The following is a 55,729-nucleotide window of genomic DNA, read 5'->3' on the forward strand; positions in this document are numbered from 1 at the left end:
AGACGGGCTGGAACGCCGCCCGTGTCGGGCGCATGCTGGCGGAGCTGATGCGCCGCCTCGATTACGGCCGCTACGGCGTCCAGGGCGGAGACCTCGGCGCGTACATCGCCCCGGAGATCGCCAAGGCCGCACCGGAGAACGTCGTCGGCGTCTACATCATCGCCGGGCTCGGCTTCCCCACCGAGAAGGACCTGCCGGAGATGACCGAGGACGAGCGCGCCGCCTTCGCCTGGATGCAGCAGCAGGACTGGATGACCGGCGTGGACCACCACGCCCTGCTCCGCGCGGCGCCTCAGACGTTCGCCTACGGCTGGCACGACTCGCCCGTCGCCGCGCTGGCCTGGATGATGCAGAAGTTCAACGAGTTCAGCTTCGGCGGGAAGACACCCGCGGAGGCGCTCGACCGCGATCTGCTCCTCACCAACGTGAGCCTGTACTGGTTCACCGCAACGTTCGGCTCGTCGTCCTGGTTCATGTACGACAGCACCGAAACCGGATGGCCGGAGGGGCAGATGGTCGTCCCGACCGGGGTCTACAGCGGCGAAGCCCCCAGCATCCGGAGGCTCGCGGAACGACACAACAAGATCATTCACTGGCCGGAGGGCAACCCCGGCGGACACCACTTCGTGGCGATGGAGCAGCCTGATCACTTCGCCGCCGACATGCGCCTGTTCTTCGCCAAGGTCCGCTGAACCTCCCGGAAGGAACCCCTCGAATGTCTGATGTCCCGCGTTTCTCGTGGTCCGACGTGTGCGCACGGAGGCTGGCCCGGCACGGGCTGGCCGCCCCGGCGGAGGGCGTACGGCCCGTTGACGTCGTCGCCGCGATGGCCGGCACGCACGCGCAGGTCATGTCAGCGGCCGAGCTGGCCATCGGGTTGCGCACCGCTGGAACGACTCGTCTCGACGTTCGCAAGGCGTTGTGGAGCGAGCGCAGCGTCATCAAGACGTTCGGGCCGCGCGGCACCGTTCATCTGCTGCCCGCTGAGGAGCTGCCGCTGTGGACGGCGGCTCTCTCGGCGGTCCCCGTGCCGGCAAGTACCTTCTCCGCTGATATCCGAATGACCTCCGAGCAGGCCGAGGAGGTCATCGCAGCGATCGCGAAGGTGCTGGACGGGGCCGAACTCACCATCGACGAGCTCAGCGCGGCGGTGATCGAGGCCACCGGCCCCTGGGCAGGCGACCTCGTCATGCCCGCCTTCCAGGGCATGTGGCCGCGTTGGCGGCAGGCCATGCACCTGGCCGGGATCCGTGGAGTGCTGTGTTTCGGTCCCAACAGGGGACGCAAGGTCACCTACACCAGTCCGCAAAGGTGGCTTCCCGGCTTCCGTCCGGCCGAGACGCAGGCGGCCTTGGCGCACGTGGTGAAGCGCTACTTGTATGCGTACGGGCCGTCCACGCCGCAACGTTTCGCGCACTGGCTGAACGCCCCGACGCGCTGGGCCGTCGACCTCTTCGAGTCCTTGCGCGACGAACTCCAGCAGGTGAAGGTCGAAGGCGCCTCCGCGTGGGTGTCGCGCGGCGACCTGGAAGTACCGTCCGTCCCCCTGGAAGGCATCCGTCTTCTCCCCTACTTCGACGGTTACGCCTACCGCGTGGGCAACCAGCCGCCCGAGTTCCTCTACCCCGGCCGTGCCGCAGAACGCGCGCTCAAGGGCAACTTCCAGCTCCTCCTGGTCGACGGCGTCGTGGCGGGCCTGTGGCATCAGCGCCGCTCGGGCCGCCGCCTTCACCTCACCGTGGAATCCCTGATCGACCTCTCCCCCGCCCGGCTCGACGAGCTCGGCCGCCAGGCGGAACGCGTCGCCGCCGTCCTGGAGGCCGTACCGGACCTGACCCTGGGCCCGGTCACGGTGGGCGGCCACGCCTGACCGCCCTCCGGGGCCCCCGCCGGAGGTCCCTATGGTGGAAGGCATGGAGATCAGATTCATCCGGTTGCCCGGGAACCGGTGCGAGATCAGCGTCTCCGGCCGGGAGGGGCCGGATCTGCGGCTGCCCGCGGTGCGGGTGGGGCACATCCTGCCGCACGATCTCATGCACGCCGCCGTCGAGCGGGCCCTCGGGCTGGACGACGGCCTGTGGGGGGCAATCGCGCGGGGGGCGATGATCGACGGGACCACGTTCGCCGACGTCCGCCAGAACGGGGACACCGGGATGAAGAAGGCGCTGAGCCGGGGCGGCGACGGGATCATGGACGCCGAGATCAAGGTCAACACGGCTTACCGCGCCTGGCGGGGACTGCCCCTCCCCGCCGGACGCGCGCCCGCGCCACTGGACGCCGCCGAGCTGGAGCGGGCCGGCAAGGCCATCGCCGAGGCCGCCGAGCGGTGGGAGGGGACGCCCGAGGGCGGCGCGCTCGTCTGGCACTGGTGACCGCTTCGATACGGCCTGTGAACACCGTTGGGGCACTCGGTCTCGGCACCGGCCCCCGAACGAAGTCCGGCGCCGGGCACGCCTCAGTTCGTCAGATAGCGCATGAGCATGGTGACCAGGGCGTTCTCGAGGCGCTCGAGGTCATCGGGAGGGTCATGGGTGACGATGCGGTGGACCGCGCCTTCGACGGTCGTCACGACCAGGCGAGCCGCCATGGGCACGTCCGCGACGGTCACCTCGGGATCGGCCGCGAGCAGCGCCTGCAGCGCTTCGAGGAACTCCTCCTCGGCCTCATGGACCATCCGCAGGAACTCCGGGGTCCTCGGGGCCTCCTCGAAGATCACCCGGTGCAGCGGCGCGTCGTCGCGGTGGAGGTCGATGGCGATCCGCACGCACATGCGCAGCCTGCCCTCCAGGGAGTTCGGCGGCGCGCCCTCCTCGAACCGCCGCCGGAGCCGCGCGATCCCCTCCTCGGCGTGGGCCCCGGCCAGCTCCGCCAGGATCGCGTCCTTGTTCGGGAAGTACTGGTAGAGCGAACCGATGGAGTGCCCGGCCTCCTCCGCGATCCGGTTGGTGGTGCCCGCCGCGTACCCGTGCCGGGAGAAAACGCGAGCAGCCGCGTCGAGCAGCCGCTGCCGCGTCTCCATCGCACGCAGCTGACCTGGGCTTTTACGGGGCCTGAGCCGCTTTTCCACCACCGCGATCACCTGCGTGAAAGCGAGTGGTCAACGGCTCGCGGCCCGCCCACACTCGAGGCATGAAGACCTTCCACCGCACGACCGTTCTCCCCGCCGACGCCGACCGGGTCTGGGAGGCGATGCAGTACCCCGCCACCTTCCTGTACGTCTGCCGGGGCCTGCTGGGCGTCCCCTCCCTCGCCGGGCGCAGCGCCCCGCTCCGCGAGGGCGATCAGGAGACCGGCCTGCTCACGCTGTTCCATCTGATCCCGTTCTCCCGCCACACCATCCACATCGCCGAGGTGGACGCGGCCACCCGCACCATCCGCACCAGCGAACACGGCGGGCCGATCCGGGTCTGGCGCCACACCCTGCACGCCGAGCCTCTCACCGACGGCCGCTGCCGGTACAGCGACACCGTCGAGTTCGACGCGGGCCGCCTCACCCCGCTCGTCGCCGCCGCCGTGAAGGTGCTCTACCGCCACCGGCACCGCCGCTGGCACGGGCTCGTCCGCAGACATCTGCGCCCTGCCGATGACCTGCGGAGGAAAGTTCGATGATCCGTGTTTACCCCGAGCTGAAGATGGGGTACTTAACGTCACGAGACGATGACACGGCGTTAGGAGAGGGAGGATCCGGCCCAGAGAATCCAAAAAACCTGCGCAGCCCGCCCTCGGCAGGACCGAGCGCGTCCCGCCCGTACCGGTCGCGTCCCCGACGACCGGTACGGGAAGACGGGAGCACACCTCGGGCACTCGGTCCGCCGAGGACGGGCGACCCCAAGGACAGGGCCCGGCGGACCCGTATCCCCCGAGACGCCGCGCCCTCCGCCGGCCCGGCCGTGCCGACGCACCCGGGCCGGCTCCCCTTTCCGCCCCCGCCCCGCACCTGGCGCCCGCCCGAGCCCCGCCAACGCTTCCCGCGGCTGCTCCACCGGCGTTCTCCCTCGGGGTCCCGCCGACTCCTTCCGCCGGCGCTCCCGCCGGGGCGGCGCGCGGGTTCGCGGGCGCCGGTCCCCGTGGATGTCACCGGTCTTCCGTAGCCTGTCGCCCGGCAGCTCATCACCGAAGACCGAAGGGCGACCCATGAACGCCGACTCCGTGACCGTCCGCCTGCGCGAGATCTGCCTGGCCTTTCCCGAGGCCGAGGAGAAGCCCTTCGGGGGCCACACCGCGCCCTCCTACCGGGTGCGGGACAAACTCTTCGCCATGACCGGCGAGGACGGGACGAGCCTCACCTTCAAGGCGGCCCCCGGCGTCCAGGAGGCGCTGGTCTCCGCCGACCCCGGGCGCTTCTTCGTGCCGCCCTACGTCGGCTCCAAGGGCTGGGTCGGCGCCCGGCTCGACGTCGACCAGGACTGGGCGGAGCTCGCCGAGCTCCTGGAGGACAGCTACCGGCTCATCGCCCCCAAACGCCTCTCCGCCCGCCTCGACGCGGCCTCCCCCGACACCGCCTGACCGCCGCGTCCCGGCCCTTCCGCACCCGGCCCCCCGGACCCCTGCCTCTTCCAGGCACTGCGCCTTTCCAGGTGCCGCGCCTCTTCCAGACGCGCCGTGCCTCCTCCGGGCGCCGCGCCTCTTCCAGGCGCCGTGCCCCTCCAGGCGCGGTGCTTTCCCCGGGCTCGGTGCCTCCTCCGGGCACCGCGCCTCTTTCGGGCGTTGTGCCTTTTCGGGGGCGGGGGCGGGCGGGAGAAAGCGAGAGCCGGACCCCCGGGAGGGGTCCGGCTCTTCTCGAGGGCCGGGGGTCAGGCCTTGGCGGCCGACTGGCCGGCGAAGACCTCGCGGGCCTCGGCGACGATCCTGCGCTCGATGAAGAAGGCGAGGAAGGGGACCAGGCCGGCGGAGACCATGACCAGGAACTTCTTCATCGGCCACCGGGCCTTGGTGTAGAGGTCGAAGGAGATCACCAGGTAGATCATGTACAGCAGGCCGTGGACCGGCGAGATGATCGCGGACGGGGTCTCGTTGCCCGTGATGAGACGGATGGGCAGGCCGACGAAGCACACCAGGATCAGCATGACGCCGACGACGGTGGCCAAGATGCGGTACCGGGTGATGGCCGCTTCCACGTGAGTCTCTCGCCTTTCTACTGCCGCTGGGAGTTGAGCCGGGCCAGGTAGCGGTTGTAGGCCGCCAGGCTCGGGTCCTCCGCCTCGGCTTCCTTGATCAGTTCGGCTTCGGTCTTGGGGACGACGGGTTCGGCGGGCTCGGCCGGCTCCTCGCCCTTCAGTTCGTCGCGGATCATCTTGATCCACATCACGATCACGAAGATCGCGAACAGCGGCCATTCGAAGGTGTAGCCCCAGCTGCGGGCGTTGCCGCTGGAGGCCCGCTCGAACTGCCACCAGCCGAACCACAGGAAACTGAAGAACAGGATCACGGCGAGGAGGTGGATGCCCAGCCAGCCAGGGGTCAGAAACCGTCTCACGGCTTGAGCGTACCGCCGCTCCCGGGATACCCGTCCCCGCCCCCGGACAGTACGCGGATCATTCCCTCGACCGCCGCCTTCCAGGGGTAGCCCTCGGCGCGGCGGCGCGCGGCGGCCCGCCGGTCGGCGACCGGCCGGGAGAGCATCCGCTCGACGCCGTCGGCGAAGCCCCGCCCGGAGGCGGGGACGGCCACGCCCGCGCCGGGGGCGAGCAGCTCCCGGGCTGCGCCGCTGTCGGCAGTGACGACGGGGGTCCCGCAGGCCAGTGCCTCCAGGACGGCGAGCCCGAACGACTCCACCGGGCAGGTGGCCAGCGCCACGTCCGCGGTCCCCAGCAGCCGCGCCAGTTCGGCGCGGGATCCCAGATGGCCGTGGAAGGTCACCGGCAGCCCCCGGGCGGCCCGTGCCAGCGGCCGCCGCAGGTTCCCCTCCCCGATCACGTCGAGCCGGACGTCCACGCCGCGCCGCAGCAGTTCCCGTACGGCCGCCAGCGCCAGGTCGGGGCGCTTCTCCCGGGACAGCCGCGACAGGTGGACCAGCCGCACCGGACGGCCGGGACGGGAGAAGCAGGGTCTGAACGTCCGGAGGTCCACGCCGAGCGGGACGAGGTGGACGTTCTCCGCCCCCACCCGCAGGAACTCCGCGGCGGAGAACTCCGAGGTGGCCACGACGGCGTCGAAGGCGCCGGCGAGCCGCCGGTTCCAGCGGTCGCCGCCCCGCTCCAGCAGGCCCGGGAACGGCACCCGCGACGAGAGGATCGCGTCCAGCCGCTCGTGGGAGAACAGGACCGAGCGCACCCCGTGCCGCCGCCCCCAGCGCGCCGCGACGGTCAGGGTGGCCTTGTCGGAGACCTCCACCACTTGCGGCTTGAGGCGTTCCAGCACCCGCAGCACCGGCCGCGGGTCGAGCACGAACCGGTATCCGGGCGCCACCGAGGGGCCGGGCACGGTGATCACCGTGCCGTGCTCGCCCTCCCGCACGCTCGGGCGCGGCCCGGGGAAGACCAGGACCCGTTCGTGCCCGGCCCGCACGTATCCCCGGCCCAGGGCGTCCACGGCGGTCCGCAGGCCGCCCGAGACGGGGCTGTAGAGGTTCGCCAGCTGGACGATCCTCATGTCCCGCCCACCAGGGCGGCGTAGGTGAGGGGCCGGGCTCCGGCGTCGAGCGCGATCCGCAGCGCGGCGAGCGTGGTCTCGCGCAGCCCGGGACGTTGCAGGTCGGCCGGGTGGAGGGCGACGCGGAAGGACGTGCGGGTGCGGGAGAAGGCGCGGGAGGCCGTGGTCATGAGGCGGGCTCCGGTGCGTTCGCCCCGGCCGCCGGGGCGGTGGGAGAGGGCGGGCATGCGCAGCGCGCGCCCGGTGGTGAGGTCGTGGACGGCGAGCTGGCTGGTCCAGTAGGTCAGGCCGAGGGAGCGCAGGGCGGCGCGGGTGCCGGGCGAGGCGAGCCAGCCCGGCGGGGTGAAGCCGGTGACGGGCAGGCGGGCGTCCCGCATGATCCGCAGGCCCGCGGTCAGCCGTTCCAGCGCCTCGGCCTCGGTGAGCGCGCAGAACTCGCCGGCTCCCCTGGCCATGACGCGGCCGACCGCCCGCCGCCAGGGAGGGCCCCCCGGGACGGCCGCGTGGTGCAGGCCGTGCAGGGACGGCTCGTGTCCGGGCAGCGAGCGCAGCCAGGACGCGAACGCGGGGTCGTCGGCCAGGGAGGGGCCGCCCCCGAACGCTCCCGGGATCACCAGGAGCGAGGCGGGGACGGCCAGGGCGTCGAGGTCGGCCAGCCAGGCGGCGGTCTCCCCGGCGGTGGCGGGCGCCACGTCGTGGAGGGAGACCACCAGCCTGAAGTCCCCGTCATGCCGCGCGGCGGAGCGGAGCGCCATGCAGGACCTCCGAGTAGTGGGTGAGCAACTGGTCGCAGACGGCCTCCCAGGTGCGGGAGCGGACCGAGCGCAGGGCCGCCTCCCCCATCCGGGCGCGGGCCGGTTCGTCCGTCACGAGGGCGGTGACGGCCGCGCGCAGCGCGGCGCCGTCCGAGGGCGGGAACAGCAGGCCGTTCACGCCGGCCTGGACGAGGTCCAGCGGCCCTCCCGCGGCGGGCGCGACGGCGGGCAGCCCGGAGGCCTGCGCCTCCTGGAGGGCTTGGCAGAACGTCTCGTTCGATCCGGTGTGCACGAAGAGGTCGAGGGAGGCCAGGAGGGCGGACAGGGCCGGACCCGTCTGGAAGCCGGTGAAGACGGCGTGGGGCAGCAGGGAGCGCAGCCGCGGCCCGGAGGGGCCGTCCCCGATCACGACCAGGCGTGTGCCGGGGATCTCCCCGATCCCGGCCAGCAGCTCCACCTGCTTCTCGGGTGCCAGGCGCCCCAGGTAGCCGATCAGGAGCTCCCCGTCCGGGGCGAGCCGGGCGCGCAGGGTCTCGCAGCGGTGCCGGGGGTGGAAGGCCTCCTGGTCGACGCCCCTGCCCCACAGGGCCAGGCGCGGGAAGCCCTGCTCCGCCAGTTCCCGCAGGGTGGGCATGGAGGGTGCCAGGGTGCGGTCGGCCTTGGCGTGGACGTGCCGGAGCCACGACCACAGCGGCCCGTCGGTGCCGCGGAAGCCGTACCGGCGGAAGAAGCCCGCCACGTCGGTCTGGAAGACGGCGACGCACGGCAGGTCCAGGCGGCGAGCGGCGGTGGCCCCGGCGGCGCCGAGCACGACGGGCGAGGCGAGGTGGACGAGGTCGGGCCGGAAGTCCCGCAGCGCGTGCTCGACCCTGCGCCCGGGGATTCCGACGGTGAACGACTTGTAGACGGGAAGGGAGACGCCGGGCACCAGCACCACGGGGGCGCCGGCGTGGCGGGAGGGGCCTGGGCGGGGGGCGATGACGACGGCCTCATGCCCGCGGGCCGCGAGATGATCGAGGATCCGGCAGACCGAGTTGGTCACGCCGTTCACGCGGGGCAGGAAAGATTCCGCCACGATTGCGACCTTCACGGGCGTGAGGCTGGCAACCGGGAACGACCGCGGAACCGCCGTACGGGACCGGCACGGAAAACAGGAGGCGAACACTCGCGCCCCGGAGTTCCCGCTGACTATGCTGACGCGCACCTAACCGGCATTTCTGTACATCCAGAGGGCGCACATGACGACCGTCGGTTCCGGGCAGGCCTGGGCGGCCAGGCAGAGCGCCTACCGGGCGGCGGTGCAGCGCCGGGTCCTGACCGTGCTCACCGCGGGCCAGGTGCTGGGCGGCATGGGGGTGGGCCTGGGCGTGGCCGCCGGCACCCTGGTGGCCAGGGAGATGTCGGGCAGCGACACGATCGGCGGCCTGGCGCAGACCAGCGCGGTGCTCGGCGCGGCGCTGATCGCCGTCCCGGCCGCGCGCCTCTCGGCGGGGACGGGACGCCGCGCGGCCCTCACCTTCGGCTACGGCATGGGGGCGCTGGGCGCGCTGGTGGCCGCCCTCGCGGCCGCCCTCGGGTCCTGGCCGCTGTTCCTGGCCGGCCTGCTGCTCTTCGGCGGGGCGTCCGCCGCCGGGTACGCCGCCCGCTACAGCGCCACCGACCTCTCCCGCCCCGGCCACGCGGCCCGCGACCTCAGCATCGTGGTGTGGGCGTCCACCGGAGGCGCGGTCCTGGGCCCGCTGCTGGCCGGGAAGACCGACGCGCTCGGCGGCCACGCCGGCATCTACCTCCTGGCCACCGCGGTCTTCGCCCTCGCCACGCTGGGGATCTTCGTCGGGCTGCGCCCGGACCCGCTGCAGGTGGCCCGCCTGGGCAGCGACCGCGGGGAGATCCCGCCGGACCGCTCCCTGCGGACCGGGCTGCGGGTGCTGGGCCGCTCCCCCAGCGCCCGGGTGGCGGTCATGGCCATCACGGTCAGCCACACCGCGATGGTGGCGCTGATGTCGATGACGCCGGTCCACCTCGACCACGGCGGCGCCGGGCTCGGCGCCGTCGGGGTGGTGATCAGCCTGCACATCGCCGGCATGTACGCGTTCTCGCCCCTGGTCGGCTGGTGCGCCGACCAGTTCGGGCACGTGCCCGTCCTGCTGGGCGGCCAGATCCTGCTGGCGCTGGCCGCGGTCGTGGCGGGCCCGGCCGCCCCCGGCTCGGTGGCGCAGGCCGCGGCCGGGCTGGTGCTGCTCGGGCTGGGCTGGTCGTGCGGGATCGTGGCGGGCTCGGCGCTGCTCACCGAGTCCGTGCCGGTGGACCTGCGGCCGTCCGTCCAGGGCCTGTCGGACCTGCTGATGAACGGCGGCGCGGCGCTCGGCGCCCTGCTCGCGGGCGCGGTCGTGGCGGCCCTGTCCTACGCGGCGCTGTCGGCGCTGCTGCTCCTGCTGGCACTGCCCATGGGCACGCTGCTGCTGTTCGCCCGGCGGCTCGCCGAACCCTGAGCGAGTCCACACCCAACCTTTGCGGCGGCCCGGGCTTGCCCCCGCGGGGCACGGGCAGCGTGAGAGAGACTAAGGAGGCTCTCTCATGGATCTGCCGATCATCACCACCTGCGAGGCCGAGGCCTGCGCCTACAACCGGGACCGGACCTGCCACGCCGGTGCCATCACCGTGGGCGACACCGTGCGCCCGCACTGCGACACGTTCGTCGAGGTCGGGGCCAAGGGCGGCATCGCCACCGAGACCGGCCGCGTCGGGGCGTGCAAGGTGGCCGGCTGCCGCCACAACCACGACCTGGAGTGCCAGGCCGAGGGCATCACCGTCGGCTACGTGAAGAACGAAGTGGACTGCCTGACCTACGCGCCCCGCTGATAGTCCACGCCCGTCAGCTCGGTCGAGACGTCCCACAGGCGGCGGGCGAGCTCCACGTCGTCGCCCTTGGGGTTGAGCCGCCCGACGGCGGGCGGGCCCTGCATGACGAAGCGGGGGCCGTAGACCTGCCCGCCCTTCGCCCGCGGATCGGTGGCGGCGCGCAGCGTGGACAGCGCGGCGAACGGGCTCGACAGGGCCACGGTGTGGCTGCCGAGCCAGTACGCCGCGGCCTCGACGGGGTTGCCGCCCAGCCGGACGGAGGAGTCCATCAGGTTGGTCGCCGCGTATCCGGGGTGGGCGACCAGACTGTCCAGCCCTTCGTACCGGCGGTCGAGCTCCTTGGCGAACAGCAGGTTGGCGAGCTTGGAGCGGCCGTACGCGCCCCAGCGCGAGTAGCGCTTCTCCCACTGCAGGTCGTCGAAGTCGATCCTGCCCATGAACGAGGCGAAGCTGGAGACGGTGACGACCCGCGCGCCCGGCCGCTCCAGCAGCGCGGGCAGCAGCAGCCCCGTCAGCGCGAAGTGGCCCAGGTGGTTGACGCCGAACTGCATCTCGAAGCCGTCGGCCGTGGTCGCCCGCGGGACGGCCATCACGCCGGCGTTGTTGACCAGGAGGTCCAGCGGCTCCTTCACCTGCCGTGCGGCGAAGGAGCGCACCGAGACCAGGTCGGCCAGGTCGAGTTCGGCGGTCGAGACCCGGTCGGCGTCGCCCACGGCGGCGGCGATCCGCCCTGCCGCCTCCCGCCCGCGTCCGGTGTCCCGGCAGGCCAGCACGACCTGCGCCCCGCGCCGGGCCAGCTCCAGCGCCGTGTACAGGCCCAGACCGCTGTTGGCGCCGGTGACGACGGCCCGCCTGCCGGTCAGATCGGGAATCTCGGCGGCCGTCCAGCCCATGTCTCGTCACCCCTCGTCGGCGATATGAGACGTGAATCTAGACCGATCATGCGACGACGGGCAAGAGCGCGCGGAGCGCGGTTCAGGACTCCGGCAGCGCCGCCTCGACCGCCGACACGAGCGCGGGGTCGTCCGGCTCGGTCTGCGGGGCGAACCGGGTGACGGTGCCGTCGGGAGCGATGAGGAACTTCTCGAAGTTCCACCGGATGTCGCCGGTGTGCCCGGTGCCGTCCGGGACGTCCACCAGCTGCCGGTAGAGCGGATGGCGGCCCGGCCCGTTCACCTCGATCTTCTCGGTGAGCGGGAAGGTCACGCCGTAGGTCGTCGAGCAGAAGCGCTGGATCTCCTCGGCGTCGCCCGGCTCCTGGCCGAGGAACTGGTTGCAGGGAACGCCGAGAACGGTGAACCCGCGCCCGGCGTACTTCTTCTGCAGCTCCTCCAGCCCGGTGTACTGCGGGGTCAGCCCGCACTGCGAGGCGACGTTCACCACGAGCACGGCCTTGCCGCGGTACCGGGCCAGATCGGCCGGTCCACCCTGCAGGGACTCGATCTCCACATCGAAAACAGACATGCTTCGATCCTAGTGAGCCCCTTCGCCGGGCGGCCTCGTCGCCGCCCCGTGAAGCGTGTGCCGTCAGCCGCCTATGGAGCTGACGAAGAGGCCGAGCTGGTTGCCGGCGTCCCCGATGGCGGAGAACGCATTGTTCACCACGTCGGCCGCGGCCCTCGGCTGGCTGATCAGATAGAAGATCACGAAGGCGATGGCCACGTAGCGGACCTTTTGATTCATCAGGCGCCGTCCCTCAAAGTACGCAGTGACACACTGACCCGATTCAGTTGTGCCCACCGTCGACAGTCCGCAAAGAGACTTTCATGTGGCCCCATCGCCACTCCGGTCGCCACCATCGTAAGACTTCACGGCGCATATGGAGAGCCCCGGGCCTGAAAGAACCGGGGCTCGCACGTTCTCTCCGTCTCAGGGGATGGCGCTCGTCATGAACGTCGAAAGGGAGTCGGCCGCACCGCCGAGTCCGTTGAGCGCCCCCTGGACCACACTGGCCGCCCCGTCCGGCTGTTTCACGATGTACCAGGCGACGAACGCGACACTGCCCCACTTGAGCCACTTCTTGAACATGACTGACCACACCTTCGGGATGCACTCTCGGTTACTGAGAGTGATTCCCCCCGCCACCGGGGCGGAGGGCCGCGAAAGGTAAAGAAAGTCACTCGATGCCGTCGGGCAGGGGTTCGTCATTTCGGAGGGCCGTAAACAACTTTTCGGACTTGGCTTTGTCCCAGACCACATAGGACCCCGCCGCGGCGGAGGAGCCAAAACGCCCGAAAGGCACACTCAGTGTCTTTCCGTCGCCACCCGAAAGGTCGCGCATCGCGAGCATCATCCGCCCCAGGTCGAACAGCGAGTCCCCCTCGTCCACGGTGAAGTTCCCGGTGGAGTTCCAGGCCAGGGGGACGCTGCGGAACGGGTTGAACAGCGTCGCGGGCGAGGTCGCCTTGTCGATGAGCGCCGAGAAGAACTGGCGCTGGTTCTTGATGCGCTCCAGATCGCCGTTGGCGTACTTGCGGGTGCGCACGTAGCCCAGCGCCTGCGCCCCGCTCAGCTCCTGGCAGCCCGCCTTGAGGTCCAGCCCGGCCTTGGGGTCCCTGATGGGCTTCTTCACGCAGATGTCCACGCCGCCGACCGCGTCCACCACGCCGACGAACCCGCCGAAGCCGATCTCGGCGAAGTGGTCGACGCGGATCCCGGTGGCCTGCTCGACCGTCCGCGCCAGCAGGTCCGAGCCGCCGAGGGCGTAGGCGGCGTTGATCTTGTTCTCGCCGTACCCGGGGATCGCGACGTAGGAGTCGCGCGGGATGCTCAGCAGCGTGGTGCCGCCGTCCCCGTAGTGCAGCAGCATGATGGAGTCGGTGCGCTTGCCCTGGGCGCTGCCCGTGCGCAGCTTCCTGCGGTCGGCCCCGGTCAGCCCCTCGCGGCTGTCGGAGCCGACGATGAGCCAGTTGGTGCCGGGCGTGTCCTCGGGGCGGCCCTCGTAGTCCGCGAGCGCCGCCTCGCTCCGCAGCCGCCCGTCGAGGCTGAGGTAGGCGGCGACGGAGCCGACGAGCAGGACGACCAGGACCATCGCGAGCAGCCTGCCGGGACGGCGGCGCCGCCTCGGAGGCTCCTCGTCGTACGCGGGTGACTCCGCGGTACGCGCGTGCGCCATCTTCACACTCTCCATCCTGCTGCCAGGCCGGCTGGCGGACCTGCACGACAAGCTGAGGACAAACTACGAGATAGCGACGGCCCGCGCATCGACCTGACGCATCAGCCGGATAACCCTCTGTCGTACGACACGACACGGAAATCGTCGTGCCCAAGGGTGACACTGGCGGGAGCGGACTCATCAGCAGAGGTCAGGAGGGTGATGCTGCGCTCCCCGTGGTCACGACTCACACGTCTCTTCCGGCGCAGAGGCAGGACACGCCGGACACTCCCGGAGGACGACCTCCCCAAGCTCGTCGAACGCCCCTGGGTGGCGCACTCGGTCGAGCTCGCCGAGACCAGGATGGGCACGGTGGCGCGGAGGCTGCCCTCGCTCGTCTCCCAGTCGATGCGGCTGGCCTGGCGGGCCGGCCGCCGCGACACCCTCACCGCCGTCGTCCTCAACCTGCTGGCCGGCGTGTTCACCGCGTTCGGGCTGCTGGCCACCACCGAGGTCCTGCACGCGCTGTTCGCCACGGGCCCCACGCCCGACCGGGTGCGCGAGGCGCTGCCCTCGCTCGTGCTCGTGGGCCTGGCCTTCGCCCTGCAGGGCGCGCTGCAGAGCGCCGCGGGCTGGGCGCAGTCCCGGCTCGACCCGCAGATCGAGCGCACCGTGCAGAACCGGCTGCTGGAGCTCACCACCGGCGTCGAGCTGGCCGCGCTCGATGACTCCGACTTCCTGGACGAGCTGCAGCGCGCCGAGGGCCGCGGCATGATGGCGGCCCCGATGATGGTCGCCCACACCATCGACGTCCTCACCGGCCTGGTCGGCCTCGCCGCGGCGGCGGGCGTGCTGGGCGTGCTGCACCCGGCGCTGCTGCCGCTGCTGCTGCTCACCGCGGTCCCGCTGTGCTGGGCGTCGGTGCGCGCGGCGCGCATGGGCTACCACACCCAACTGACGCTGGCCGCGAGCCGCCGCAGGCGCTGGATCCTGTCGGACCTCATGACCAACCGCCACCAGGCCGCCGAGGTGCGCTCCTTCACCGTCCGCGGCCTGCTGCTGCGCCAGTACGACGAGCTCGCCTCGCGGGAGCGCGACGTCGAACTCGACCTCGCCCTGCGGCAGACCTTCACCAGGACGGCGGGCGACGCGCTGCAGGGCCTGGCCACGGTGGCCGTCTACACCGCGCTGGGCTGGCTGCTGTGGCGGGGCTCGGTGCCGCTGGCCGTGGCGGGCGCGGCGGTCCTGGCCATCCGGACGGGCAAGACCTCGCTGGCCAACCTGGTCTACGCCGTCAACCGCTGCTACGAGAACGGCCTGTACTTCGCCGACTACCTCCACTTCTGCGACGAGGCGGAGCGGCGCCTCCCCCGGCGTCCGGGGGAGCTGGTCGCGCCGCCCGCGCGGTTCGATCTCATCCGCGCCGAGGACGTCACCTTCACCTATCCCGGCGCGGACTCCCCCTGCCTGCACGGGGTGAGCGTGGAGCTGCGGCACGGCGAGGTGGTCGCGCTGGTCGGCGAGAACGGCTCGGGCAAGACCACCCTCGCCAAGATCCTCGCCGGGCTGTACGACCCCGACGACGGCGAGGTGCACTGGGACGGGACGCCGTCGAGGCGGATGGACCCGGAGTTGCTGCGCGAGCGGATCGCGGTCATCGCCCAGGACCACACGCACTGGCCGATGACCGCGCGGCACAACGTCATCATGGGCCGCCCCGACGTGCCCGAGGCGGTGGAGGCGGCGATCGCCGCCTCCGGGGCCGACGAGGTGATCGCCACGCTCGCCCACGGCTACGACACCCTGCTGGACCGGCGGTTCGACGGGGGCGCGGAGCTGTCCGGCGGGCAGTGGCAGCGGCTGGCCGCCGCCCGCGGCTTCTACCGGGACGAGCCGCTGCTGATCTGCGACGAGCCGTCGGCGGCGCTGGACGCCCGCGCCGAGCACGCCCTCTTCGAGCGGATCAGGGCGCACGCCGACGGGCGCACGGTGCTGCTCATCACCCACCGGCTGGCCAGCGTCCGGCACGCCGACCGCGTCTACGTGCTGGATCAGGGCAAGGTCGTCGAGCAGGGCGACCACGCCTCCCTCATGGCCGCGGGAGGCCTCTACGCCGAGCTGTACGGGCTGCAGGCGGCGGCCTACCGGTGAGCCGAGCGGGCGGTCCGGCCAGAGGGGGGAAGGGCGCTCAATGATCATGACATTTCGGTCGGACCGCCCCGTACAAAGGCGTCCCGAGCCTGCCTTCCCCCCGCATAAGGTGTTGCGGTGAGTTCCCCCCGGCTTCCCGAACACCTCGAGATCCTGCTGACCGACGAGCCCGTCTTCGACGTCTACGGCCACGGGCCCTGGCGCGTCCCGGACGGGCTGATCGCGGAACTGACGCGGCGGGCGGCGGAGTTCGCCGCGGACGAGCGGGCCACCGAGCTGAAACAGCCCCTCACCAGCTTCTACGCCGAGAACACCTCGGTCCTGGGCGCGGAGCTGTTCTCCCTGATCACCTTCCTCATGGGCGCCTCGGCGGTGCGGGCCGGCAGCCGCGGCGACATGGACTACGAGCTGCTGCTGGCCTTCCTGGCCAACCCCGAGCCGCCCGTGCGCGACACCACCTCCTGGTTCAGCCAGTCGGGCCGCTGGCGCCCGCCCTCGTTGTGGCTGTCCGACCCGGCCGCCAACGACCCGGCCAAGCGGGAGCTGATGTTCCGGCTGGCCCGCGAGTCCCTCGACGTCTTCGAGGGCCTGGAGCCGCTGGACGCCCGGCGCCGCGCCCTGATCGCCCTGCACGAGCGGCGCGAGGAGGGCGACCTCACCGTCCCCATGGGCGAGCTCGGCGAGCTGTGGACCGGCCGCGCCACCGACGCGGAGCTGGCCGTCCTGCCGGAGCTGGCCGGCGCCGTGGGCTACCTGCAGTGGGCCTGCGAGGGCTTCACCGCCGCCCACGAGCGGCTCACCGGCGCGATCTTCACCGAGCCGGTGGAGACCGCGCTGGCCAAGATCCTGCTGCAGGCCGGGCAGACCGTCCCGCCCGCCGAGCTGGCGGTGGTGCTCGGCACCGCCTCCTACTACACCCTCCAGGAGCAGATGACCACGGTCGGCGAGACCTGGTCGACCGAGGCGTGGCAGGTGGAGCTGCGCGGCTGGCTGGCGCGGCTGCTGGTGGCGGGCGAGGCCGACGCCTGCCGGGCCTGGCTGGACATGGCCGTGCGGATCACCGGCTGCGTCCAGGGGCTGCCCGACAACGCCGCCCACCCGGCGATGCACACCCCGGTCCGCTGGTTCCAGGCCGACCTGCGCCGGCTGTTCGGGCGCCGCCGCCTGGTACCCAACCCGCTGGCCGAGCGGCTGAAGCTCCAGACTCCCCCCCGGCCCGCGCCGGAGGAGGCCGAGGAGCCGTCAGGGCTCGCCGGGCAGGTGCTGCTGGGCCAGCCCGAGCTGGTGAGCGCCCTGGACCGGGCGGTCAAGGACTCCGGGCCGGTGCGGCTGCTGGTCGCCGGGCCCGAGGGCACCGGCAAGGGCACCGCCGTGGAGGTGCTGGAGCAGGCGCTGACCGACGCCGGCCGGATCCGCGACGTCCTGTGGGTCTCCGACCAGGTCTTCGCCTCGCTGCACCTGTCCGACGCGGTGCTGTGGCTGCAGGCCCGGGTCAAGGAGTGCCTGGACGGCCAGCAGCTGCTGGTGGTCGACGGGCTCGACAAGATCCTCTCCTACGAGCGCTGCGGGCCCGCCGTGGTGGAGGAGCTGCGCCGGCTGGCGGCCCGCAGCCCCAGGCTGAACGTGGTGGCGCTGGCCCGGCCGGGCGGGGACGAGCGGCTGTTCGCCGCCAACCCCGGCCTCGTGCAGGGGCTGCGGGTCGCCCGCACCAGCGAGTTCGGCGAGCAGGAGTACGCCGAGCTGTTCGCGCGGGCCGTGCAGGCGCGGAAGCTGAACGTCGCCCGGACGGTGGCGGCCAAGGCCGGGGCGCTGCTGGCCCGGACCGCGCCGGTGCTCAACCTGCGCAACGCCCGGCTGGTGGAGTTCCTCGCCGACCAGTGCACGGCCGCCGCCAGGGCCAGGACGCCCCGGGCGGTCAAGGTGCTGGCCAAGGACCTGCCGGCGCGGCTGGTGCCGGGCGACCCGGCCCGCTCGGCCGACCCGCTGGCCGAGCTGGCCGCGTGCGCGGGCATCGAGCCGGTCAAGCGGGAGATCTCCGCGCTGGTCGCCGAGGCCAAGGCGGCCCGGCTGCGGCGGGAGGCCGGCATGCCGGTACCGTCGCGCCCCCGCCACCTGGTGTTCACCGGCAACCGCGGCACCGGCAAGACCACGGTCGCCCGCATCCTCGGGCGCATCTACGCCGAACTGGGGGTGCTGTCGACCGGGCACCTGCTGGAGGTCGACCGGTCCGACCTGGTCGGCGAGTACACCAGCGAGAGCGGCCCGAAGGTGCGCCGGGTGGTCGAGCGGGCGCTGGGCGGCGTGCTGGTGATCGCCGACGCGCACACCCTCGGCGACTCCGACTCCCCGCGCGACCGCGAGGCCCTCGACGTCCTGATGGCCGCGCTGCAGGCGCACGAGGACGAGCTCGTGGTGGTGCTGTCGGGCCCCGACGCCGCCGTCAACGGCATGCTCAAGGGCGACCCCGACCTCGCCCGCGCCTTCTCCAAGGTGGTGCGCTTCCCCGACCTCACCGAGGACCAGCTGGTCGAGGTGTTCCGCGGCAAGGCCGCCGAGAGCGGGTTCGTGCTGGGCGAGGGCGTGCTGGAGCGGGTGCGGGCGCTGCTGCGCGGCGGCCCGCGCGACACCAACGCGCGGCTGATGACGGGGCTGCTCGACCGGGCCATCGCCCTGCAGTCGCGCCGGGTCCTGGAGGACGGCGTCGTCGACGACACCGAGGCGCTCGACCTCATCCTGCCGGTGGACCTGCCCTCCAGCCTGCTGGCCACCGGCCGGGTGGAGCTGCCGGGCGACCCGCTGGCCGAGGTGGACGCGCTGATCGGCCTGGACCACGTCAAGCACGAGGTGCACCTGCTGGTCGCCGAGGCGCGGGCCGAGCGGCTGCGCCGCGAGGCCGGCATCCCGATCGGCTCCCCCACCCGGCACATGGTCTTCACCGGCAACCCCGGCACCGCCAAGACCACCATCGCCCGGCTGATCGCCGCGGTCTACGCCCAGCTCGGGCTGCTGTCGTCGGGCCACCTCGTGGAGGTCTCCCGGGCCGACCTGGTCGGCGAGTACATCGGCCACACCGCGCCGCGGGTGCGGGCGGCGGTCGAGCGGGCGCTGGGCGGCGTGCTGTTCATCGACGAGGCCTACTCCCTCACCCCCGACGACTCGGCGCGCGACTACGGCCACGAGGCGATCGCCGAGCTGCTTAAGCTGATGGAGGAGCACCGCTCGGACCTGGTGGTGATCGTCGCCGGGTACGAGGGCGAGATGTTGCGGTTCCTGGACTTCAACCCGGGCCTCGCCTCGCGCTTCCCGACGGTGCTCGGCTTCCCCGACTACGCCGACGACGACCTGGTGGAGATCTTCGGCTTCATGGCCGGCCAGGCCGGCTTCACCCTCGGCGAGGGCGTCACCGACGACGTCCGCGCCCTCCTCCAGGCGGCCCCCCGCGGCTCGTCCTTCGGCAACGCCCGCCTGGTGCGCAACATCCTGGACCGGGCCCGCTCCCTGCAGGCCCGCCGGATCACCGCCGAGGGCGCCGTCGCCGACGACGCCGCCGTCCGGCTCCTGCTGCGCGAGGACCTGCCGGAGACCCCGCCCAAGCCCGCCGAGATCCCCATGGGCCAGTACCTGTGACCCGCCGGTCCCGCGGCGCCCGCCGTCCCCGGGGCGCCGCGGGACCCGCGGATCAGCGGTTCCTGTGGGTGTAGGCGTGGACCGCGAGCGGCATGAAGACCGCGATCAGCGCGAGTGACCACAGGACGGTGGCCGCCACCGGGTGCTGGAGGGGCAGGGCGGTGGCGGGTGCCGCCGGGTTGCCGAACAGCTCCCGCAGGGCCGCCACCAGGGAGCTGACCGGGTTCCACTCGCAGAGGACGCGGAGCCAGGCGGGCATGCCTTCGGTCGGGACGAAGGCGTTGGAGAGCATCGTCACCGGGAGGAAGATCGGCGCGAAGGCGTCCACGGTCTTCTCGTCCTTCATGACCAGGCCGAGCCAGATGCCGAGCCAGCCCAGGGCCATCCGCATCAGGATCATGAGGGCGAAGGCCGCGAGCGCCGGGGCGGCGCCCTCGTGCGGGCGCCAGCCCACCACCAGCCCGCAGACGGCCAGGGCGGCCAGGCCCGGGATGCCGGTCAGCAGGTCCGCGGCGGACTGGCCGAAGGGCATGGCCCAGCGGGTGACCGGCAGGGAGCGCAGGCGGTCCATGACCCCGCGGCCGGCGTCCGTGGCGGTCGCCAGGGCGTTGGCCATCACGGCGGTGAAGATGACCATGCCGAACAGCCCGGGCATGAGGTACTCGCGGTAGTTCCCGCCGCCGGGCACCCGGATCGCGCTGCCGAAGACGTAGCCGAACATCACGATCATGAGGACCGGGAAGAGCAGGGCGGCGACGAGCTCGCCGGGGCGGCGCCTGAGCTGTGTGAGGTGTCTGCCGAACATCGTCAGGCCGTCGGCGAGGGCCCGGGTGAGCGTGTTCACACCGTCTCCTTCGGGCGGTCGGTGAGCTTGAGGAAGACCTCGTCGAGGGTGGGGCGGCGCAGGGAGACGTCGACGGCGGCGATCCCTGCGGCGTCCAGTTCGCGGACCGCCTCCGGCAGCGTGATCTCGCCGACCGGGAGGCTCAGCCGCTCCCCCGAGAGGTCGGGCTCGCCCCTGCCCGCCCGGACGGTGAGCAGACCGGCGGCGCGGACGGCGTCCGCGGGATCGGCCAGGACGACGTCCAGGCGGGTGCCGATCTGGGCCTTCAGCCGGTCGGGGGTGTCCCGGGCGATGACGCGGCCGTGGTCGATGACGGCGATGTCGTCGGCGAGCTGATCCGCCTCGTCCAGGTACTGGGTGGTGAGCAGGACGGTGGTGCCCTGCGCGACCAGGTCGCGGACGGCCTGCCAGATCTCGCCGCGGCTGCGCGGGTCCAGGCCGGTCGTCGGCTCGTCCAGGAAGAGGACCTCGGGATCGACGACGAGGCTGGCGATGAGGTCGAGCCTGCGGCGCATCCCGCCGGAGTAGCCGGAGGCGGGCTTGTCCGCGGCGTCCGCCAGGCCGAAGCGTTCGAGCAGCTCGTCGGCCCGCTGCCGCGCCCGCCTGCGGCCCAGGTGGTGGAACCTGCCGAACATGCGCAGGTTCTCGCGGCCGGTCAGGTACTCGTCGACGGCGGCGCTCTGCCCGGCGAGGCCGATGCGCCGCCGTACCTCCCCCGCCTGCCGGACGACGTCGAAACCGGCGACCGAGGCGCGGCCCTCCGTCGGGTCGGCGAGGGTGGCGAGGATGCGGACGGCGGTGCTCTTGCCCGCGCCGTTGGGTCCGAGCACCCCGCAGACGGAGCCTTTGGCGACCTCCAGGTCCAGGCCCCGGAGCGCGCGGGTGTCGCCGTACCGCTTGTGCAGTCCTTCGGCGACGACGATCGGGTCTTCCATCGGACCCTCCAAATGGGTACGTGGTACGCAGTAATAGCCGGACCCTAACTAATTGAGTACGATGTACGCAAGTGGGAGGATGGCGGGGTGAACGACGAGCAGGCGAAGCTGATCATCTGGGCCAGGCCGCCCCGGTCGTCCCGCGGGCCCAGGCCCGCCTTCACGCTCGAGGGCATCGCCCGCGCCGCCGTCGCGCTCTGCGACGCCGAGGGCCTGGACGCGCTGACCATGCGCCGGCTCGCCGCGGAGCTGGGCACCGGCACGATGTCGCTCTACCGGTACGTGCAGACCAAGAACGACCTCGTCGACCTCATGGTCGACCTCACCCTCGAGGAGATCGGGCGGCCCGCCCACCCGGACTGGCGCACCGGGCTGAGCTGGCTCGCCCGCCAGATCCGCGCCCGCGCCCTACGGCATCCCTGGATCGTCCAGGTCGACGCCCCCTACTTCTTCCTCGGCCCCAACGGCATCGAGTACGTCGAGTACCTCTACGGCATCGTCGACGGCATCGGGCTCGGCATCGACGAGATGATGCGCGCGGTCAACCTCGTGGCCGTCTACGCCGAGGGCGCCGTCCGCGGTGAACTGGCCGCCGTGCGGCGGGCCGCCGAAGCCGGGTGCACCGAGGACGAGTGGATGCGGGCGCACGGCCCGCACTTCCATTCACTGATGGCCACCGGACGGTACCCGCTGATGCACCGGGTGATGCTGGAGGCCGAGCAGCCGCACATGACGCCCGAGGAGAACTTCGAGCACGGGCTCCAGCGCGTCCTGGACGGCATCGAGGACTGGCTTCCTGGACCAAGGGCGCGAGAACGCCGCTGACCCGGGTCACCCGGGGGAGCGCAGGTAGTCCAGGTAGACGGGGCGGAGGGCGTCGGCCAGCTCGCCCTCGCCCGCGCCGAAGAAGTCGGTGACCAGGCCGAAGACGCGCATGAGGTCGGTCTCGCTGCGCTCCATGTTGCCGAGCGCGGCCTCCGCGGCGGGGATGTCGCTCAGCAGCCGCCAGAAGAAGCCCGCGTCCTTCCGGTGCAGCGCGAGTTTCACCGCCCGGTCGTGAAGCTCCTCCGACGGAAGGTCATCGAGTCTCTCCTGGTTCTCCTCCATGCCCGCGTCCTACCCCGCCTCCCCCCGTGCCAGACCGTGACGGATCAGACAGGCGTGCCGCCTCACTTGGCGTCGGCGTAGCAGGGGACGGTGGCGGCCTCCATGGGGAAGACGACGGAGGTGGAGCCGAAGAGCAGGCGGGCGGCCTCGGCGGCGGCGGCGTGCAGGGCGCGGGTGACGGCCTCGGCCTCCCCCTCGGGAGCGTGGACGATGACCTCGTCGTGCTGGAAGAAGACGAGGTGGGCGCCGCCGGGCAGGCGGGGGCGCAGGAGCGCCATGAAGGCCAGCGCCCATTCGGCGGCGGTGGCCTGGACGACGAAGTTGCGGGTGAAGCGGCCGCGGGAGGCGGCGGCGGCGCGGCCCGCCTCGGTGGTGATGAGGTCGCGGTACTCGGCGGAGGCCGGAGGGCAGGTGCGGCCGAGCAGGGAGCGGACCATCTCGCCCCGCTCCCCCGCGCGGGCGGCCGACTCCACGTACTCGAACGCCGCCGGGAAACGCTGCTTGAGGACGGTCAGGAGCTGGACGGCCTCGCCCGTGCCGCCGCCGTACATGGCCGACAGCATGGCGATCTTGGCCTTGTCGCGGGCGGAGGGGCCACCGGGGGTGTCGGAGAAGACCTCGGCCAGGGCGGCGTAGAGGTCGCCCTGGGCGGCGGCCTCGGCGAAGGCCGCGTCGCCCGCCAGCGCCGCCAGGACGCGGGGCTCCAGCTGGGCCGCGTCGGCGACGATCAGGACGTGGCCGGGATCGGCGACCACGGCGCGGCGCAGGACCTTGGGGATCTGGAGCGCGCCGCCGCCCCGGGTCGCCCAGCGCCCCGAGACCACGCCGCCGACGACGTACTCGGGACGGAAACGGCCGCCCTTGGCCCAGGTGTCGAGCCAGGACCAGCCGTGGGCGGTGTGCAGCCGGGCGAACTCCTTGTACTCCAGGACCAGCGGCACGGCCGGGTGGGCGACGCCCTTCAGCACGTACGCGCGGGTGGAGGCGACCGGGAAGCCCGCCCCGGCGAAGGCCTTCACCAGCTGCTGCGGGGAGTCGGGATTCACCGGGTGGCCGAACGCCGCGGCGATGCGGTCGGCCAGGTCCTGGAGCAGGCGGGGCCGCAGGCCGGGAGACGGTCGCGGCCCCAGCAGGCCGGTGAGCAGCTCGTCGTGCACGTCGGCCCGCCACGGCAGGCCCTCGTGGCTCATCTCCGCGGCGATCAGGCCGCCCGCGGACTCGGCGGCCGCCAGCAGCCGCAGCCGGCCCTCCAGCCGGGCGGCCTGGGCGCCGTACACCTGCGTGACCGCCTCGATCAGGGGCTCGACCGCCCCGCCGAAGAGGGACTGCTGCTCGCCCTCCTCCTCGTGCGACTCCTCCGGCGGCGGCAGGCCGCGCAGCCGGGCCAGCGCGGCGGGAACCGACCTGGACTCCCCCGGCCGGCCGTCGAACGCCAGCAGCAGCGCCTCGGTCAGCTCCAGGTCGTGGCAGCGGGCCACCCGCACCCCGGCGCGCAGCAGCCGGGGGTAGATCCGGGCCGTGGACGCCCACACCCAGCGCGGGGCCGACCGCCGCTCCCGTTCGGCGACGGCCGCCGCCAGGTCGGGGACGGGCTCGGGCTCCCCGGCGGGCCGCCCGTCCCGGGACAGCGCCCGCAGGACCCCGCCCCTCTCCCCCTCGGGCGCCACCGCGTAGAACATGTGTTCATTCTGGCGGGTGCGGCGGACATTCCCGCGCTCCGGGCGGGGTCTCCGTCAGAGGGGGACGGCGAACAGGGCGCGGCGGCGGGGGAACTCGGTGATGCTCCAGAGCCGGCCCTCGGACCGCTGGACGGTGAGGTCCTCGGGCCCGAAGGGGTAGGCGCGCGCCTCCGGCTCCTCGCCGACCCGCCCGACCAGCAGGCTGCCGCGGATCGCCCCGGTCCCCGCCTGGCTGAGGTACCAGGTGCCCCGGTGCGAGACGGCGCCCTGGATCTTGCCCGCGGGCAGCCGGTAGGCGTCCTCGGCCTCGGCGGTCCCCTCCCGGTTCGCCAGCGTCCCGTCGGACGCCAGCCGCCAGCGCGCCAGCCTTCCCGTCTCGCCGGGCCGGTCCACGTACTCGCCGCCGACCAGGAGGTCGGGCTCGGCGGAGCGGTCGACGGAGGCGAAGGAGAACCGGGCGCCGAGCACGGCCGGGCGCCAGGCGTCGCACTGCGGCAGGATGTAGCGGTACCCGTAGGCGTGGTAGCCGCCGTCCTTGCGGCCGATCCGGTTGCGGTCGCCGGTGCCGTCCTGGACGGACCGCAGGTCGAGGATCTGCCGCAGGTCGAACACCCGCAGCCCGCGCGTGGTGTCGGCGACGTACAGGTGGTCGCGGTACCAGGCGACGCCCCCGGCGTGGATGTCGATCGGCGAGTAGCCGCCGTCCGGCCGCCCGGTGACGGCCAGCACGTGCCGGTACCGCCCGTTCTCCGGGTCCAGGAAGGTCAGCCGGATCCCGCGCTCCTCGGTCGCCAGCTCCGGCTTCCAGTACCAGCTCGCGATGAAGGCGCCGGACCCGTGGCCGGCGTCCGAGGCGCAGGTCAGGCCCTGCGGGTACCAGTCGCGGGTGTCGTCGTCGGAGTCCTCGAGGGTGAACCAGTCGACCGGCCGGGGGTCCATCTGCCCGAAGGCCGTCGTGGGGCCCCGGCGGACGGCGGTGCGGTTGGCGTCGGCGAGCACCCGGGCCACCGGGGCCGCCTCGATGTCCCGTGCCAGCCTGGCCGCCCCCTCGGCCAGGTCCCCGGTCCTCCGGCGCAGGGTGAACGGGTCGGAAGCCACCGGAGCCAGTTTCAGCATCGTCCGACTATGCACCGAAAGCTCTTTTCATGCCACAAGATCGGCACATTAAATGTGTCGCCCTCCCCGCCGCTCCGGGGATATCGTGGCCGGACCGCGAGGGACGCGGCACAGGTGAGAGGCAGGGCCGGATGAAGACCGTCGTTGTGACAGGCCGTTCCCAGGTCCTGGTCTCCCAGGCGCCCGCCTGAACCTCTGACGCTCAGGCCGGCGCCGTTCGTGAAAGGCGCCACCTCAGTGGCTTTCTCTCTCTTCTCCCTCGGCTTCGACGCGTCCTTCTCCGCCGCCCTGGAGCCGGGGTACACCGCCGGGAGGGTCTCCCGGGTCGACCGCGGCTCCTGCGACGTGCTCTGCGAGCACGGCGAGCGCCGCGTCCCGTGGAGCGGAACGCTCACCCGCGCCGCCTCCCATGACCCCGTCGCGCTGCCCTGCGTGGGCGACTGGGTCGCCTTCGACACCGCGATCCGCGGCGTGCTGCCCCGGCGGACGAGCATCGTGCGCGCCGGGGTGCGGCCCGGCGACTCCCACGGGCAGGTGCTGGCCGCCAACGTGGACGTGGTCCACGTGGTGGAGCCCGCCCTGCCCGAGCCCGACCTCGGCCGGATCGAACGGCTGCTCACCCTGGCGTGGGAGAGCGGCGCCCGTCCGGTCGTCGTGGTCACCAAGGCCGATCTGGCCGATCCGGACGGCCTCCTGGACGGGATCGCCGCCGCCGCTCCGGGCGCCGAGGTGCGCCTCGTCTCGGCGCGCACCGGGGAGGGCCTGGACGCGCTGCGCCCCGCCCCGGGCGAGACGGCCGTGCTGCTCGGCCGCTCGGGAGCGGGCAAGTCGACCCTGGTCAACGCGCTGGCGGGGGCCGAGCTCATGCAGACCGGGGCGATCCGGGAGGCCGACGGGCGCGGCCGGCACACCACCGTGCACCGGGAGCTGCTGATCCTGCCCGGCGGCGGGATGATCATCGACACGCCGGGCCTGCGCGGGATCGGCCTCCACGACGCCGGGGACGGCCTGGCGCTGGCCTTCTCCGACGTCGAGGAACTGGCCGGGGAGTGCCGGTTCGCCGACTGCGCGCACGAGGGCGAACCGGGCTGCGCGGTCCTGGCGGCCGTCGAGTCCGGCGACCTGCCCGAGCGGCGCCTGGCCTCCTGGCGGAAGCTCCGCCGCGAGGCCGAGTGGGCGGCCTCGCGCACCGACGCCAGGCTGCGCGCCGAGCGCACCCGGCAGTGGAAGGTCATCCACAAGTCGATGCGCGGCCGCAACCGCCCCTGACCGGTGCGGCGGCGGGTCCTCTCTCCCGGGCCCGCCGCCGCCGCGGCGTCACAGCAGGTCGAGCTCGGGCCGCTTGGGCAGGCGCCCGTCGCCGGACGACTGGCCCTTGATGCGGCGCTCCACCCACGGCAGGAAGTAGTTCCTGGCCCAGTAGAGGTCCTCGCGGGTGGACTCCTGCCAGGACTTGCGGGGGTTCTTCGGCCACGGGGAGCGCCAGTCGCCCTCCACCGGGACGCCGAGGATCTCCGCGATCGCCAGGGAGAGCCTGCGGTGCCCCTCGGACGTCAGGTGCAGCCGGTCCTCGTGCCAGGCGCCGTCGTGCGACAGCACCGACATCGACCACAGGTCGACGACCTTCAGGTCGTAGCGGTCGGCGATGGAGCGGATGTGCAGGTTGAGCGTGGCCACCTTGCCGCGCCACCTGCCGTCGCCCCCGCGCCCGTTCATCCCGCGCTGCTTGGGGTCGAAACCGGTGAAGACCACGACCTCGGACCCGGCGGCCCGCAGCCTGCGCACGCAGTCCAGGTACAGGGAGGCGATGACGTCCGGGTCGGCGCCCGGACGCAGCATGTCGTTGCCGCCCGCGGAGAAGGTGACCAGGTCGGGGGCCATCTCCACGGCGCACGGCACCTGCTCTTCGGCGACCTGGCGCAGCAGTTTCCCGCGGATCGCCAGGTTGGCGTACCGCAGCCCCGGCTGGACGGCGTCGATGTGCCCGGCGAGCCGGTCGGCCCAGCCGCGGAACCGGTCCGGGCCGTCGTGGTCGTTCAGGCCTTCGGTGAAGCTGTCGCCGAGCGCGACATAGGACTTGATGTCTTTCACGACGTTAAGCCTGCATGATGCACACAACCTTACGCGACCGTAGGGGAGGTGACCCCTCCCACGTCGCGGAGGCCGATCCGCAGGTCCTGCTCGACCGGCGGGGAGAGCTCGTGCTCGCGGCAGCCCGAGACGCCCAGGCAGCGGATGCGCAGTTCGTCGGCGGTGACGTCGACGCGCAGGAAGCTCTTGAAGAAGGGCGGGTCGTCGCCGTCGAAGGCCTCGGAGAAGATCTTCCGGTAGGCCTCCCCCACGGGCAGCCGGAACCTGCGGGGGGCGCCCCGCCCGCCCTTGGGCACGCCCATCAGGAACGCGATGAACCTCGCCCTCCGGGTCGCCCTCGCCCGCCTGCCCTCCTCCCGGGTCGGCTCCAGGCCGAGGCGGTCGGCGATCGCCGCGGCGGCCTCCGGGTAGGAGAGGTCGAAGAACCTCTTCAGCCCCAGGCGGCGCAGGCGGCGTCCGTACAGGCGGCTGTAGAACACCAGCGAGTCGCCGCGCAGCGGGTAGCAGGTGAAGTCCTCCTCGGGCACGACGGTGGTGCGCCCGATGGTGTGGGTGGCGTGCATGTAGGCCCCGGAGCCCCCGGCCACCAGGTACTCGATCCTCCGCCCGGCCTCCACCTCAACGGAGTACCGCTGGTAGTTGTGGATGTCGCCGCCGATGACCGCGACGTAGCCCGACGAGCGGACGATCTCGTCGACGGTGCCGCCGCCCTCGATCGGGCACGGCTGGTACCGGTCGTTGCGGTAGAGGGGCTTGCCGGTGAGCAGCAGCTTGGGCCGGGGGTCGGCGGAGACGCGGCGCAGCCACTCCCCCTGGTCGCGGTCGATCCCGCCGCTGATCCCGGTGTCGATGCCCACGATCCGCAGGTGCGGGCTGTCGATCATCCAGTACGGCCCCGGCTGCACGCCCTGCTGGGCGGGCGCCGGGCGCAGCTTGCGCGCCTCGGCCAGCGCGCCCTCGTCCGCGGGGTCGGGGCGCCGCCACAGCCGGCGGGCCAGGAAGCCCATGCGGCCCTTCCACCAGCCCCCGGGCGAGCCGTCGCCGCGCCGGTCGCAGAAGACCCGCATGAACCCCTCGAGCCCGTCGTACCAGTCGTGGTTGCCGGGCAGCGCGTAGATGGGCCCCTGGTAGCCCTGGTAGGCGTGGAAGAACTTGTGCGGGTAGTCGTTGATGCTCCCCGTCGGGTAGATGACGTCGCTGGCGATCACCATGAAGTCGGTGTCGGCGCCCGCCTTGAGCGCGGGGGGCACCACCGCGAACTGGGAGCGGTCGCCCTCGCCGGTGTCGCCCAGCAGGAGGAACGAGAAGCCGCCCTCCTCGGTGCGCAGCAGCTGGTCGCCGGGGGCGCCCACCCAGCGGCGCCGCAGGTCGTCCACCGGGTCGCCGAACCACCGGGCGATCACGTCGTTGCGCGAACGCCACAACACCGAGGGGCGCAGCCACGACAGCGGGGCCTGCGGTCCGAGCGCCTCGAAGGTTCCGGGTTCCCGGCAGCCCCAGCCCGCGCCGGACGTGGACTGGTGTGAGTTGCGGGGGGACGTCTTCACCCGCCAAGACGATCACGAGGGGGCGCCCGGAGACAAGTACTCAGCGGGGATGGTGGTGTTGCCCCGTCAGCGGGACGTGCTCCTCGCCCTCGGGAAGCAGGTCGGGCGCGGTCTGCGGGCCCGGGTCCGGCGCCGCGGCGGGAGCGGGCACGGGCGCCCCGGGCAGCCCCTGGGAGAGGACCTCGATGAACGCCGCCAGCTCGGCGGTCGGCAGGCGGAAGGTGGCGGCGCAGGTGTCGCGGTTCCACAGGCTGAGCACCACGAGGTCCACATCGGGGTGCCAGGACAACCGCAGCGCGCGGCCGTCACCGCGTGCGTCGAAGAAGACCTCGCCCGAGCGCGGCAGCGCGTAGCCAGACATGCCGCCATGCTCTCGCGGCCGAAAGAGGGCTGTCCAGCCCTTCGGCTCAGCCCACCCCGAAGCCGCGCGGGTCGTCCGAGGACACGATCTCCCTGCCCAGCGGCATCAGCGAGATCGGGATCATCTTCAGATTCGCCCAGCCGAACGGGATGCCGATGATCGACAGGAACAGCGGAATGCTGGTCGCGATATGACCCAGCACCAGCCACCAGCCCGCGAACACAAACCAGATCACGTTCCCGATGAACGACGGCGCACCAGCATCCGGCTTCTTCACCGCCGTTCGCCCGAACGGCCACAACACATACCCGGCGATACGGAAGGAAGCCACACCAAATGGAATAGTGAAAATAAGGATGCAGCAGATGATTCCGGCCAGTACATACCCGATGGCCATCCAGATGCCGCAGAAGAGCAGCCAGAGCGCGTTGAGCACAAGACCGATCACCTTCATGGACTGGCCTCCCACGGCTCGCCCTCAGCGTCTCGCGACCGCACACGGCTGTCACCCGTGTGCGGCTCCACCACCGAGACTACCCGACCCATCGACCCGACGACCGGTTCCGTTTCAACCTGGTCCATGAGTTAGAACATATCGCGATACGCGCTGATTCCTCTCGCGTTTGATGGTCGACCCCACGGCCTTCAAATCCGCGCGCTCGTCATAAAACTGCGGCAATCCGCGAGTAATTCATTTACTCTCGCCACACGTTGAATGCCCCGGCGACGGCTGCAACCGTCCCGGGGCCGGCCGACTGTTCAGGAGCCGACATGACGAATACAAGCACACACCTGTGCGGCACGACCGAAACGGTCGTCCACACCACAACGCCGCGTGCCCTCCGGGCCGTGGACTATCTCCGGGTGAGCACCGAGGAGCAGAGGTTCGGTTACGGCATCGCCAGCCAGGCGCGCAGGAACAGCCGCCACATCGCGAACAAGGGCTGGGAGCACATCGGCACGTACAAGGACGAGGGGATCTCAGGCTTCAAGGAGATGGGCGAACGCCCAGATTTCGATCGGCTGATGGAGGACGCGAAACTCGGTGGATTCGACCTCGTCGTTGTGGAGAAGGGCGACCGTATCGGCCGTGTCGGCCGAGCCTTCTGGCGCTGGGTCTGGGCGCTGGAGGACATGGGGATCTTCGTGGCCATCACCGACCGGAACATCGACAACACCACTCCCGAGGGACAGGTGCAGATGCGCCGGGAGGCCGACTACGCCGAGACCGAAAGGGAGAACATCCGCTCACGCACCCAAGGCGGTCTCCAGGAGAAGGCCGAAGGGCCCGGGTCGCCGCACATCGGCGGCAAGCCTCCGTACGGCTACCGGATCGAAGGGAAGGGCGTCAAGGGCGCCTCGCGCTTGGTCATCGACGAAGCCGAGCAGGCTGTCGTACGCCGCGTCCACAACATGGTGGTGGTCGACGGGCTCAACCTGCGCCAGTGCGCCATCCGTCTCAACGCCGAGGGGATCACCTGCCGTTCGGGACGTCCCTGGTCGGCGGCCAACCTCCGCGATCGAATCATGTCCCGTGCCGTGCTCGATGCCGAACTGATCTTCCGTGGCCCGAACGCCAGGACCGATGCGGACGGCAGGCCGCTCTGGGGCGAGTCGGTGACGATCTCGCTGCCGCGCGTTCTGTCCGAGGACGAGGCCGCCGCACTCCGCCGAAAGGTCGCCGCGCGGGCGAAGTCCAGCAGCCGCAACCGTGCGGTCTATCCGCTCACGGGCCGTCTGATCGGCTTCTGCACGGCTCCGTACACCGGCATCAGCCATGAGTCGCTCTCGTACGGTCGTCGCAGCTACCGGTGCCGCGGCAAGGCTGCCACTGTGCCTGGTCAAGAGGTCTGCGACTGCTCGTACGTGGACGCCGAGGCGGTGGAGAAGCGCGTCTGGTCGGAGATCGTCACCCTCCTCGGCGACTCGCGCAAGCTGGAAGCGCTGGCCGCCGAATGGGTCGGCATGTCCCATGGCGACCAGGCTGTGCATGCCGAGCGGATCGCCGGCCTCGACCGGCAGATCGATGCCCTGAAGGCTTCCACCACCGCCGTGATCCTGGTATCCGCCAAGCAGCAGCAGCCCCCGGACGCCATCGCCACCGCGACGTCGGTCCTCAACGAAGAGTTGCAACAACTGGAGGAAATGCGCGCTGAGGCCGCTGCATGGCTGGCCGAGGTCGAGGAAGCCGATCGCCGGGCCCGCAACCTCAAGGCCCTCGCCGAACCGGCTCAGCACCGACTGGCGGACATGACTCTGGAAGATCAGAGTGAGGTGCTCGGCCTACTCAACGTGAAGGTGTTCATCGAGGGACCGGTGCCCGTTCGAGCCGGAGGCCGCGCCTGCACCGTGCAAGCCTGGTACAGGGCGGCCGAAGTGAACGTTCCGGCAACCGACCTGACGGATGAGCAGTGGACACGGGTCTCCCACCTGCTCCCCACCGGCCGACACGATCGCGTACGACGCTCGGTGGACGCCATCTTCGCCAAGGCCCGGACCGGCGCCTCCTGGCCGAGGCTCCGCGAGGAGTACGGCTCACCGAACACGGCCTCGAAGTACTTCAACAAGTGGGTCGCACAGGGAATTTGGGACGAGCTCGACGCGGCGCTTGCGGAGGTGGCACGAGTGCCCGTTCCTGCGTGCGATTTCCTCCCGCCTATGCGAATCGAAGGGCTGGTTGATCCCCGCGTGATACTGAGCGCCGAGGAACGATCCCGAGCCAGATGAGATTCAGGATCGTGCGCATACCTCGAGACTACGGCCGGATCACGCGAAGCGCTCCCGGCAGGACACGGGCGGTGACGGGGAGGCGGCCGGGCAGCTCGCCGTCGCAGCCGTAGGGCAGGTCGCGGGAGGCCTCGATGCGGATCTCCTTTCCGCGCAGCACCTCGACCTGGGGCCGCCGGACGTGCGCGCCGGTCTCCAGCTCGTTCATCACCGTGGCGAACAGCAGGGGGGACATGTGATGGATGATCACGACGTCCAGCAGGCCGTCGTCCACGGAGGCGTCGGGGGCGACGTGGCGGTTGAAGCCGTAGTACCCGGAGTTGGCGGCGACCACCGTGTACGCGCGGTGCTCCCGGCGTTCGCCGTCCAGCGTGACGGTGTAGGTCACCGGTTTCCAGGTGACGAAGGCCCGTGCCCCGCCGAAGGTGTACGAGGCCTTGCCCTTCAGCAGCCTCGTCTCGTTGGCGTACAGGTTGGCCAGGGCGTCCACGCCCGTGTAGACGCTGCCGAGACCGGGCCGCCCGTTGACCTCGATGAGGTCGGTCGGGCGCGAGCCGCCGTGCAGCAGCAGCTCGGCGAGTTCCGGCGCGCCGGTGGGCAGCCCGAGCTGGCGGGCGAAGTCGTTGCCCCGCCCGGCGGGCACGATGCCGTACTCGGCGTCGAGCCCGGCCAGGGCGCCGCCGACCGCGCCGACGATGCCGTCGCCGCCGACGCCCAGCACCGTGTCGCCGCGCAGGGCCGCGGCGCGGGCGACCTCCCCGGCGTGGGCGAGGCTCCGGCTGTACTCGACCTGGAGCGCGGCGCCCCCGTCGCGCAGCAGGCGGGCGAGCGCCAGGAGCGTCCGGGCGGCGGAGGCGTCGCCCGCGGTCGGGTTCACGACCGCCGTGAAGGTCCTCACGGGACCAGGATGCCGGGGTTGAGGATCCCGGCGGGGTCGAGGGCGCGTTTCACGGCGCGCAGGACCTCCACGCCCACCGGGCCGATCTCCTCGGCGTAGGCGGCGCGGTGCTCGGTGCCGACGCCGTGGTGGTGGCTGATCGAGCCGCCCGCCGCGATGATCGCCTCGTTGACCGCGGTCTTGGCCGCGTCCCAGTCGGCGTCCCGGGTGATCTGCCCGGAGACGACCGTGAAGTACAGGGAGGCGGACGAGGCGTAGACGTGGGAGATGTGGCACATCACGAGGTGGCCGGGGAGCGCCGCCTTGACCGCCTCGTACAGCGCCGGGATGTTCGACCAGAACGTGGTGGTCTCCAGCGTCTCGACGAAGGCGCCCACGTCCAGCAGCGAGTCGCGCAGGTAGGGCGCGGCGAACCGGCCGTGCTCCCAGCTCTCGCCCGGCTCGGCGCCCAGGTCGGTGCCGCCGAGCGCGGCCAGGACGGCGCGGGTGCGGTCCCTGCGGGCGGCCACCTCGTCGGGCTCGCCCTCGTAGCCGACGATGGCCAGGCAGCCGGAGTCGCCTTCGCCGATGCTCCCGGCGCGGGCGAGGCCGACCATCGTCTCGGTCTCGTCCGACAGGCGCAGGACGGTCGGCATCGGGCCGTCCTGGGACAGTTTGCGCAGCGCGGCCGCGCCGACGGCGAAGTCGGGGAAGCTCCAGCCCTCGTAGAGCTTGACCTCCGGTACGGGCCGGATCCGCACGGTCAGCGAGGTGATGACGCCGAACGCGCCCTCGGAGCCGAGGACGAGCTGGCGCAGGTCGGGTCCGGCCGCGGACTTCTGCGCCCGGCCCAGGACCAGGGTGCCGGTGGGCGTGGCGACGGTCATCCCGACGACCAGCTCGTCGAACCTGCCGTATCCGGCGGAGGACTGGCCGCTGGAGCGGGCGGCGGCGAACCCGCCGATGCTCGCCCATTCGAAGGACTGCGGGAAGTGCCCGATGGTGTAGCCGTGCCCGGCCAGGAGCGCCTCGGCCTGCGGGCCGCGCAGCCCCACCTGGAGGGTGGCGGTGCGGCTGGTCTCGTCGACCTCACCGAGCGCGTCTAGCCTGCGCAGGTCCAGCGCGACGAACGCGGGCGCCTGCGGGGCGAGTCCGCCGACGACCGAGGTGCCGCCGCCGAACGGGACCACCGCGAACCCGTGCTCGGTGGCCAGCTCCAGGACGGCCATGACGTCCTCGTGGGTCTCGGGCAGGACGACCGCGTCGGGGGTCTGGGCGGTGTCGCCGCGGCGGATGCGCAGCAGGTCGGGCGTGGACTTGCCTCCGGTGTGCCGCACCCGCGTCTCGGCGTCCGTGCGCACCTCGGCGACCTCGCCGAGCGCGGCGAGCACATCGGCGTCCAGCCGGGGCGGGGGCGGCGCGATGGCGGCGAGGTCGACGGGCGGCTCGTCCCGCGGCACGACTCCGAGCACCTCGCGCAGCAGCGAGGTGATCGACTCGGACAGGGGCGTGGCCTTGGCGGGATCTCCCCAGCCCGACCACGAGATCTCCACGGGCACGTCGTTCCTTCCCATTCTTCGGTTTCCGGACTCTTGTGGTTCACTGTGACACATGACGTCGATTCGTCACAACCACCGAGCGGGACGGCGGCCGGGCCGCACCGGTGAGGACACCGTCCTCGACGCGGCCCGCGACTGCGTGCTGGCCGTGGGCGTCCGCCGCACCACGCTCACCGACATCGCCCGCAGGGCGGGCGTCTCCCGGATGACGCTCTACCGCCGCTGGCCGGACGTGCAGACGATCGTCGGGGACCTGATGACCCGCGAGTGGCTCGCCCTCGCCGAGTCCGTCATGACCGAAAGCGCAGGAGACGCACGCGAACGGCTGGTCGGCACCCTGGTGCGGGGCACGGGCGCCTTCCGCGCGCACCCGCTGCTGCGCAAGATCGTGGAGGTCGATCCCGAGCTCCTGCTCCCCTACCTGCTCACCCGGACGGGCGCCAGCCAGGAGGCGTTCCTGGAGCTCATCGAACGCGAACTCGTCCGCGGCCACGAAGACGGCAGCGTCCGCACGGACGTTCCGGCCCGCCAGGCGCGTGCCGTGCTGCTGGTCGTGCAGGGATTCGCCCTGTCGCTGCCCACGATGCTCGGCGAAGGCGACCTTTCCGCGGAGCGTTTCGACGAAGAACTCCGCCTCCTGCTCCACCGGTTCCTCACTCCCGAGGGCTCTGAAGGGAATCCGCATTGAACGCCCGTGTCGATCCGAGCACTTCTCTCAACGCGTCGAGGCGCGCCCGCGAACTCGCCGCGTCCGCCGACGACGTCGCGGACGTGCTGGTGATCGGCCTGGGCGTCACCGGCGCGGGAGTCGCACTCGACGCCGCGTCGCGGGGGCTCAAGGTGACCGCGATCGACGCGCAGGACCTGGCGTTCGGCACGTCGCGGTGGAGTTCCAAGCTCGTCCACGGCGGTCTGCGCTATCTGGCGTCCGGGCAGTTCGACGTCGCCTACGAGAGCGCGGTCGAACGCGGCGTCCTCATGACGCGCACCGCTCCCCATCTCATCCGCGCGATGCCGTTCGTGATGCCTCTGACACCGCTGATGTCACGCCGCAATGCGGCGCTGGCGGCCGTCGGCCTGCGTGCCGGGGACATGCTGCGCACCGCCGCGCGCACGCCGCGCAAGGTGCTGCCCGGCCCGTTGCGGTTGTCGCACGCGGACACGATGCGGCTGGCGCCGGCGCTGCGGGAGGACGGGCTGCGCGGCGCGCTGTTGTCGTGGGACGGGCAGTTGTGCGACGACGCGCGCCTGGTCACCGCGATCGCGCGCACCGCGGCCGGGCACGGGGCCCGGATCCTCACCCGCTGCAGGGCGATCGAGGTCACCGGTGAAGGCGTGCGGGTGCGCGACGAGCTGACCGGCGAGGTGAAGGACCTGCGGGCGCGGAAGGTCGTCAACGCCGCCGGCGTGTGGGCGGGCGGCCTGGTCCCCGGCATCGAGCTGCGCCCCTCGCGCGGCACGCATCTCGTGCTCGAGGGGAACGCGCTCGGCACGCTCAAAGCGGGCCTCCACCTGCCCGTCCCCGGCAGCCTCAACCGCTTCGCGCTGGTCCTCCCCCAGGACGACGGGCGCATCTACGTCGGCCTCACCGACGAGCCCGTCGACGAGATCCCGGACGTCCCCGCCGCCACGGAAGGCGACATCGGCTTCCTGCTGGACCTGCTCGGCATCGCCCTGGACACCACCGTCCGCCGCTCCGACGTGCTGGGCGCGTTCGCGGGCCTCCGCCCCCTGCTGAACGCGGACGGCCGCACGGCCGACATCTCCCGCCGCCATGCCGTCCTCACCTCCCCCGAGGGGGTCGTGACGGTCGTCGGCGGCAAGCTCACCACCTACCGGCGCATGGCGCAGGACGCGGTGGACGCGCTGGGCCTGGACGCGGGGCCCTCCCGGACCGCCGGGATCCCCCTCGTCGGGGCGCCCGGGGCCACCCCTCCGGCCGCTCCCGTCCGGGTGCCGCTCCGGCTGGCCCGCCGCTACGGGGCCGAGGCCCCGCTCATGGCCGCGCTCGCCGGGGACGACCCCGCCCTGCTGGAGCCGGTGCTGCCCGGCCGCCCGTTCCTGGCCGTCGAGTGGGCCTGGGCGCTGGCCCACGAGGGCGCGCTCGACGCCGCCGACCTTGTGGACCGCCGCACCCGGATCGGCCTGGTCGCGGCCGACCGCGAGGCGGCGCTCCCCGCGGCGAAGGCACTGGTGGCGGCCGCGGCCGCCGAGGCGGGAGATAGATCACAGGATCTTTGAGGTGTGACTCCTCCTTGGCCGGGCAGGCCAAGTTAGGTTAGGGTGTCCTAACTAAGTTTTTCGGGGGAGGAGTGACGGCAGTGGTGCATTCGGCTTCCTGTGAGCACTGCCCCGGCAGTCACACCGGTGAGCGCCCCTGCCTGGCCAGCGCGACCGTCAAGCCGCACAGCTGGCTGCTGCTGGAGCACCCGGGCCCCTGGGCGCCCAAGATCGAGAAGATGGACCTGCCGCTGGTCGCCGAGGCGCTGCGGCACGGGGTGCGCCCCCAGCTCATCCGCCGGCCGGGCCGGCGCCCGGCCGCCTCCGCCACGCGCGTCTACGTCGGCTGGTCGGGCCACCGCCCGTGGATGGAGACGCGCCTGGTCGCCGACCCGGCGGAGCTGGCCGGGCTGGACCTCGCCGCGGTCGCCCGCGGCAGGCGCCCCGGCTTCGGAGAGCTCGTCGAGGAGCCCGTCGTCCTGGTGTGCACACACGGCAAGCGCAACGCCTGCTGCGCCCGCACGGGCGCGCCCCTGGCGCGCGGGCTCGCCGAGCGGTACGGCGGGCTGGTCTGGGAGACCACCCACGTCGGCGGCGACCGCTTCGCCGCCAACATGGTCTGCATGCCGCACGCCCTGTACTACGGGGACCTCGACGCGGCCTCCGCGCGGGAGGCGGTCGAGGCCTACCTGCGGGGCGAGGTCGTCCTCGACCGGTTGCGCGGCCGCGCCGGGCTGCCGGAGCCCGCGCAGGCGGCCGAGCATTTCGTCCGTGAACGCACCGGGCTGATGGGCATCGACGAGGTACGCGTCACTTCCGTCACGGGAACCGGTCCTTATATGACCAGGGTCACAGCGGGTGGTGATCTCTGGTCCGGTACCGTCGAACTGGTAGAAAGCCCTAGTTTCTGCGGGGCAGAGTGTGATGTGAGCGTTCAGACATACCAAATGCGGGGGCTGACCCTTCACACCGAAGCGGCGCTCGTGTAACCTCTCGGAGGCCCCAGTCGGGGATGCTGCGCCGCGAGCTTACCCATCATAGGGAACACAGCGGCAACTCCAGACGTTGTAAATTTCAGCGCCACTGAGCGCTAGCAACGTCTTTGTCCGAAATTGCTCAGAAATCAACTGAGGTGGGTGTTTCATGGCTCAGGTACGTCGGCAGGCTAACCTCCCCCGTCCCAGCTGGGGCTGGCAGGACGCCGCCGCGTGCCGGGGGGAAGACCTTGTGCTCTTCTTCGGCCCTGACGGCGAGCGTCAGCCCGAGCGGGAAATCCGCGAGCGCAAGGCGAAGCAGGTCTGCATGGGCTGCCCCGTCCGCACGGATTGTTTGGACTACGCCGTCTCCCGTCCGGAGAAGTACGGCACCTGGGGCGGGCTGAACGAGGACGAGCGCGCCTCCGAGCGTCGCCGCCGCATGCGCCGCGCCAACGCCGCCTGACGATCGGCCGCCGGACCCCGGCACTTCGAAGAACGTTCACGGCCCCGGTTACCCGGGGCCGTTTGCGTTCCCGCAACAGAAAACACAAAAGGCCCTCGCGAGAGGGCCTTTTGTGTTAAGCATTCACTTACCCGGCGAGCCAGCGCAGGGCGTTCTTCCGCGTGATCGCGTCCAGGGTCGCCTCGTCCACGCCGTGCGCGCGCAGGGCCGGCACGAAGGCGTCGAAGACGGTGCCGTACCCCGGGCCGCCGTAGTGGGCGATCTGCTCCATCCGGCAGATCCCGCCGCCCAGCAGCAGCCGGTCGGCGTACCCGGCCTCGATGAGCTCCAGCACCGGCCGGACCGCCTGCTCCCCGGTGGCGGCCAGCCGCCCGAAGCAGACGTAGGCGCCCAGCTCGGCGAGCTTGCGGTGCGCCCCGGGGTCCGCGGACAGGCTCTGCTGCCCCACGGCGACCCTGGCGGGGTCCAGGCTCGCCGCCATCAGCAGCTCCAGCTGGGCGGGCCCGGAGCGCCCGTAGGTGGCCACGGGCAGCCCCGAGGCCAGGGAGGCCTGGGCGGCGGCCTTCAGCGCGGTCTCCTCCGCGGGGGTGGGCTGCTCGCCCCAGCAGCCGATCTCGCCGATGACGCCCGGCAGGACGCTGGTGCCGTCCATGCCGAAGCCGATCTCGGCGACCAGCCGCTCGGCCATCCGGCCGGCGTCCAGGCCGCGGGCGCCCGCCGGGTGGAAGGGCTCGGTGAAGAAGCCGGTGCCCGCCACGACCGCCACCCCGCTGGCGGCGCTGATGCGCGCCAGGGCGGGCGCGTCGCGCCCCATGCCCAGGCAGGTGAGCTCGACCACCAGGCCGAGGTCCCCGCGCTCGCGCAGCCCGGTCAGCTCGTCGCAGACGTGGATCTCCTCGTCGAGCCAGCGCCGCGGCTCGGACTCCGCGCCGACCGGCCAGCGCAGGTCCATCCGCAGGTGCTCGTGGGCGAGTACCCCGCCCTGGACGGCGGAGATCGGCAGCGGGCCCGTGACCGTACGGATAGGGGCGTCAGTGGCAGGGTCCGTCATGGCACGCGAGGTTACGCGAACTTTGCCGGGATTAGTGAAACGTGTTCGGATTCTTTACCGACCCCCGCCGGGGCCCCTCAGTGCGCGCCGTTCTTCATCCGGGCCACCGCCCGGGCGCGCGACGTCCCGGCGGCGGGCCACCTCCGGTCCACCTCGGCGTTCAGGCACGCTCCCACCAGGACGGCGAAGGCCGTCACGTACAGCCAGGCCAGCAGGGCGATCGGGGCCGCCAGGGAGGCGCTCACCGAGACACCGGTCAGCGACTCCGACAGGTACACCCGCAGCAGGACGCTGCCGCCGATCCAGAAGACCACCGCCACGGCCGCGCCGGGCAGCTCCCGCCACCAGGCCGTGCGCACCGGGACGCTCAGGTGGTACAGCAGGCTGAGGAAGAGGATCGACAGGGTCAGCAGGACCGGCCAGTAGAGCATCGCGACCAGCCGGGCGGTGGAGGGGAACGTCTCCCGCGCCAGCGCCGGGCCGGCGATCATCAGCGGGATCACCACCACCGCGACGACCAGCCCCACGGCGTACAGGAAGAAGGACCTCAGCCGGGTGCGGATGAAGCCCCGCACGCCGTCCAGGCCGTAGGAGATCGTGATCGTGTCGACGTAGACGTTGAGCGCCCGCGATCCGGCCCACAGGGAGATCAGGAAGCCCACCGAGATGACCCCGATCCGCTCGCCCCGCACCACGTCGTCCACCAGCGGCCGCACCACCTTGTTCACCACGGGCTCGGTGAGGAAGGTGCGCGACCTGGCGATGATCCAGCCGCTGATCTCGCTGATCAGGTCGGGTCCGAGCAGTCCGCTCAGGTGGCCGACGCTGGAGACCAGGCCGAGGAAGAGGGGAGGCAGGGACAGCAGAGCCCAGAAGGCCGCCTCGGCGGCCAGACCGGTGATCCGGTAGTTGAACGCGGTGACGGTGGTGCCCTTCGTCAACGCCCACGACATACGGCACAGCGCGGCCGCCCTGCGGGGGGCCGGACCGGCGGGGGACTCCGCGACCTGCGGGGAAGCAGTCGTCACGCCGACCACCGTAGGGCCTTGCCTGCCCGGATCATGCCACCTTGCCCAAATAGATAGATCACCCTCGGCGAGCCACCCGTCCGGTTCCCGACACCTTCTCCCTGTATATGAGGTTGCCCACACCCCGGATGTTCACCGCATCCCCGGTGATGGGTGACACTGAGTCATGATCTGTGCTGCGTGCCGGGAGCGGCATCACGAGGACTGCAGGGGCGGGACCTGGTGCGACTGCCAGCACCAGCCCCCTGCCGAGCCCGTCGAGGAGGAGTCCCTCAACTGGGTGAGGCAGGGGTGATCCGGGGATGTCCACATGACGGACGTGACTGGACAAGGACCGCGACGCCGTGTCAGAGTCGAGCCATGACTGCTGCCCGTGACCCGTTGCTGGTGATGCGCCGGCACGTGGACTTCCTCCGGGTCCGCAGCGCCATCTGTCGGTAACGCCCTGACCACGCCCCCGACGTATCTTCGGGCGCGTGGCGACACCGGCGTGACCGCTCACGGGCTCAGCGACGAGCCTCTCCACCGAGCCGGGCACCGGGTCCCACGCTGCCCTCCGCAAGCTTCACCCTCTGGAGAGGACGCGCCGTGCCACCCCGCAAGCGAGGTGAGGGCCAGTGGGCCCTCGGCTACCGAGAGCCGCTGAACAAGAACGAAGAGACGAAGAAGAACGACGACCCGCTGAACGTGGGCCGCCGCATCGTCGAGATCTACAGCAAGACCGGCTTCGACTCGATCGACCCCGCCGACCTGCGGGGACGGTTCCGCTGGTACGGGCTGTACACCCAGCGCAAGCCCGGGATCGACGGCGGCAAGACCGGCTCCATCCCCGAGGAGGAGCTGGACGACCGCTACTTCATGATGCGCGTGCGCATCGACGGCCGCCAGCTGAGCCTGGAGCAGCTGCGCACCCTGGCGGACATCTCCGTCAAGTACGCCCGCAACACCGCCGACATCACCGACCGGCAGAACATCCAGTACCACTGGATCGCCATCGAGGACGTCCCGGCGATCTGGGACGCGCTGGAGAAGGTCGGCCTGAGCACCATGGAGGCCTGCGGCGACTCCCCGCGTGCCTTCCTCAACTGCCCGCTGGCCGGGATCGACGCGGATGAGATCCTCGACGCCACGCCCCAGGCCGACGAGATCCGCGAGCGCTACATCGGCTCGCCCGAGTTCTCGAACCTGCCGCGCAAGTTCAAGACCGCGATCTCCGGCTGCGCCTCCCACTGCACCGTCCACGAGATCAACGACGTCTCCTTCGTCGGCGTGGTCAACGAGGCCGGCCAGGTCGGCTACGACCTGTTCGTCGGCGGCGGCCTGTCCACCAACCCGATGTTCGCCAAGCGGCTGGGCGTCTTCGTCCGCCCCGAGCAGGCGCACGAGGTCTGGAAGGGCGTCATCTCGGTCTTCCGCGACTACGGCTACCGCCGGCTGCGGCACCGCGCCCGTATCAAGTTCCTGATCAGCGACTGGGGACCGGAGAAGTTCCGCGACGTGCTCCAGAAGGAGTACCTGGGCTACGAGCTGCCCGACGGCCCGCCGCCCGCGCCGCCCAAGGCCCAGCGCGACCACGTCGGCATCCACCCCCAGAAGGACGGCGCCTACTACGTCGGGTTCGCCCCGCGGGTGGGCCGGGTCAACGGCGAGAAGCTGAACGCGATCGCCGACCTGGCCGAGCGCTACGGCTCGGGCCGCACCGCGCTGACCACCGAGCAGAAGATGATCATTCTGGACGTGCCGCAGGAGAACACCGAGGCCCTGGCCGCGGAGCTCGAGAAGCACGACCTGCAGGTCCGCCCGTCGGTCTTCCGCCGCCAGAGCATGGCCTGCACCGGCATCGAGTACTGCAAGCTCGCGATCGTCGAGACCAAGCAGCGCACGATGGACCTCACGGACGAGCTGGAGAAGCGCCTCCCGACGTTCGACCAGCCGCTCACCATCAACATGAACGGCTGCCCGAACTCCTGCGCCCGCGTCCAGGTCGCCGACATCGGCCTCAAGGGCCAGCTCGTCGTCGACGAGGACGGCAACCAGGTCGAGGGCTACCAGATCCACCTGGGCGGCCAGCTCGGGCAGACCTTCGGCAAGAAGGTCCGCGGCCTGAAGACCACCTCGGCCAACCTCACCGACTATGTCGAGCGGGTCGTGCGCAGGTACGACGAGCAGCGCGCCGAGGGCGAGACCTTCGCCCAGTGGGTGGGCCGCGCCGACGAGTCCGAACTCCAGTAGGCGCGGAATGAGCGAGCGCGCCGTCCCGTTCTACTGCCCGTACTGCGGAGACGAAGACCTAGTTCCCTTCGAGGGGGACGGGACCTGGTACTGCCGGGCCTGTGCCCGCAAGTTCCGTGTGACTTTCCTCGGGATTGGAGCCCCCCGTTGACTCTGCTGGATACGGCACGATCGGAGACGGCGCGCCCCTCGCTGTCGCTGGAGGACATCGTCGACTCGGCCGCCGACGCACTGGAGGACGCCTCCCCGCTGGAGATCATCCGGTGGGCCTCCGCCACGTTCGGCGACCGGATCTGCCTGACGTCCTCCATGTCGGACGCCGCGCTGATCCACCTGGTCTCCAAGGTGAAGCCCGGCGTCGACGTGCTGTTCGTCGACACCGGCTACCACTTCGCCGAGACCGTCGGCACCCGGGACGCCGTCGAGGCGGTGTACCCGGTGAACGTGATCAACGTCCAGCCCAGCCGCACCGTGGCCGAGCAGGACCGCGACCTCGGGCCGCGCCTGTACGGGCGCAACCCCGACCTGTGCTGCCACCTGCGCAAGGTCGAGCCGCTCGGCCGCGCGCTGGAGGGCTACATGGCCTGGTTCACCGGCGTGCGCCGTTCGGAGACCACCTCGCGCAAGGCGATGCGGGTCGTGGAGTGGGACCGCAGGCGCGAGATGGTGAAGGTCAACCCGATCCTCAACTGGTCGGACGAGGAGATGGACAACTACGTCGCCGACAACGGCGTGCTGGTCAACCCGCTGCACTACGACGACTACCCGTCGATCGGCTGCGAGCCCTGCACCTCCCGCGTCGAGCCCGGCGCCGACCCCCGCAGCGGCCGGTGGGCCGGTCTGGGCAAGGTCGAATGCGGCATCCATCTGTAAGGCCTCCTCTCGTGGCGGTGGCGCACGGGTCGCGTGACCCGCGGGCGACCGCCACGGTGGAGTCCCTCCTGGACCTGGTGCGCGCCCGCGGCCTGGACGTGCGCACCTCCTACCTCGACCACGCGCCGCCCTCGCCCGTCCGGGCGCTGGACGGGCTGCGCGAGGCGGTGGTGATGCCGCTGCTGCTCACCGAGGCCTACCACAGCAAGATCGACCTCCCCGGGGTCCTGGCGCAGGCGTGCCGGCGCAATCCCGTCCTGGACGTCCGGGTGACCGGCACGCTCGGTCCGCACCCGCTGCTCCTGGACGCCCTGGAGCGGCGCCTGGCCGACGTGGGCGTCCGGCCGTCCCCCGACACCGCGGTCGTCCTGGTCGCTGCGGGCTCGTCCGATCCCTCGGCGAACGCGACCATCGCCGCGACGGCCCGCGCGTGGCGCAACCACGGCTGGTACGACGCGCGTCCCGCCTACGCGTCGGCGGCCTCCCCCACCCCGGCCGAGGCCGTCCGCGCCCTGTACGCGGCGGGCGCCCCCCGCGTCGTCGTCGCGTCCTACTTCCTGGCACCCGGCTACTTCGCCGACAAGGTGCGCTCCGCCGCCGAGGAGGCCGGGGCGCGCGCCGTCTCCCCCGTGCTCGGCGCGGCGCCCGAGCTCGCCGAGATCGTCGTCGAGCGCTACGGCGCCGCGCTCGCCCGCCCGGCGGTCCGGGCCGCCGTCTGACGCGTCGGCGGGACCCAGCCGGATGCTCCAGGTTTCGCGGGCGGCGTGGCTTTCGTGAACCGACACCGCCAATTCGGGAATTTACGTAGGAAAATTCCGACTTCCCCCGCCAAGGGCTGAATGATCTCTATAACCTTGATCATCGACAGAGGGTGATCTCGGGGCTCCGGGGCGCCCTCGCGCGGAGAGACCCGTCCGAGCCGTAGAGATCGTGAGCCTCCATGTCTTCCGTTCCGACGCCGCCCGCAGCCGCACGCCGGACCCGGCCTCTCCTCTGGGGGGCGACGGCCGTGCTGGGGCTCGTCCTGGCGGCGCAGGCGGTCCTCGCGACGAACGGGGCGCTCCTGACACTGGCCTCGGCGGGCATGCTGGCGGTGGCGGGACTGGCCGCGACGCTCGTCCTGGCGCACCGGCAGGACACCGCGGACCGCGCCTGGGCGGCGGAGCGGGAACGGCAGTGGCAGCAGGCGTGGTCCGGGATGCGCGCCACCGCGAACGAACTGGTGCGGGAACGGCTTCCGGCGGTGCTGGACGGCGCGGAGCTGCCGCCCGCCGCGCGCCCTCCGTCCGACCCGGTGCTGGTGGAGCTCCTCGACGAGGCCGTCACCCTGGCGACGGGCGCCGTCAAGCGGGGGGCCGACCGGGAGGAGTCGCTGCGGCTGGTGGTCGTGGCGCTGGCCCGGCGCGCGCAGGCCGCCGCGCACCGGGTGCAGGCCGCCGCGTCGCTGCTGGCCGACCGGCACTCCGCCGCGCCCGGCGTCGTCGAATCGTGCATGTCCATCGACCACGAGGCCGCGCAGCAGGGACGGCACGCGCAGAGCCTGGCGGTGCTGTGCGGCGAGTGGCCCGGCCAGCAGTGGCAGGAGCCGCTGGCGTTCGTGGACGTGGTGCGCTCGGCCGCCGCCCGCATCGTGGCGTTCCGCCGGGTGGAGGTGACGGGCGACCCCGACCTCGCCGCCGCCGCGCCGGTCGTCGAGCCCCTCATCCACCTGCTGGCCGAGGCGCTGGCCAACGCCACCCAGTCCTCGCCGCCGAGCAGCATGGTGACGGTGGCGGTGCAGGCCGTGGAGCGCGGCGTGGTCGTGCGGATCGACGACGGCGGGGTCGGCATGGACGCCCACCGCCTGGAAGAGGCCAGGAAGGTCGCCTCGGGCGAGCGGAAGGTCGGCCTGAGCCGGGTCGGCGAGATCCCGCAGACCGGGCTGGCGGTGATCGGCCACTACGTGCGCAGGCACGGCCTGACGGTGGACCTCGTGCCCTCCCCGTACGGCGGGGTCAGAGTCGTCGTGCTCGTCCCCGATCCGCTGGTGCGGACGCTGGAGCCGGCCGGAGCCCGGCAGGCGCCCCCGCCTTCCGAGCCGCCGCTCACGGGCGGGCCCGTCCAGCCCGCTCCGAAATCCGCGGCCACCACCGCCTCGGGCCTTCCGCTGCGGCGACGGCGCGAGGAGCAGCCCGCTCCGGCACCGGAACCGGCGCCGCCCGCCGCGCCGGAACAGGCGGCGCAGAGCCCCGCGGACGCGGCCCGCTGGGCCGGAGCGTTCTTCGCCGATCCCCCGGCACCCGAACCCGAAGGCCAGGATGGAGTGCACTGAATGATGCAGGACGACGCGTGGATGCTCGCCGAGGTCACCGGCGTTCCGAACGTGCGGCACGCGATGGTGCTCAGCGCCGACGGCCTGGTGAAGGTCGCCTCCGCGAACCTGCCGCGGGACGAGGCCGACCGGCTGGCCGCCGCGTGCGCCGGGCTCCACTCGCTGGGGCGGGGCCTGGCGGGCCGGTACGGCAGCGGCACCGGCGAGGTCCGGCAGGTCGTCGTGGAGATCGACGGCGGGTTCGTGTTCCTGCGCGCGGCGGGACGCGGCTCGCAACTGGCGGTCGTCACCACCGCGGGCGTGGACCCGGCGCTGATCTCCCAGCAGATGGCCGTGCAGGTGCGCAAGATCGGGGAGAGCAACCTGGCCACGCCCCCGCGGGGGGACCTCGGTCCGTGACCGAAGACCACTACCGCGACCAGCCGCTGCGCCCGTACGTGCTCACCTCGGGCCGGGCTCAGCCGAGCCGCAACTGGATCGGGGTGGACACCCTTCTGATCGCCGCGCCCGGCGCGGAACCGCTGCCGGTGACCGCCAGCCGCCAGGAGATCGCCCTGCTGAGGATGTGCTCCGGGTTGTTGTCGGTCGCCGAGGCCGCCGCGCACCTGGCGCTGCCCGTCAGCGTGGTGAAGGTCCTGGCGTCCGACCTGATGGACTCCGGCCGGCTGCAGACCCGTTCGCGCGCCGCCATGGCACCGGATCTGGCGCTGTTGGAGGAGGTGCTGAGTGGACTCCGCGACCTCCACTGACCACCGCTACCTGCCGGAGACCGTCCAACGTTCGGTGAAGATCCTCGTCCTGGGCGGCTTCGGCGTCGGCAAGACCACGCTGATCGGCTCGGTCAGCGAGATCGAACCGCTGTCCACCGAGGAGGTCATGAGCGACGCCAGCACCGGCGTGGACGACCTGACGGGGGTCGGCCGCAAGACCCACACCACGGTCGCGCTCGACTTCGGGCGGATCACCCTCCGCCGGCGGATCGTCCTCTACCTGTACGGGGCGCCCGGCCAGCGGCGGTTCTGGGACCTGTGGGAGGGCCTGGCCGAAGGCGCCCTCGGAGTGCTGGTCCTGGTCGACACCCGGCGGCTGGAAGGCGCCTTCGACGTGCTCGACCAGCTGGAGCACATGCCGGGGCTGCCGTTCGCCGTCGCCGTCAACCACTTCCCCGACTCGCGCGCCCACCCCGTCGCGGAGCTGCGCGAGGCGCTCGACCTTCCCGCGCACGTCCCCGTCATCGACTGCGTCGCCCCGGACCGCGTCACGTCACTGGCGGCCCTGACCACTCTCACCGACCATGCGATGCGCGTGCTCGCCACGCGGGAGGGACGTTCGTGACCCTTTCCCTGTCCGAGACCACGATGACCGCCGACCCGGCGGCGGTGTTCGCGCGGCTGCGCGCCGAACAGGGCCACGTCGCGTGGGTGGAGCTGGAGCCGGGCGTCGGCGCGTGGCTGGTGATGGGCTACGACGAGGTCCTCACCATCGCCCGGCGGGAGCGGCTGTACTCCAGGGACGCCCGCAACTGGCGGCTGCTGCGGGACGGAACCGTGCCGCCGGACTCGCCGCTCGGTCCGATGATGTTCTTCCGCGACAACGTCATCGGCTACGACGGTGCCGCGCACGGCCGGTTGCGCCGCCCGCTGGACGCCGCGGTCGGCTCCATCGACCAGCGGCGGATGCGCCGCTCCGTCGAGCGGATCTGCGGCCTGCTCATCGGCGACTTCGCCGTGCGGGGACGCGCCGATCTCGTCGCCGACTACGCGGTGATCGTCCCGATGCTGGCCATCGCCGACCTGTTCGGCCTGGACACCATGCGCGGGCACGAGCTGCTCGTGGCGATGCAGGCCCTGTTCGGGTCCGCCGAGGACGCCCAGGACGGCAACCGCCGCTTCGAGGAACTGCTCGGCGAGGCGATGGCCGACCGGAGGCGCGCTCCGGCGGACGACCTGACCACCGCGCTGCTGCACCACCCCGACCTGCGCGGCGACTCCGAGGTGCTGCAGTCGATGGTGGTGATGGTCTCGGCCGGCTACCACACCACCATCTCCTGGATCGCCCAGTCGTTGCGGCTGATGCTCACCGACCCGCGGTTCGCCGCCAGGGTCCGCGGCGGGCGGCTCGGCGTCGACGAGGCGCTCGACGAGGTGCTGTGGCGGGACCCGCCGATGTGCAACATGCCGGCCCGGTACGCGCTGCGCGACACCGAGCTGGGCGGGCGGCCGATCCGGCGGGGCGACGCGCTCGTCCTCGGCCTGGCCGCCGCCAACCACGACCCGCGCGTCCACGGCGGTGCCGCGGGCGGCGCACCGGGCGCGGAGCCCGGCAACCGGTCCCACCTGGCCTGGTCGGCGGGCCCGCACTCGTGTCCGGGCCGCGTCCCCGCCCGGCTGATCACCCGCACCGCCGTCGAGACCGTCCTGCACCGGCTGCCGGGGCTCTGCCTGACCGTCCCGGCGGACGGGATCCCGCTCGCGCCGTCGCCGTGGACCCGCTGCCCGGCCTCGCTGCCCGTCTCCTTCCCGACCCCTGACGCACCGCCGGAGGTAACCCATGACCGCTGAGATCCCCGTCGTCGTCCTCGACCCGACCGGCGCCGACCACCACGGGGAGGCCGCCCGGATGCGGGAGCTCGGCCCCGTCGTGCGGATCGTGCTGCCCGGGGACGTGCCCGCCTGGGCCGTCACCCGCCACGACCTCGTCGCCGACCTGGTGAAGAACCCGCTGGTCAGCAAGGACTGGCGGAGGTGGAACGAGATCAGGCAGGGCCGCATCCCCGAGGGCTGGCCGCTGATCGGCATGGTCGCGGTCACCAACATGGTCACCGCCGACGGGGCCGAGCACCACCGGCTGCGGCGGCTGGTCACCCAGACCCTCACCCCCGCCCGGGTGCAGGCGCTGGCGCCCCGGGTCACCGAGCTCGTCGCCGAGCTGCTGGACCGGCTGCCCGAGCACGCCGACGAGCACGGCGTGGTGGACGTGCGGACGCACTTCGCCGTCGAGGTCCCGATGCAGGTGATCTGCGAGCTGACCGGGGTGCCCGCCGAACGGCGCGCCAGGCTGCGGGAGCTCGTCGACAGCATCTTCCGCACCACGACGCCGCCGGAGGAGGTCGTCCAGGTGCAGACGGACATCTTCCGGCTGCTGGGCGACCTGATCGCGCTGCGCACCGCCGAGCCCGGCGACGACCTCACCAGCGCGCTGATCGCCGCCCGCGCCGCCGACCCCGAGGCGCTGAGCGACGAGGAGCTCGCCGGGACGTTGTGGCTGATGCTCGCCGCCGGGCACGAGACCACCCTCAACCTGATCACCAACGCGATCCGGGCCCTGCTCACCCACCCCGTCCAGCTGGCCTTCGTCGAGCACGGCGAGGCCTCCTGGGAGGACGTGGTCGAGGAGACCCTGCGCTGGGACGCCCCGATCGGCAACTTCATGGCCCGCTACCCGCTGGAGGACCTGACCGTCGAGGGCGTCACGATCCCCGCCGGGGACGCCGTCCTGGCCCCCTACAGCGGGGTCGGGCGGGACGAGGCGCAGCACGGCGCCGACGCCGCGGTCTTCGACCTCACCCGCACCCGGGCCAGGAGCCTGGCGTTCGGCGGCGGCCCGCACCTGTGCCTGGGCGCCCCCCTGGCCCGGATGGAGACGCGGATCGCGCTGGAGGCCCTGTTCGCCCGCCACCCCGGGCTCGCTCTCGCCGTTCCGGCGCAGAAGCTGACGCCGGTGGAGTCGTTCTTCTCCAACGGTCCGCAGACCCTGCCCGTCGTCCTCTGATCCGCCCCTGACCGGTGCATGACCCGTTGGAGGTTACCGGCGGGTCATGTACCGTTCGGGACATGACGCACGAGGTGTTCAACCAGGTTCCCCCGCTGGTCGACCACGACCTGGCCGACGACCCCGCCCTGCTGGACGGCCTGCACCGCGAGGGCGCGGGCTGGGCGGCCGAGGAGCTGCACGCCCTGGGGCGGCTCGCCGGCACGTCCGAGGCGCAGGAGCACGGGCGGCTGGCCAACGAGTACCCGCCGGTGCTGCGCACCCACGACCGGTACGGGCACCGCGTCGACGAGGTGGAGTTCCACCCGTCCTGGCACCACCTGATGCGCACCGCGGTCGAGCACGGGCTGCACGGGCGCCCCTGGCGCGACCCGCGGCCGGGCGCGCACGTCGCGCGGGCCGCGAAGTTCTACACCTGGCGGGTGGACGCCGGGCACGGCTGCCCGGTCTCGATGACGTACGCGTCCGTCCCGGCCCTGCGGCAGCAGCCCGACCTGGCGGCGAGGTACGAGCCGCTGCTGACGTCCGAGGAGTACGACTTCGGGCTGCGTGCCCCGCTGGGCAAGCGCGGCCTGATCGCGGGCATGTCGATGACGGAGAAGCAGGGCGGCTCCGACGTCCGCGCCAACACCACGAGCGCCGCGCCCCGGCCGGACGGCACGTACCTGCTCGTCGGGCACAAGTGGTTCACCTCCGCGCCGATGTCGGACGTGTTCCTCACCCTGGCGCAGGCTCCCGGCGGCCTGACCTGCTTCCTCGTCCCCCGCGTCCTGCCCGACGGCACGCTCAACCCGCTGCAGATCATGCGGCTGAAGGACAAGCTCGGCAACAGGTCCAACGCCTCGTCCGAGATCGAGTACCACGGCGCCCACGCCTGGCGCGTCGGCGACGAGGGCCGCGGCGTGCGCACCATCATCGAGATGGTCAACATGACGCGCCTGGACTGCCTCATCGGCGCCGCCGCCGGCATGCGGCAGGGCGTGACGGTCGCCGCCCACCACGCCGCGCACCGCACGACGTTCGGCAGGACCCTGAACGAGCACCCGCTGATGCAGAACGTGCTGGCCGACCTCGCCGTGGAGTCCGAGGCCGCCACGGCCCTCATGATGCGCCTGGCCGGGGCCGTCGACCGCGGTGAGACGGAGTTCAAGCGCCTGTCCCTAGCCGTCGGCAAGTACTGGGTCACCAAGCGCTGGCCGTCGCACGCCGCCGAGTCCCTGGAGTGCCTGGGCGGCAACGGCTATGCCGAGGACTCCGGCATGCCCCGCCTCTTTCGCGAGTCCCCCCTCAACTCCATCTGGGAGGGCTCCGGCAACGTCGCCGCCCTGGACGTCCTGCGCGCCATGCTGAAGGAGCCGAACAGCGTCCCCGCCTTCTTCGCGGAGGTCGAGCGGGCCTCCGGCGCCGACTCCCGCCTCGACGCCGCCGTCCGCCAGATCAAGGACTCCCTCACCGACGCCGCCACCCTCGAGCTGCGCGCCCGCCGCGTCGTCGAACGCCTCGCCCTGGTGCTGCAGGGCTCCCTCCTGGTCCGCCACGGCCACCCCGCCGTCGCCGACGCCTTCTGCGCCTCCCGCCTCGGCGGCGACTGGGGCGCCGCCTTCGGCACCCTGCCCCCCGGCCTCGACCTCGCCACCATCATCGAGCGCGCCACCCCGAAGGCCGGCTGATCACCGCGGTCACGCCGGGGGCGGGCCTGCGCCCGGGGCCTCCCGGTTCCTGATCGGCCTGGTCACCTGCCGGGCCACGCACGCCGGCAGCCCCGCCGTGCCGAGCTCCGCGCGGCGCCGGTAGGTGCTGGGGGACATCCCGACCAGTTCGGTGAAGCGGGTGCTGAAGGTGCCCAGCGACGAGCAGCCGACCTCGAAGCAGACCTCGGTGACGCTGAGGTCGCCGCGGCGCAGCAGCGCCATCGCGCGCTCGATGCGCCGCGTCATCAGGTAGCTGTAGGGCGACTCGCCGTAGGCGAGCCGGAACTGGCGGCTCAGGTGCCCGGCCGACATGTTCACGCCCCGGGCGAGCGCCTCGACGTTCAGGGGCCGGGCGTACTCCCGGTCGATCCGGTCGCGGACGCGGCGCAGCAGCGCGAGGTCACGCAGCTGCTGCGCCGTGGAAGGTCTCCTTGTCACCTGCCGAATCGTGTCACGGACCCGCGGTCTTCGCAGGTCAGGCGCCGACGTAGGCCGCAAGGTGCTCACCGGTGAGGGTGGAGCGGGCCGCGACGAGGTCGGCGGGGGTGCCCTCGAAGACGATCCGGCCGCCCTCGTGGCCGGCGCCGGGACCGAGGTCGATGATCCAGTCGGCGTGGGCCATGACGGCCTGGTGGTGCTCGATGACGATGACCGACTTGCCGGCGTCGACGAGCCGGTCGAGCAGGCCGAGCAGCTGTTCGACGTCGGCGAGGTGCAGGCCGGTGGTCGGCTCGTCGAGGATGTAGACGCCGCCCTGCTCGGCCATGTGGGTGGCGAGCTTGAGCCGCTGCCGCTCACCGCCGGACAGGGTCGTGAGCGGCTGCCCGATGGTGAGGTAGCCGAGCCCGACGTCGGCGAGGCGGCCGAGGACGCGGTGCGCGGCCGGCGTGCGTGCCTCTCCGGCACCGAAGAACTCCCCGGCCTCGGCCACCGACATCGCGAGCACCTCGCTGATGTCGCGGCCGCCGAGTCGGTGGTCGAGCACCGACGCCTCGAACCGCTTGCCCTCGCACTCCTCGCAGGTGGCGGCGACACCGGCCATCATCCCCAGGTCGGTGTAGACGACCCCGGCGCCGTTGCAGTTCGGGCAGGCGCCCTCGGAGTTGGCGCTGAACAGCGCGGGCTTCACGCCGTTGGCCTTCGCGAACGCCTTGCGGATCGGGTCGAGCAGCCCGGTGTAGGTCGCCGGGTTGCTCCGCCGCGAGCCCTTGATCGGCGCCTGGTCGACCGAGACCACGCCGTCCCGGCCCGCCACCGAGCCGTGGATCAGCGAGCTCTTGCCCGACCCCGCCACCCCGGTGACGACGGTGAGGACGCCGAGCGGGATGTCGACGTCCACGTCGCGGAGGTTGTGCCGGTTCGCACCGCGGATCTCCAGGGTCCCCGTCGGCCTCCGCGTCGTCTCCTTGAGGGCGGCGCGGTCGTCGAGGTGGCGGCCGGTGAGCGTGCCGCCGGCCCGCAGCCCCTCGACGGTGCCCTCGAAGACCACCTGGCCGCCCGCGGTGCCGGCGCGCGGGCCGAGGTCGACGACGTGGTCGGCGATCGCGATCACCTCCGGCTTGTGCTCGACCACCAGGACGGTGTTGCCCTTGTTGCGCAGCCGCAGCAGCAGGCCGTTCATCCGCTGGATGTCGTGGGGGTGGAGCCCGATCGTCGGCTCGTCGAAGATGTAGGTGGTGTCGGTGAGCGACGAGCCCAGGTGGCGGATCATCTTGACGCGCTGCGCCTCGCCGCCCGACAGCGTCCCCGCGGGCCGGTCGAGCGACAGGTAGCCCAGCCCGATCTCCACGAACGAGTCGAGGGTCTCCCCGAGGGACGCCAGCAGCGGCGCCACCGACGGCTCGTCCAGGGCGCGCACCCACTCGGCCAGGTCCCTGATCTCCATCGCGCACAGCTCGGCGATGTCGGCGCCCTTGATCTTCGACGACCGCGCCTGGGCGCTGAGCCGGGTGCCGTCGCATTCGGGGCAGGTGGTGAACGTCACCGCGCGCTCCACGAACGCCCGGATGTGCGGCTGCAGCGCCTCCTTGTCCTTGGCGAGGAAGGACTTCTGGACCTTCGGGATCAGCCCCTCGTACGTCAGGTTGACGCCGTCGATCTTCACCTTGACCGGCTCGTGGTGGAGGAAGTCCCGCATCTCCTGCTCGGTGTACTCGCGGATCGGCTTGTGCGGGTCGACGAAGCCCGACTCGGCGTAGACCCGCACCGTCCAGAAGCTGTCCGACTTCCAGCCGGGGATCGTGAACGCGCCCTCGGCGAGCGACTTGGTGTCGTCGTACAGCTGGGACAGGTCGATGTCGGAGACCGAGCCCCTGCCCTCGCAGCGCGTGCACATGCCGCCGGTGCGGGTGAAGGTCGCCTTCACCGCCTTCTTGGCGCCGCGCTCGACCGTGATCGCGCCGCTCGCCCGGACCGAGGGCGTGTTGAAGGAGAACGCGGCGGGCGAGCCGATGTGCGGCCGCCCGAGGCGGCTGAAGAGGATGCGCAGCATCGCGTTGGCGTCGGTGGCGGTGCCGACCGTGGAGCGCGGGTCGGCGCCCATCCGCTGCTGGTCGACGATGATCGCGGTCGTCAGCCCTTCGAGGACGTCGACCTCGGGCCGTGCCAGCGTCGGCATGAAGCCCTGGACGAAGGCGCTGTAGGTCTCGTTGATCAGCCGCTGCGACTCCGCGGCGATCGTGCTGAACACCAGCGAGCTCTTGCCCGAGCCGGAGACGCCGGTGAACACCGTCAGCCGGCGTTTGGGGATCTGGATGCTGACGTCCTTGAGGTTGTTCACCCGCGCGCCGTGCACGCGGATCGCGTCGTGGCTGTCGGCGATGTGCGTCCCAGACGGCTGCGCGTCCGTCCTCGCGGCCCTGCTCATCGTCTCTCCTTCTCGTCGTCGTTTCGAGGTCGTGGGACACGTCGACCCGGTGCGCCTCGTCGATTCATGCTAAATACGGTTCTGTCCCCGGCGCTTCTCGATTCCTGCTCGGTCCGGCCGGTGCCAGAATCGGGGTACATGATCCGCTGGAGTTTCTAAGGAGTGTCCGTCTGATGATGGGCCGTACGCATGCCCTGTCCGGAGCGGCGCTCTTCACGGTGGGAACGATTCCGCTGGGGCTGCCGGGCGACCAGGTGCTGATCGGGGCGGTGGCGTGCGCGGGGGCGGCGGTGCTGCCCGACATCGACCACCACGGCTCCCACGTCGCGCGGACGTTCGGGCCGCTGACGCGGGGGTTCGCCTGGGGGGTGGGCAAGGTCGCGGGCGGGCACCGCAACGGGACGCACTCGGCGCTCGGCGTCGGGCTGCTCGCCGCCGTGGTCTTCTTCGCCTCGGCCGTCTACACCCAGGACGAGGTGACGTTCTGGACGGGTTGCACCATCACCGGCGTGATGCTGGTCGTGGGGCTGCTCATCGGGATGCTCTCCAAGGGGCGCGGCCGGGCTGCCTACCGCAGGCCGTGGCACGGCTTCCTCGCGATCATGGCCTGCGCGCTGGCCGCCGCCGCGATCGGCGCGGGCACCTACCGGTACGGGCAGGACGCCGGGGTCGTGCTCGTCGGCGCCGTGCTGGTGCTGGTGCTGGCCGCGGCCATCCGGCCCCTCAACATCAAGGGGATCTGGGACGACCTGGCGCCCATCCCCATCACGTTCGCGCTGCTGTGGTTCCACGTCGACCTGTCCGTGCTGCCGTACGCGATCGTCGTCGGCGTCGTCATCCACATCTGCGGCGACATGATCACCCGCGGCGGCTGCCCGCTCGGCTGGCCCTGGTCCCAGACCATGCACGGGCCCAAGTGGTTCCGCACCGGCGACCGGACCGAGAAGCGCCTCGTCTTCCCCGCCCTCTTCGTCGCCCTGTGCGTCTCCTTCGGGGTGCACGTCTCCCCCTTCATCCTCGAGCACACCGAGAGCCTGCAGGTCACCCTCCCCGGCCGCTGAGCCCTGCGACACCCCCGAAAACACCCCTGACCTGCCGATACAGGTTTGAAGAGCGGGGTCCGTTGAAAGGATCCCTACTACTTCTCACGATGTTCGGGGGCGGCGGCCCGCGCCGACATACGGGCGGTTGACATGGCGATCAGTACGTATCCGAACCGGACCGGCGGCGCGGCGGCCGACCCGGTGTGGGCCGCCACCCGGACGGGGCCCGCGCTGCTGGGGGTGGGCACCGCCGTCCCCGACACCTCCTACACCCAGTCCCGCCTGCTGGAGCTCTTCGGGGTCGAGGACGAGCGGGTGCGGTCGGTCTTCCTCAACAGCGCGATCGACCGCAGGCACCTGGCCCTGCCCTCGGTCGGCGCGGACGGCAGGCTCCGCGCCGAGAGCCAGGGCGAACTGCTGGCCAAGCACAAGAAGCAGGGCGTCGAGCTGGGCGTCCGGGCGCTGCAGACCTGCCTGAAGCGCATCGGCGCGTCCGTCGACGAACTCGGCTACCTCGTCTGCGTCTCCACGACCGGACTGCTCACGCCGGGGTTCAGCGCCCTGCTCATCCGCGAGCTGGGCATCCCCGTGCGGTGCGGGCGGCTCGACGTCGTGGGCATGGGGTGCAACGCCGGGCTCAACGCGCTCAGCGCCGCCACCGGGTGGGCGTCCGCCAATCCCGGCGGCCTCGCGGTGATGGTGTGCGTCGAGACGTGCTCGGCCGCCTACGTCTTCGACGGGACCATGCGCTCGTCGGTGGTCAACAGCCTGTTCGGCGACGGCGCCGCCGCCGTCGCGGTCCGCCTCGGCCCGGGGAGCGAGGGACCGCAGGTCCTCAGGTACGCCAGCCTCATCATCCCCGACGCGATCGACGCGATGCGCTACGACTGGGACGAGACGCACGGCAAGTTCAGCTTCTTCCTCGACCCCCGGATCCCCTACGTGGTCGGGGCGCACGCCGAGGAGGTCGTCGGCGACCTGCTGCGCGGCACGGGGCTGCGGCGCAGCCGGATCACGCACTGGCTGGTCCACTCCGGCGGCAAGAAGGTCATCGACTCCATCGCGGTCAACCTCGGCCTCACCCGGCACGACCTGCGGCACACCACCGGCGTGCTGCGCGGCTACGGCAACCTCTCGAGCGGCTCGTTCCTCTTCTCCTACGAGCGGCTCCTGCGGGAGGGCGCCACCCGGCCCGGCGACTACGGCGTCCTCATGACGATGGGTCCCGGTTCCACGCTGGAGACCGCGCTCGTCCGTTTCTGATCCCGACCGTCACTGGA

General features: G+C 72.2%; 55 protein-coding genes (1 of these 55 running past the window's edge). 29 read left to right on the forward strand and 26 right to left on the reverse strand.

The window, feature by feature from the left end; translation table 11 throughout:
- The 3 genes in view from C2865_RS15945 to C2865_RS15955 are tightly spaced (at most 43 nt apart) and all read left to right on the forward strand, a layout consistent with a single transcriptional unit that may run on beyond the window.
- Positions 1-692: the 3' portion of an epoxide hydrolase family protein gene (locus C2865_RS15945; RefSeq protein ID WP_106399223.1), read on the forward strand. The gene continues 445 nt to the left of window position 1, outside the view; 692 of the gene's 1,137 nt are visible here — the last part of the coding sequence; its start codon lies beyond the left edge, outside the window; it ends in the stop codon at positions 690-692.
- Positions 693-715: 23 nt separating this feature from the next.
- The gene (locus C2865_RS15950; RefSeq protein WP_106399224.1) at positions 716-1,870 is read left to right on the forward strand and encodes a winged helix DNA-binding domain-containing protein; all 1,155 of its coding nucleotides are present in this window, start codon (positions 716-718) and stop codon (positions 1,868-1,870) included.
- A 43-nt stretch (positions 1,871-1,913) separates the two neighbouring features.
- Positions 1,914-2,372: a hypothetical protein gene (locus C2865_RS15955; RefSeq protein WP_157963745.1), complete on the forward strand. Its 459-nt coding sequence runs from the start codon at positions 1,914-1,916 to the stop codon at positions 2,370-2,372.
- Positions 2,373-2,455: 83 nt separating this feature from the next.
- Here the strand turns inward: C2865_RS15955 and C2865_RS15960 are convergent, their stop codons facing one another.
- Positions 2,456-3,019 carry a TetR/AcrR family transcriptional regulator gene (locus C2865_RS15960; RefSeq protein ID WP_106399226.1) on the reverse strand — a complete coding sequence of 188 codons (564 nt, stop codon included), beginning with the start codon at positions 3,017-3,019 and terminating at the stop codon, positions 2,456-2,458.
- Positions 3,020-3,129: 110 nt separating this feature from the next.
- Here C2865_RS15960 and C2865_RS15965 point away from each other — a divergent pair, with 110 nt between their 5' ends.
- Together C2865_RS15965 and C2865_RS15970 are read left to right on the forward strand one after the other, a co-directional pair.
- Complete coding sequence (locus tag C2865_RS15965) at positions 3,130-3,609, forward strand: SRPBCC family protein (RefSeq protein WP_106399227.1); 480 nt, start codon at positions 3,130-3,132, stop codon at positions 3,607-3,609.
- A gap of 525 nt (positions 3,610-4,134) precedes the next feature.
- Complete coding sequence (locus C2865_RS15970) at positions 4,135-4,506, forward strand: MmcQ/YjbR family DNA-binding protein (RefSeq protein WP_106399228.1); 372 nt, start codon at positions 4,135-4,137, stop codon at positions 4,504-4,506.
- A 287-nt stretch (positions 4,507-4,793) separates the two neighbouring features.
- Here C2865_RS15970 and C2865_RS15975 read toward each other — a convergent pair whose 3' ends face one another.
- From C2865_RS15975 to C2865_RS15995, 5 genes are read right to left on the reverse strand one after another with little or no spacing between them, the layout of a single operon-like run.
- On the reverse strand, positions 4,794-5,117 hold the full coding sequence (locus C2865_RS15975; RefSeq protein ID WP_106399229.1) for a DUF3817 domain-containing protein: 324 nt from the start codon (positions 5,115-5,117) through the stop codon (positions 4,794-4,796).
- 17 nt (positions 5,118-5,134) lie between these two features.
- Complete coding sequence (locus C2865_RS15980; RefSeq protein WP_106399230.1) at positions 5,135-5,476, reverse strand: hypothetical protein; 342 nt, start codon at positions 5,474-5,476, stop codon at positions 5,135-5,137.
- The gene (locus tag C2865_RS15985; protein ID WP_106399231.1) at positions 5,473-6,591 is read right to left on the reverse strand and encodes a glycosyltransferase; all 1,119 of its coding nucleotides are present in this window, start codon (positions 6,589-6,591) and stop codon (positions 5,473-5,475) included. Before C2865_RS15985 ends, C2865_RS15980 begins: the two co-directional genes overlap by 4 nt.
- On the reverse strand, positions 6,588-7,346 hold the full coding sequence (locus C2865_RS15990) for a DUF2334 domain-containing protein (protein WP_106399232.1): 759 nt from the start codon (positions 7,344-7,346) through the stop codon (positions 6,588-6,590). Before C2865_RS15990 ends, C2865_RS15985 begins: the two co-directional genes overlap by 4 nt.
- Positions 7,318-8,421 carry a glycosyltransferase family 4 protein gene (locus tag C2865_RS15995; protein WP_232835625.1) on the reverse strand — a complete coding sequence of 368 codons (1,104 nt, stop codon included), beginning with the start codon at positions 8,419-8,421 and terminating at the stop codon, positions 7,318-7,320. Before C2865_RS15995 ends, C2865_RS15990 begins: the two co-directional genes overlap by 29 nt.
- Before the next feature lie 163 nt (positions 8,422-8,584).
- Between C2865_RS15995 and C2865_RS16000 the strand changes: the two genes are divergently transcribed.
- Entirely contained in the window at positions 8,585-9,838 is a 1,254-nt protein-coding gene (locus C2865_RS16000; protein ID WP_106399234.1) for an MFS transporter, read from the forward strand.
- Between the two features lie 85 nt (positions 9,839-9,923).
- Positions 9,924-10,208 carry a DUF1540 domain-containing protein gene (locus C2865_RS16005; RefSeq protein ID WP_106399235.1) on the forward strand — a complete coding sequence of 95 codons (285 nt, stop codon included), beginning with the start codon at positions 9,924-9,926 and terminating at the stop codon, positions 10,206-10,208.
- Here C2865_RS16005 and C2865_RS16010 read toward each other — a convergent pair.
- The 5 genes from C2865_RS16010 to C2865_RS16020 form a co-directional block, all read right to left on the reverse strand.
- On the reverse strand, positions 10,193-11,101 hold the full coding sequence (locus C2865_RS16010; RefSeq protein WP_106399236.1) for an oxidoreductase: 909 nt from the start codon (positions 11,099-11,101) through the stop codon (positions 10,193-10,195). The genes C2865_RS16005 and C2865_RS16010 overlap by 16 nt on opposite strands.
- 82 nt (positions 11,102-11,183) lie before the next feature.
- A complete protein-coding gene (locus C2865_RS16015) occupies positions 11,184-11,672 on the reverse strand; it encodes a glutathione peroxidase (protein ID WP_106399237.1) in 489 nt (162 codons plus the stop codon).
- Positions 11,673-11,735: 63 nt separating this feature from the next.
- The gene (locus tag C2865_RS40015; protein WP_198653352.1) at positions 11,736-11,891 is read right to left on the reverse strand and encodes a hypothetical protein; all 156 of its coding nucleotides are present in this window, start codon (positions 11,889-11,891) and stop codon (positions 11,736-11,738) included.
- Positions 11,892-12,077: 186 nt separating this feature from the next.
- Positions 12,078-12,236 carry a hypothetical protein gene (locus C2865_RS40020; RefSeq protein ID WP_198653353.1) on the reverse strand — a complete coding sequence of 53 codons (159 nt, stop codon included), beginning with the start codon at positions 12,234-12,236 and terminating at the stop codon, positions 12,078-12,080.
- Between the two features lie 88 nt (positions 12,237-12,324).
- Entirely contained in the window at positions 12,325-13,323 is a 999-nt protein-coding gene (locus tag C2865_RS16020) for an LCP family protein (RefSeq protein ID WP_232835626.1), read from the reverse strand.
- A 201-nt stretch (positions 13,324-13,524) separates the two neighbouring features.
- Here C2865_RS16020 and C2865_RS16025 point away from each other — a divergent pair, with 201 nt between their 5' ends.
- Positions 13,525-15,453, forward strand: coding sequence for an ABC transporter ATP-binding protein (locus tag C2865_RS16025; RefSeq protein ID WP_106399239.1), 1,929 nt, complete (start codon positions 13,525-13,527; stop codon positions 15,451-15,453).
- A gap of 117 nt (positions 15,454-15,570) precedes the next feature.
- Positions 15,571-19,080, forward strand: a complete 3,510-nt coding sequence (locus C2865_RS16030) for an AAA family ATPase (protein WP_106399240.1) — start codon at positions 15,571-15,573, stop codon at positions 19,078-19,080.
- A gap of 52 nt (positions 19,081-19,132) precedes the next feature.
- On the opposite strand, the gene C2865_RS16035 is transcribed toward C2865_RS16030, so the two are convergent.
- Together C2865_RS16035 and C2865_RS16040 are read right to left on the reverse strand one after the other, a co-directional pair.
- The gene (locus C2865_RS16035) at positions 19,133-19,924 is read right to left on the reverse strand and encodes an ABC transporter permease (RefSeq protein ID WP_232835627.1); all 792 of its coding nucleotides are present in this window, start codon (positions 19,922-19,924) and stop codon (positions 19,133-19,135) included.
- Positions 19,921-20,859, reverse strand: coding sequence for an ATP-binding cassette domain-containing protein (locus tag C2865_RS16040; protein ID WP_106399241.1), 939 nt, complete (start codon positions 20,857-20,859; stop codon positions 19,921-19,923). Before C2865_RS16040 ends, C2865_RS16035 begins: the two co-directional genes overlap by 4 nt.
- Positions 20,860-20,946: 87 nt before the next feature.
- On the opposite strand from C2865_RS16040, the gene C2865_RS16045 reads away from it, so the two are divergent.
- Complete coding sequence (locus tag C2865_RS16045) at positions 20,947-21,684, forward strand: TetR/AcrR family transcriptional regulator (protein WP_106399242.1); 738 nt, start codon at positions 20,947-20,949, stop codon at positions 21,682-21,684.
- Positions 21,685-21,690: 6 nt separating this feature from the next.
- Here the strand turns inward: C2865_RS16045 and C2865_RS16050 are convergent, their stop codons facing one another.
- The 3 genes from C2865_RS16050 to C2865_RS16060 form a co-directional block, all read right to left on the reverse strand.
- Positions 21,691-21,966, reverse strand: a complete 276-nt coding sequence (locus C2865_RS16050) for a hypothetical protein (RefSeq protein WP_106399243.1) — start codon at positions 21,964-21,966, stop codon at positions 21,691-21,693.
- 62 nt (positions 21,967-22,028) lie between these two features.
- Positions 22,029-23,645 (reverse strand): bifunctional 3'-5' exonuclease/DNA polymerase, encoded by a 1,617-nt coding sequence (locus C2865_RS16055; RefSeq protein ID WP_106399244.1) that lies wholly within the window; start codon positions 23,643-23,645, stop codon positions 22,029-22,031.
- A 54-nt stretch (positions 23,646-23,699) separates the two neighbouring features.
- Positions 23,700-24,761 (reverse strand): hypothetical protein, encoded by a 1,062-nt coding sequence (locus tag C2865_RS16060; RefSeq protein WP_106399245.1) that lies wholly within the window; start codon positions 24,759-24,761, stop codon positions 23,700-23,702.
- Between the two features lie 237 nt (positions 24,762-24,998).
- Between C2865_RS16060 and rsgA the strand changes: the two genes are divergently transcribed.
- Positions 24,999-26,030 (forward strand): ribosome small subunit-dependent GTPase A, encoded by a 1,032-nt coding sequence (gene rsgA, locus C2865_RS16065; RefSeq protein ID WP_106399246.1) that lies wholly within the window; start codon positions 24,999-25,001, stop codon positions 26,028-26,030.
- A 48-nt stretch (positions 26,031-26,078) separates the two neighbouring features.
- Here the strand turns inward: rsgA and C2865_RS16070 are convergent, their stop codons facing one another.
- Genes C2865_RS16070 through C2865_RS16085 form a run of 4 tightly spaced genes read right to left on the reverse strand, consistent with a single transcriptional unit; the run spans position 26,079 to position 29,214 of the window.
- A complete protein-coding gene (locus C2865_RS16070; RefSeq protein ID WP_232835628.1) occupies positions 26,079-26,852 on the reverse strand; it encodes an SGNH/GDSL hydrolase family protein in 774 nt (257 codons plus the stop codon).
- A 29-nt stretch (positions 26,853-26,881) separates the two neighbouring features.
- Complete coding sequence (locus tag C2865_RS16075; RefSeq protein WP_106399248.1) at positions 26,882-28,399, reverse strand: metallophosphoesterase family protein; 1,518 nt, start codon at positions 28,397-28,399, stop codon at positions 26,882-26,884.
- A 40-nt stretch (positions 28,400-28,439) separates the two neighbouring features.
- On the reverse strand, positions 28,440-28,760 hold the full coding sequence (locus tag C2865_RS16080) for a hypothetical protein (protein ID WP_106399249.1): 321 nt from the start codon (positions 28,758-28,760) through the stop codon (positions 28,440-28,442).
- A 46-nt stretch (positions 28,761-28,806) separates the two neighbouring features.
- Complete coding sequence (locus C2865_RS16085) at positions 28,807-29,214, reverse strand: YccF domain-containing protein (protein WP_106399250.1); 408 nt, start codon at positions 29,212-29,214, stop codon at positions 28,807-28,809.
- A gap of 317 nt (positions 29,215-29,531) precedes the next feature.
- Between C2865_RS16085 and C2865_RS16090 the strand changes: the two genes are divergently transcribed.
- A complete protein-coding gene (locus C2865_RS16090; RefSeq protein WP_106399251.1) occupies positions 29,532-31,487 on the forward strand; it encodes a recombinase family protein in 1,956 nt (651 codons plus the stop codon).
- Between the two features lie 28 nt (positions 31,488-31,515).
- Here C2865_RS16090 and C2865_RS40745 read toward each other — a convergent pair whose 3' ends face one another.
- Positions 31,516-32,385, reverse strand: coding sequence for a diacylglycerol/lipid kinase family protein (locus C2865_RS40745; protein WP_106399252.1), 870 nt, complete (start codon positions 32,383-32,385; stop codon positions 31,516-31,518).
- On the reverse strand, positions 32,382-33,938 hold the full coding sequence (locus tag C2865_RS40750) for an FAD-binding oxidoreductase (RefSeq protein WP_106399253.1): 1,557 nt from the start codon (positions 33,936-33,938) through the stop codon (positions 32,382-32,384). The genes C2865_RS40745 and C2865_RS40750 overlap by 4 nt, the downstream gene beginning before the upstream one ends.
- Positions 33,939-33,975: 37 nt before the next feature.
- On the opposite strand from C2865_RS40750, the gene C2865_RS16105 reads away from it, so the two are divergent.
- From C2865_RS16105 to C2865_RS16120, 4 genes are all read left to right on the forward strand, one after another.
- The gene (locus C2865_RS16105) at positions 33,976-34,611 is read left to right on the forward strand and encodes a TetR/AcrR family transcriptional regulator (RefSeq protein WP_106399254.1); all 636 of its coding nucleotides are present in this window, start codon (positions 33,976-33,978) and stop codon (positions 34,609-34,611) included.
- The gene (locus C2865_RS16110; RefSeq protein ID WP_106399255.1) at positions 34,608-36,164 is read left to right on the forward strand and encodes a glycerol-3-phosphate dehydrogenase/oxidase; all 1,557 of its coding nucleotides are present in this window, start codon (positions 34,608-34,610) and stop codon (positions 36,162-36,164) included. The genes C2865_RS16105 and C2865_RS16110 overlap by 4 nt, the downstream gene beginning before the upstream one ends.
- A gap of 80 nt (positions 36,165-36,244) precedes the next feature.
- Positions 36,245-37,132: a sucrase ferredoxin gene (locus tag C2865_RS16115; RefSeq protein WP_106399256.1), complete on the forward strand. Its 888-nt coding sequence runs from the start codon at positions 36,245-36,247 to the stop codon at positions 37,130-37,132.
- Between the two features lie 154 nt (positions 37,133-37,286).
- Positions 37,287-37,583, forward strand: a complete 297-nt coding sequence (locus C2865_RS16120; protein WP_106399257.1) for a WhiB family transcriptional regulator — start codon at positions 37,287-37,289, stop codon at positions 37,581-37,583.
- Positions 37,584-37,710: 127 nt separating this feature from the next.
- On the opposite strand, the gene C2865_RS16125 is transcribed toward C2865_RS16120, so the two are convergent.
- On the reverse strand, positions 37,711-38,634 hold the full coding sequence (locus tag C2865_RS16125) for a phosphotriesterase family protein (RefSeq protein WP_106399258.1): 924 nt from the start codon (positions 38,632-38,634) through the stop codon (positions 37,711-37,713).
- Between the two features lie 77 nt (positions 38,635-38,711).
- Positions 38,712-39,662 carry a YihY/virulence factor BrkB family protein gene (locus C2865_RS16130; RefSeq protein WP_232835629.1) on the reverse strand — a complete coding sequence of 317 codons (951 nt, stop codon included), beginning with the start codon at positions 39,660-39,662 and terminating at the stop codon, positions 38,712-38,714.
- Between the two features lie 549 nt (positions 39,663-40,211).
- Between C2865_RS16130 and C2865_RS16135 the strand changes: the two genes are divergently transcribed.
- From C2865_RS16135 to C2865_RS16185, 11 genes are all read left to right on the forward strand, one after another.
- Positions 40,212-41,894: a nitrite/sulfite reductase gene (locus tag C2865_RS16135; RefSeq protein ID WP_408608319.1), complete on the forward strand. Its 1,683-nt coding sequence runs from the start codon at positions 40,212-40,214 to the stop codon at positions 41,892-41,894.
- 7 nt (positions 41,895-41,901) lie between these two features.
- Positions 41,902-42,045 (forward strand): Insertion element protein, encoded by a 144-nt coding sequence (locus C2865_RS40755; protein WP_106399260.1) that lies wholly within the window; start codon positions 41,902-41,904, stop codon positions 42,043-42,045.
- 5 nt (positions 42,046-42,050) lie between these two features.
- Positions 42,051-42,767: a phosphoadenylyl-sulfate reductase gene (locus tag C2865_RS16145; protein WP_106399393.1), complete on the forward strand. Its 717-nt coding sequence runs from the start codon at positions 42,051-42,053 to the stop codon at positions 42,765-42,767.
- The gene (locus C2865_RS16150; protein ID WP_106399261.1) at positions 42,749-43,486 is read left to right on the forward strand and encodes a sirohydrochlorin chelatase; all 738 of its coding nucleotides are present in this window, start codon (positions 42,749-42,751) and stop codon (positions 43,484-43,486) included. Before C2865_RS16145 ends, C2865_RS16150 begins: the two co-directional genes overlap by 19 nt.
- A gap of 221 nt (positions 43,487-43,707) precedes the next feature.
- Positions 43,708-45,078: an ATP-binding protein gene (locus C2865_RS16155; protein WP_110554878.1), complete on the forward strand. Its 1,371-nt coding sequence runs from the start codon at positions 43,708-43,710 to the stop codon at positions 45,076-45,078.
- Positions 45,079-45,477 (forward strand): roadblock/LC7 domain-containing protein, encoded by a 399-nt coding sequence (locus C2865_RS16160; RefSeq protein WP_106399263.1) that lies wholly within the window; start codon positions 45,079-45,081, stop codon positions 45,475-45,477. It abuts the gene before it with no gap.
- Positions 45,474-45,827 carry a DUF742 domain-containing protein gene (locus C2865_RS16165; RefSeq protein ID WP_198653355.1) on the forward strand — a complete coding sequence of 118 codons (354 nt, stop codon included), beginning with the start codon at positions 45,474-45,476 and terminating at the stop codon, positions 45,825-45,827. The genes C2865_RS16160 and C2865_RS16165 overlap by 4 nt, the downstream gene beginning before the upstream one ends.
- Positions 45,805-46,413: a GTP-binding protein gene (locus tag C2865_RS16170; protein ID WP_106399264.1), complete on the forward strand. Its 609-nt coding sequence runs from the start codon at positions 45,805-45,807 to the stop codon at positions 46,411-46,413. Before C2865_RS16165 ends, C2865_RS16170 begins: the two co-directional genes overlap by 23 nt.
- A complete protein-coding gene (locus C2865_RS16175) occupies positions 46,410-47,639 on the forward strand; it encodes a cytochrome P450 (protein ID WP_198653356.1) in 1,230 nt (409 codons plus the stop codon). Before C2865_RS16170 ends, C2865_RS16175 begins: the two co-directional genes overlap by 4 nt.
- Complete coding sequence (locus tag C2865_RS16180; RefSeq protein ID WP_106399265.1) at positions 47,629-48,849, forward strand: cytochrome P450 family protein; 1,221 nt, start codon at positions 47,629-47,631, stop codon at positions 48,847-48,849. Before C2865_RS16175 ends, C2865_RS16180 begins: the two co-directional genes overlap by 11 nt.
- Positions 48,850-48,911: 62 nt before the next feature.
- Entirely contained in the window at positions 48,912-50,519 is a 1,608-nt protein-coding gene (locus tag C2865_RS16185; protein ID WP_106399266.1) for an acyl-CoA dehydrogenase family protein, read from the forward strand.
- A gap of 9 nt (positions 50,520-50,528) precedes the next feature.
- Here C2865_RS16185 and C2865_RS16190 read toward each other — a convergent pair whose 3' ends face one another.
- Both C2865_RS16190 and C2865_RS16195 read right to left on the reverse strand, forming a co-directional pair.
- Positions 50,529-50,987 (reverse strand): helix-turn-helix transcriptional regulator, encoded by a 459-nt coding sequence (locus C2865_RS16190; protein WP_408608320.1) that lies wholly within the window; start codon positions 50,985-50,987, stop codon positions 50,529-50,531.
- A 28-nt stretch (positions 50,988-51,015) separates the two neighbouring features.
- Positions 51,016-53,406 carry an ATP-binding cassette domain-containing protein gene (locus tag C2865_RS16195; protein ID WP_106399268.1) on the reverse strand — a complete coding sequence of 797 codons (2,391 nt, stop codon included), beginning with the start codon at positions 53,404-53,406 and terminating at the stop codon, positions 51,016-51,018.
- Between the two features lie 173 nt (positions 53,407-53,579).
- Here C2865_RS16195 and C2865_RS16200 point away from each other — a divergent pair, with 173 nt between their 5' ends.
- The gene (locus C2865_RS16200) at positions 53,580-54,467 is read left to right on the forward strand and encodes a metal-dependent hydrolase (RefSeq protein WP_106399269.1); all 888 of its coding nucleotides are present in this window, start codon (positions 53,580-53,582) and stop codon (positions 54,465-54,467) included.
- A 132-nt stretch (positions 54,468-54,599) separates the two neighbouring features.
- On the forward strand, positions 54,600-55,712 hold the full coding sequence (gene dpgA / locus C2865_RS16205; protein WP_106399270.1) for a 3,5-dihydroxyphenylacetyl-CoA synthase DpgA: 1,113 nt from the start codon (positions 54,600-54,602) through the stop codon (positions 55,710-55,712).
- Positions 55,713-55,729 lie beyond the last annotated feature (17 nt).

Source organism: Actinocorallia populi (genome assembly GCF_002995495.1).
GTDB classification, from domain to species: domain Bacteria; phylum Actinomycetota; class Actinomycetes; order Streptosporangiales; family Streptosporangiaceae; genus Actinocorallia; species Actinocorallia populi.

Bases quoted from the DNA above. Each gene is read 5' to 3' on its own strand.
- C2865_RS15950 (WP_106399224.1), top strand. From the start codon at position 716: ATGTCTGATGTCCCGCGTTTCTCGTGGTCCGACGTGTGCGCACGGAGG.
- C2865_RS15955 (WP_157963745.1), top strand. From the start codon at position 1,914: ATGGAGATCAGATTCATCCGGTTGCCCGGGAACCGGTGCGAGATCAGC.
- C2865_RS15960 (WP_106399226.1), bottom strand. From the start codon at position 3,019: ATGGAGACGCGGCAGCGGCTGCTCGACGCGGCTGCTCGCGTTTTCTCC.
- C2865_RS15965 (WP_106399227.1), top strand. From the start codon at position 3,130: ATGAAGACCTTCCACCGCACGACCGTTCTCCCCGCCGACGCCGACCGG.
- C2865_RS15970 (WP_106399228.1), top strand. From the start codon at position 4,135: ATGAACGCCGACTCCGTGACCGTCCGCCTGCGCGAGATCTGCCTGGCC.
- C2865_RS15985 (WP_106399231.1), bottom strand. From the start codon at position 6,591: ATGAGGATCGTCCAGCTGGCGAACCTCTACAGCCCCGTCTCGGGCGGC.
- C2865_RS15990 (WP_106399232.1), bottom strand. From the start codon at position 7,346: ATGGCGCTCCGCTCCGCCGCGCGGCATGACGGGGACTTCAGGCTGGTG.
- C2865_RS16000 (WP_106399234.1), top strand. From the start codon at position 8,585: ATGACGACCGTCGGTTCCGGGCAGGCCTGGGCGGCCAGGCAGAGCGCC.
- C2865_RS16005 (WP_106399235.1), top strand. From the start codon at position 9,924: ATGGATCTGCCGATCATCACCACCTGCGAGGCCGAGGCCTGCGCCTAC.
- C2865_RS16010 (WP_106399236.1), bottom strand. From the start codon at position 11,101: ATGGGCTGGACGGCCGCCGAGATTCCCGATCTGACCGGCAGGCGGGCC.
- C2865_RS16015 (WP_106399237.1), bottom strand. From the start codon at position 11,672: ATGTCTGTTTTCGATGTGGAGATCGAGTCCCTGCAGGGTGGACCGGCC.
- C2865_RS40015 (WP_198653352.1), bottom strand. From the start codon at position 11,891: ATGAATCAAAAGGTCCGCTACGTGGCCATCGCCTTCGTGATCTTCTAT.
- C2865_RS40020 (WP_198653353.1), bottom strand. From the start codon at position 12,236: ATGTTCAAGAAGTGGCTCAAGTGGGGCAGTGTCGCGTTCGTCGCCTGG.
- C2865_RS16020 (WP_232835626.1), bottom strand. From the start codon at position 13,323: ATGGCGCACGCGCGTACCGCGGAGTCACCCGCGTACGACGAGGAGCCT.
- C2865_RS16025 (WP_106399239.1), top strand. From the start codon at position 13,525: ATGCTGCGCTCCCCGTGGTCACGACTCACACGTCTCTTCCGGCGCAGA.
- C2865_RS16040 (WP_106399241.1), bottom strand. From the start codon at position 20,859: ATGGAAGACCCGATCGTCGTCGCCGAAGGACTGCACAAGCGGTACGGC.
- C2865_RS16050 (WP_106399243.1), bottom strand. From the start codon at position 21,966: ATGGAGGAGAACCAGGAGAGACTCGATGACCTTCCGTCGGAGGAGCTT.
- C2865_RS16055 (WP_106399244.1), bottom strand. From the start codon at position 23,645: ATGTTCTACGCGGTGGCGCCCGAGGGGGAGAGGGGCGGGGTCCTGCGG.
- C2865_RS16060 (WP_106399245.1), bottom strand. From the start codon at position 24,761: ATGCTGAAACTGGCTCCGGTGGCTTCCGACCCGTTCACCCTGCGCCGG.
- C2865_RS16080 (WP_106399249.1), bottom strand. From the start codon at position 28,760: ATGTCTGGCTACGCGCTGCCGCGCTCGGGCGAGGTCTTCTTCGACGCA.
- C2865_RS16085 (WP_106399250.1), bottom strand. From the start codon at position 29,214: ATGAAGGTGATCGGTCTTGTGCTCAACGCGCTCTGGCTGCTCTTCTGC.
- C2865_RS16090 (WP_106399251.1), top strand. From the start codon at position 29,532: ATGACGAATACAAGCACACACCTGTGCGGCACGACCGAAACGGTCGTC.
- C2865_RS40750 (WP_106399253.1), bottom strand. From the start codon at position 33,938: ATGGGAAGGAACGACGTGCCCGTGGAGATCTCGTGGTCGGGCTGGGGA.
- C2865_RS16105 (WP_106399254.1), top strand. From the start codon at position 33,976: ATGACGTCGATTCGTCACAACCACCGAGCGGGACGGCGGCCGGGCCGC.
- C2865_RS16120 (WP_106399257.1), top strand. From the start codon at position 37,287: ATGGCTCAGGTACGTCGGCAGGCTAACCTCCCCCGTCCCAGCTGGGGC.
- C2865_RS16125 (WP_106399258.1), bottom strand. From the start codon at position 38,634: ATGACGGACCCTGCCACTGACGCCCCTATCCGTACGGTCACGGGCCCG.
- C2865_RS40755 (WP_106399260.1), top strand. From the start codon at position 41,902: ATGAGCGAGCGCGCCGTCCCGTTCTACTGCCCGTACTGCGGAGACGAA.
- C2865_RS16150 (WP_106399261.1), top strand. From the start codon at position 42,749: ATGCGGCATCCATCTGTAAGGCCTCCTCTCGTGGCGGTGGCGCACGGG.
- C2865_RS16155 (WP_110554878.1), top strand. From the start codon at position 43,708: ATGTCTTCCGTTCCGACGCCGCCCGCAGCCGCACGCCGGACCCGGCCT.
- C2865_RS16160 (WP_106399263.1), top strand. From the start codon at position 45,079: ATGATGCAGGACGACGCGTGGATGCTCGCCGAGGTCACCGGCGTTCCG.
- C2865_RS16180 (WP_106399265.1), top strand. From the start codon at position 47,629: ATGACCGCTGAGATCCCCGTCGTCGTCCTCGACCCGACCGGCGCCGAC.
- C2865_RS16185 (WP_106399266.1), top strand. From the start codon at position 48,912: ATGACGCACGAGGTGTTCAACCAGGTTCCCCCGCTGGTCGACCACGAC.
- C2865_RS16195 (WP_106399268.1), bottom strand. From the start codon at position 53,406: ATGAGCAGGGCCGCGAGGACGGACGCGCAGCCGTCTGGGACGCACATC.
- C2865_RS16200 (WP_106399269.1), top strand. From the start codon at position 53,580: ATGATGGGCCGTACGCATGCCCTGTCCGGAGCGGCGCTCTTCACGGTG.
- dpgA (WP_106399270.1), top strand. From the start codon at position 54,600: ATGGCGATCAGTACGTATCCGAACCGGACCGGCGGCGCGGCGGCCGAC.